This is a genomic window from Burkholderia sp. Ac-20344, from assembly GCF_017104975.1.
In the GTDB taxonomy this organism is placed as follows: domain Bacteria; phylum Pseudomonadota; class Gammaproteobacteria; order Burkholderiales; family Burkholderiaceae; genus Burkholderia.
In genome coordinates, this window is the sequence record NZ_JAAGPP010000066.1 from 1 (window position 1) to 46,165 (window position 46,165).

32 protein-coding genes and 1 pseudogene are annotated in these 46,165 nt (G+C 68.4%); 20 read left to right on the plus strand and 13 right to left on the minus strand.

Going from position 1 to position 46,165, the window contains the following annotated elements; genetic code table 11:
• Positions 1 to 77: 77 nt before the first annotated feature.
• A complete protein-coding gene (locus G3N64_RS20555) occupies positions 78 to 1,772 on the minus strand; it encodes a 5-guanidino-2-oxopentanoate decarboxylase (RefSeq protein ID WP_205785567.1) in 1,695 nt (564 codons plus the stop codon).
• Positions 1,773 to 2,242: 470 nt separating this feature from the next.
• Here G3N64_RS20555 and G3N64_RS20560 point away from each other — a divergent pair, with 470 nt between their 5' ends.
• From G3N64_RS20560 to G3N64_RS20610, 11 genes are all read left to right on the plus strand, one after another.
• Positions 2,243 to 3,103 carry a transporter substrate-binding domain-containing protein gene (locus G3N64_RS20560; RefSeq protein WP_085043400.1) on the plus strand — a complete coding sequence of 287 codons (861 nt, stop codon included), beginning with the start codon at positions 2,243 to 2,245 and terminating at the stop codon, positions 3,101 to 3,103.
• Between the two features lie 95 nt (positions 3,104 to 3,198).
• Positions 3,199 to 3,921: an ABC transporter permease subunit gene (locus G3N64_RS20565; RefSeq protein ID WP_205785568.1), complete on the plus strand. Its 723-nt coding sequence runs from the start codon at positions 3,199 to 3,201 to the stop codon at positions 3,919 to 3,921.
• 12 nt (positions 3,922 to 3,933) lie between these two features.
• On the plus strand, positions 3,934 to 4,680 hold the full coding sequence (locus tag G3N64_RS20570) for an ABC transporter permease subunit (RefSeq protein WP_205785569.1): 747 nt from the start codon (positions 3,934 to 3,936) through the stop codon (positions 4,678 to 4,680).
• Between the two features lie 28 nt (positions 4,681 to 4,708).
• A complete protein-coding gene (locus G3N64_RS20575) occupies positions 4,709 to 5,500 on the plus strand; it encodes an ATP-binding cassette domain-containing protein (RefSeq protein WP_011660730.1) in 792 nt (263 codons plus the stop codon).
• Between the two features lie 7 nt (positions 5,501 to 5,507).
• On the plus strand, positions 5,508 to 7,001 hold the full coding sequence (gene hutH / locus G3N64_RS20580; RefSeq protein WP_205785570.1) for a histidine ammonia-lyase: 1,494 nt from the start codon (positions 5,508 to 5,510) through the stop codon (positions 6,999 to 7,001).
• Positions 7,002 to 7,055: 54 nt separating this feature from the next.
• A complete protein-coding gene (gene hutC / locus G3N64_RS20585; protein WP_205785571.1) occupies positions 7,056 to 7,811 on the plus strand; it encodes a histidine utilization repressor in 756 nt (251 codons plus the stop codon).
• A gap of 127 nt (positions 7,812 to 7,938) precedes the next feature.
• Positions 7,939 to 11,391 (plus strand): adenylate/guanylate cyclase domain-containing protein, encoded by a 3,453-nt coding sequence (locus G3N64_RS20590; RefSeq protein ID WP_205785572.1) that lies wholly within the window; start codon positions 7,939 to 7,941, stop codon positions 11,389 to 11,391.
• 76 nt (positions 11,392 to 11,467) lie between these two features.
• Positions 11,468 to 12,529 carry a patatin-like phospholipase family protein gene (locus G3N64_RS20595; protein WP_205785573.1) on the plus strand — a complete coding sequence of 354 codons (1,062 nt, stop codon included), beginning with the start codon at positions 11,468 to 11,470 and terminating at the stop codon, positions 12,527 to 12,529.
• Positions 12,530 to 12,592: 63 nt separating this feature from the next.
• Positions 12,593 to 13,207 (plus strand): hypothetical protein, encoded by a 615-nt coding sequence (locus tag G3N64_RS20600; RefSeq protein WP_205785574.1) that lies wholly within the window; start codon positions 12,593 to 12,595, stop codon positions 13,205 to 13,207.
• A gap of 254 nt (positions 13,208 to 13,461) precedes the next feature.
• A complete protein-coding gene (locus G3N64_RS20605) occupies positions 13,462 to 14,391 on the plus strand; it encodes a glyoxalase (protein WP_205785575.1) in 930 nt (309 codons plus the stop codon).
• Positions 14,391 to 15,860: an alginate export family protein gene (locus G3N64_RS20610; protein ID WP_205785576.1), complete on the plus strand. Its 1,470-nt coding sequence runs from the start codon at positions 14,391 to 14,393 to the stop codon at positions 15,858 to 15,860. The genes G3N64_RS20605 and G3N64_RS20610 overlap by 1 nt, the downstream gene beginning before the upstream one ends.
• 18 nt (positions 15,861 to 15,878) lie before the next feature.
• Here the strand turns inward: G3N64_RS20610 and G3N64_RS20615 are convergent, their stop codons facing one another.
• Both G3N64_RS20615 and G3N64_RS20620 read right to left on the minus strand, forming a co-directional pair.
• A complete protein-coding gene (locus tag G3N64_RS20615) occupies positions 15,879 to 16,784 on the minus strand; it encodes a LysR family transcriptional regulator (RefSeq protein WP_205785577.1) in 906 nt (301 codons plus the stop codon).
• A 185-nt stretch (positions 16,785 to 16,969) separates the two neighbouring features.
• Positions 16,970 to 17,878, minus strand: coding sequence for an AraC family transcriptional regulator (locus G3N64_RS20620; RefSeq protein WP_205785594.1), 909 nt, complete (start codon positions 17,876 to 17,878; stop codon positions 16,970 to 16,972).
• A gap of 401 nt (positions 17,879 to 18,279) precedes the next feature.
• Between G3N64_RS20620 and G3N64_RS20625 the strand changes: the two genes are divergently transcribed.
• The 3 genes from G3N64_RS20625 to G3N64_RS20635 all read left to right on the plus strand — a co-directional run bounded on the left by G3N64_RS20625 (position 18,280) and on the right by G3N64_RS20635 (position 23,948).
• Entirely contained in the window at positions 18,280 to 21,147 is a 2,868-nt protein-coding gene (locus G3N64_RS20625; RefSeq protein WP_205785578.1) for a winged helix-turn-helix domain-containing protein, read from the plus strand.
• A gap of 150 nt (positions 21,148 to 21,297) precedes the next feature.
• Entirely contained in the window at positions 21,298 to 23,181 is a 1,884-nt protein-coding gene (locus G3N64_RS20630) for an amidohydrolase (RefSeq protein ID WP_241021123.1), read from the plus strand.
• A gap of 95 nt (positions 23,182 to 23,276) precedes the next feature.
• A complete protein-coding gene (locus tag G3N64_RS20635) occupies positions 23,277 to 23,948 on the plus strand; it encodes a phosphohydrolase (RefSeq protein ID WP_205785579.1) in 672 nt (223 codons plus the stop codon).
• A gap of 136 nt (positions 23,949 to 24,084) precedes the next feature.
• Here G3N64_RS20635 and G3N64_RS20640 read toward each other — a convergent pair whose 3' ends face one another.
• The 7 genes from G3N64_RS20640 to G3N64_RS20670 all read right to left on the minus strand — a co-directional run bounded on the left by G3N64_RS20640 (position 24,085) and on the right by G3N64_RS20670 (position 37,196).
• Positions 24,085 to 25,197, minus strand: a complete 1,113-nt coding sequence (locus G3N64_RS20640) for an alkene reductase (protein WP_205785580.1) — start codon at positions 25,195 to 25,197, stop codon at positions 24,085 to 24,087.
• A gap of 160 nt (positions 25,198 to 25,357) precedes the next feature.
• Entirely contained in the window at positions 25,358 to 26,575 is a 1,218-nt protein-coding gene (locus tag G3N64_RS20645; RefSeq protein WP_205785581.1) for an MFS transporter, read from the minus strand.
• A 330-nt stretch (positions 26,576 to 26,905) separates the two neighbouring features.
• Positions 26,906 to 27,823: a LysR family transcriptional regulator gene (locus G3N64_RS20650; RefSeq protein ID WP_205785582.1), complete on the minus strand. Its 918-nt coding sequence runs from the start codon at positions 27,821 to 27,823 to the stop codon at positions 26,906 to 26,908.
• A 70-nt stretch (positions 27,824 to 27,893) separates the two neighbouring features.
• Complete coding sequence (locus tag G3N64_RS20655; RefSeq protein ID WP_205785583.1) at positions 27,894 to 30,155, minus strand: molybdopterin cofactor-binding domain-containing protein; 2,262 nt, start codon at positions 30,153 to 30,155, stop codon at positions 27,894 to 27,896.
• Complete coding sequence (locus G3N64_RS20660; protein WP_205785584.1) at positions 30,155 to 30,655, minus strand: (2Fe-2S)-binding protein; 501 nt, start codon at positions 30,653 to 30,655, stop codon at positions 30,155 to 30,157. Before G3N64_RS20660 ends, G3N64_RS20655 begins: the two co-directional genes overlap by 1 nt.
• Positions 30,652 to 31,932: a cytochrome c gene (locus G3N64_RS20665; protein ID WP_205785585.1), complete on the minus strand. Its 1,281-nt coding sequence runs from the start codon at positions 31,930 to 31,932 to the stop codon at positions 30,652 to 30,654. Before G3N64_RS20665 ends, G3N64_RS20660 begins: the two co-directional genes overlap by 4 nt.
• Positions 31,933 to 32,114: 182 nt before the next feature.
• Positions 32,115 to 37,196 (minus strand): ATP-binding sensor histidine kinase, encoded by a 5,082-nt coding sequence (locus G3N64_RS20670; RefSeq protein WP_205785586.1) that lies wholly within the window; start codon positions 37,194 to 37,196, stop codon positions 32,115 to 32,117.
• Positions 37,197 to 37,565: 369 nt separating this feature from the next.
• Between G3N64_RS20670 and G3N64_RS20675 the strand changes: the two genes are divergently transcribed.
• From G3N64_RS20675 to G3N64_RS20685, 3 genes are all read left to right on the plus strand, one after another.
• Positions 37,566 to 39,032 (plus strand): winged helix-turn-helix domain-containing protein, encoded by a 1,467-nt coding sequence (locus G3N64_RS20675; RefSeq protein WP_205785587.1) that lies wholly within the window; start codon positions 37,566 to 37,568, stop codon positions 39,030 to 39,032.
• A 70-nt stretch (positions 39,033 to 39,102) separates the two neighbouring features.
• Positions 39,103 to 39,474: a response regulator gene (locus G3N64_RS20680; protein ID WP_205785588.1), complete on the plus strand. Its 372-nt coding sequence runs from the start codon at positions 39,103 to 39,105 to the stop codon at positions 39,472 to 39,474.
• A gap of 99 nt (positions 39,475 to 39,573) precedes the next feature.
• Positions 39,574 to 40,215: a response regulator gene (locus G3N64_RS20685; protein WP_205785589.1), complete on the plus strand. Its 642-nt coding sequence runs from the start codon at positions 39,574 to 39,576 to the stop codon at positions 40,213 to 40,215.
• A 93-nt stretch (positions 40,216 to 40,308) separates the two neighbouring features.
• Here the strand turns inward: G3N64_RS20685 and G3N64_RS20690 are convergent, their stop codons facing one another.
• Positions 40,309 to 41,130, minus strand: a complete 822-nt coding sequence (locus G3N64_RS20690; protein WP_205785590.1) for an alpha/beta hydrolase — start codon at positions 41,128 to 41,130, stop codon at positions 40,309 to 40,311.
• A gap of 552 nt (positions 41,131 to 41,682) precedes the next feature.
• Between G3N64_RS20690 and G3N64_RS20695 the strand changes: the two genes are divergently transcribed.
• Positions 41,683 to 42,108, plus strand: a complete 426-nt coding sequence (locus G3N64_RS20695) for a DUF3331 domain-containing protein (protein WP_205785591.1) — start codon at positions 41,683 to 41,685, stop codon at positions 42,106 to 42,108.
• A gap of 341 nt (positions 42,109 to 42,449) precedes the next feature.
• Positions 42,450 to 44,240, plus strand: a complete 1,791-nt coding sequence (locus G3N64_RS20700) for a winged helix-turn-helix domain-containing protein (protein ID WP_205785592.1) — start codon at positions 42,450 to 42,452, stop codon at positions 44,238 to 44,240.
• A gap of 112 nt (positions 44,241 to 44,352) precedes the next feature.
• Here the strand turns inward: G3N64_RS20700 and G3N64_RS20705 are convergent, their stop codons facing one another.
• Together G3N64_RS20705 and G3N64_RS20710 are read right to left on the minus strand one after the other, a co-directional pair.
• A complete protein-coding gene (locus G3N64_RS20705; protein ID WP_205785593.1) occupies positions 44,353 to 45,261 on the minus strand; it encodes a LysR family transcriptional regulator in 909 nt (302 codons plus the stop codon).
• Between the two features lie 74 nt (positions 45,262 to 45,335).
• On the minus strand, positions 45,336 to 45,617 hold the full coding sequence (locus G3N64_RS20710; RefSeq protein ID WP_205785596.1) for a XapX domain-containing protein: 282 nt from the start codon (positions 45,615 to 45,617) through the stop codon (positions 45,336 to 45,338).
• A 313-nt stretch (positions 45,618 to 45,930) separates the two neighbouring features.
• On the opposite strand from G3N64_RS20710, the pseudogene G3N64_RS20715 reads away from it, so the two are divergent.
• Positions 45,931 to 46,165 (plus strand): annotated as a pseudogene (locus tag G3N64_RS20715) (hydrolase); the annotation flags it as partial.

Consider the following 46,165-nt stretch of genomic DNA (forward strand, 5'->3'; position numbering starts at 1 on the left):
CACGCTCGCGCGCCACGTGCCGTCGATGAAGTGGCGCGTGTGCAGCGGCGGATCGAATGCGAGGTCGGGTGTCGTGCTCATGGCTGCACCTGACCGAACCAGGTTGCCTCGTCGATTTCGATCACGGTCGGAATCGCGCGCGCCGCGGCGTCGCGCAGCGCGGCAGCCAGCGCGCCGGGTGTCGCGGCTGCGTGCGCCGCGCAGCCGAAGCCGCGAGCGAGCGCCTGGAAATCGGGTGTGTAGGGATCGACGCCGATCGGCGTGATGTCGCGCGCAACCATGTATTTGCGAATCTCGCCGTAGCCGCGGTTGTTCCAGACGATCACGATCACCGGCAGGCGGGCCTCGACCGCGCTCGCGAGCTCCGGCAACGTGAACTGCAGGCCGCCGTCGCCGATCAGGCACACGACCGGGCGCGCGGGCGCGGCGAGCTTGGCGCCGATCGCGGCGGGCAGCCCGTAGCCGAGCGTGCCGTAGCCGGTCGACGAGTTGAACCAGCTGCGGGGCGCCGGTGCATCGTGGGTGAAATTGCCGACGTACACGGGGCTCGTCGAATCGCCGGCGATGATCGCGCCGGGCAGGGTGGCGACGATCGTGTCGATCAGCAGCGCCTGCGACTGCGCGGCGCTGTCATGCGTGGATGCGATCGCGGCGCGCACGGCGGCCACCCGCTGTGCACCCCAGCCGGCCTCGGGTGCCGGTGCCGGCGTTTCGTGCAGGCGGGTGGACAGCGCGCCGAGCGCCAGCCGCGCATCCCCGGCGATGGCGATCTCGGCGCGGGCGTTGCGCATCAGCTGTTGCGTGTCGATGTCGATGCGGATCAGCCGGCCGTCGATCGCGAAGCCGCCGTCGAACGTGACGTCGTAATCGGTCTCGCCCAGCTCGGTGCCGACGGCGAGCACCACGTCGGCATCGCGGATCGCCGCACGGGTGGCCGGCAGCGACTGGGTCGAGCCGATCAGCAACGGGTGGCCGGCCGGCAGCAGCCCCTTCGCGTTGATCGTCAGCGCGACGGGCGCGTGCAGGCGTTCGGCGAGTTCGCGCAATTCCGCGGCCGCGTGGATGGCGCCGCCGCCTGCCAGGATCAGCGGCCGGCGCGCATGCGCGAGCAGGTCGGCGGCCGCCGCGAGCGCGTTCGCATCCGGCGCGGGGCGCGCAGGCGGCGCGGGCGGGGTGTCGGGCAGCGGGGGCGCCGGCATCACGATCACGTCGAGCGGAATCTCGATATGCACGGGCCGCGGCCGCGCGCTGGCGAAGACCGCGAAGGCACGCGCGAGGACCTGCGGCAGGTCGGCCGCGTCGAGCAGCGTGTGCGAGAACGCGGTGAGTCCCGCGAACACGTCGCGCTGCGACGGCAGCTCGTGCAGGCGGCCGTCGCCGCTGCCGAGCTCGCGTCGCGCGTTGACGCTCGAGATCACCAGCATCGGGATCGAATCCGCGTAGGCCTGTGCCATCGCGGTCGCGATATTGGTCATCCCGGGCCCGGTGATGATGAAGCAGACGCCCGGCCGGCCCGTGACGCGCGCATAGCCGTCGGCCATGAAGCCGGCCCCCTGTTCGTGGCGCGGCGTGACATGACGGATCGACGATGCGGCGAGGCCGCGATAGAGCTCGACGGTATGCACGCCGGGAATGCCGAACACGCATTCGACACCGTGGCGTTCGAGGAGATCGACGAGCGCTTCGCCGCAGGTGCGGGGGCGGGCATGGCAGGCGGCCGCCGTGGCCTTGCGGGCCCCGGCGATGGAGGAGACGGTGGCGGGATGGTTCATGGATCGAGGTGTGCCGATTGGGAGGGTGAGTGGCCCGTACCGCAAACGAGGGGGCATGACGCGGATTGTCGGCGTCGATCCGGGGTGCCAACAATCGATTAGTTTTCATGCGCGGCATGAGCGCCGTGCATGGCGGAGTCGATGCGCGGCGCTCATGCCGCCGGCCTTCATGCAAGCCGGTTCGACATGCCCGTGTTCGCGCGCCGGGTAACCGGCCCCAGCGGTCGTATTCAAAATTTGTCTAGTCATCCTTGCGATTGAATCGTCCGGCTTGCACCAAATCCGTGCTGGAATTCCCCTCGGCGAGGCACGCCGGAGGCCTGAAATTAGGGGATTTCCCGCGTTTTCCCGGTTTTTTTTGATCGCTGCTTGTCTCACCGTTTTTCTTCTTGCATGCTTGTATAGACAAATTCCTGAGGCGGCTTGCTGGCACCGAAGGGATGACGCACTTCAACGCAAGGAGAAATCTCGTGAACGGCAAGCGCATCAACTGGGCAATCAGGACGATCGGCGTCATCGCGGCTGCGGCGGCAACGCTCGCCGCACCGGTGCAGGCAAAGGAATGGAAGACGGTGACGGTCGCGCTCGAAGGCGGCTACGCGCCGTGGAACCTCACGCTGCCGGGCGGCAAGCTCGGCGGTTTCGAGCCGGAGCTGCTCGCCAACGTGTGCGAACGCATCAAGGTGCAATGCAACATGGTCGCGCAGGACTGGGACGGGATGATTCCGGGCCTTCAGGCCGGCAAGTTCGATATCCTGATGGATGCGATCTCGATCACGCCGGAGCGCGAGAAGATCCTGCTGTTCTCGCGTCCGTACGCGGCCACGCCGGCGACCTTCGCCGTCACCGATACCAAGATCCTGCCGAAGGCGGCACCCGGCGCGCCGATCGTCAAGCTGACCGGCGACGCGAATGCCGACAAGCCCACCGTCGACACGCTGCGCAAGCAGCTGAAGGGCAAGACGATCGGGATCCAGTCGGGCACCGTCTATACGAAGTTCATCAACGACAGCTTCAAGGACATCGCGTCGATCCGCGTGTACAAGACCTCGCCGGAGCGCGATCTCGACCTCGTCGCGGGCCGCATCGATGCGTCGTTCGACGACGTCACGTACTACGCGGCGAACAACGCGAAGAAGGACAACGCGTCGATCGTGCTCGCCGGCCCGAAGCTCGGCGGCCCGATCTGGGGCCCGGGTGAAGGGCTCGCGTTCCGCAAGCAGGATGCCGACCTGAAGACGAAGTTCGACACGGCGATCGGCGCCGCGCTCGCGGACGGCACGGTGAAGAAGCTGGCCGACAAGTGGTTCAAGACCGACGTCACGCCGTAAGCGCGTATCCGGCCGCCGCCGCCGCGTAAGCGGCTCGCACGACGCGCGGCGGCCTGCATCCTGCGGATTCATTCAACGCTTGCCGGGAGGCACGCATGGCGATTCTTGAAATGCTCGGCTTCGGAACCGAGGGCTGGGGCGGTGTGCTGTTGCTCGCCGCACTGATGACGGTCGCGCTGACGCTCGCCGCGCTTGCGGTCGGCGCCGTGATCGGCGCGGCGATCGCGGCGGCGAAGCTGTCGCGCCACCGCAGCGCCCGCCTGCTCGGCGACCTGTACACGACGGTGTTTCGCGGCGTGCCCGAACTGCTCGTCATCTACCTGTTCTATTTCGGCGGCTCGACGCTCGTCACGGCCGTCGGCCAGTGGTTCGGCGCGGAAGGCTTCATCGGCGTGCCGCCGTTCGTGATCGGCGCGCTGGCGGTCGGGATGATCTCCGGCGCGTACCAGGCCGAGGTGTATCGCGCGGCGGTGCTCGCGGTATCGAAGGGCGAGCTCGAAGCGGCACGCTCGATCGGCATGCCGCGCAGCATGGTCCTGCGCCGCATCCTGATTCCGCAGGTGCTGCGTTTCGCGCTGCCCGGCATCGGCAACGTCTGGCAATTGAGCCTGAAGGATTCGGCGCTGATCTCGGTCACGGGGCTCGCCGAGCTGCTGCGCACGAGCCAGATCGCGGCGAACTCGACGCACCAGTACTTCGTGTTCTTCGTCGCGGGCGGCGCGCTCTATCTGGTCATGACGGGCCTGTCGAACCGTGTGTTCAACCGGGCCGAAGCGATCGTCGGTCGCTCGTTCCGCCGCAATTTCGCGCGCAACTGACGGAGCGCCCGCATGTCACTCGATTTCGATTTCCTCCTCGACACGCTGCGCCAGCTGCTCGCGGCCGTGCCGACCACGCTGGGCCTGTTCTTCGCGTCGCTCGTGCTCGGCGGCCTGCTGTCGCTCGTGATCGTCACGATGCGCGTGTCGCCGCACTGGCTGCCGAACCGCTTCGCGCGGGCCTACATCCTCGTGTTTCGCGGCTCGCCGCTGCTGATCCAGATGTTCCTCGTGTATTACGGGCTCGGCCAGTTCGGCGTGATCCGCGAAAGCTTCATGTGGCCGCTGCTGCGCGAGCCGTACGTCTGTGCGGTGCTGTCGCTCGCGCTGTGCACGGCCGGCTATACGGCCGAGATCATCCGTGGCGGGCTGATGGCCGTGCCGGTCGGGCAGATCGAGGCCGGTTATTCGATCGGCCTGTCGGGCTTCGCGCTGCTGCGCCGCGTGATCGGCCCGATCGCATTGCGCCAGTGCCTGCCCGCGTATTCGACCGAAGCCGTGCTGCTCGTGAAGTCGACCGCGCTCGCCAGCCTCGTGACCGTGTGGGAAGTGACGGGCGTCGCGCAGCAGATCATCCAGCAGACCTATCGCACGACCGAGGTGTTCGTGTGCGCGGCCCTCATCTACCTGGGCCTGAACTTCATCGTCGTGCGCCTGCTCGGTGCGCTCGAATGGCGACTCTCCGGCCACCTGCGTGCGCCGAAGCCATCCGCTGCACCCGCCGCGGCGACCCGCAATCCGCGGCGCGTTGCGTCCTGAGCGCCCCCGTCCTTTTTCGGAGAATCCGATGAACACCGCTGCTCCCGTTGCGCTGTCGGTCAAGAACATCCACAAGTCGTTCGGCGATCACCACGTGCTGAAGGGCATCTCGCTCGACGCGCACGAAGGCGACGTCATCTCGATCCTCGGCGCGAGCGGCTCGGGCAAGAGCACCTTCCTGCGCTGCCTGAACCTGCTCGAAACGCCCGACGACGGCTCCGTCGCGCTTGCCGGCGAGGAACTGAAGATGAAGCGCGCACGCGACGGCAAGCTGCAGCCGGGCGACCGGCGGCAGGTCGATCGCATCCGCTCGCAGCTCGGGATGGTGTTCCAGAACTTCAACCTGTGGTCGCACATGACCGTCCTCGACAATCTCGTCGAAGGGCCGCTGCGCGTGCTGAAGCGCAGCCGCGCGGAAGCGGTCGAGGAAGCCGAGGCGCTGCTCGCGCGCGTCGGCCTCGCGGACAAGCGCGGCTACTATCCTGCGCACCTGTCGGGCGGCCAGCAGCAGCGCGTCGCGATCGCCCGGGCGCTCGCGATGCATCCGAAGGTGATGCTGTTCGACGAACCGACGTCGGCGCTCGATCCGGAGCTGGTCGGCGAAGTGCTGCGCGTGATGCGCTCGCTCGCGGAGGAAGGGCGCACCATGCTGGTCGTCACGCACGAAATGGGTTTTGCGCGGCACGTGTCGAATCGCGTGATGTTCCTGCACCAGGGCGAGGTCGATTCGGACGGGCCGCCCGACGCGCTGTTCGGCGGCCAGTGCTCGGAGCGCTTCCGCCAGTTCGTGTCGAGCCATCACGACCGCGCCGCGAACTGAGGATGTCATGACCGTATTCCGTTCTGCACGGCCGCTCGACTGGCGGCAGATTGCGGCCGTCGCGGCCGGCGAACCGCTGGCGTTGAGCGACGAGGCGCGCGGGCGGATCGTCGCGGCGCGCGCGCTCGTCGACGAGATCGTCGCGCGCGGGATTCGCGCGTACGGCGTCAATACCGGCGTCGGCGCGCTATGCGACGTGATCGTGTCGCCGGCCCAGCAGAGCACGCTGTCGCGCAACATCCTGATGAGCCACGCGGTCGGCGTCGGCATGCCGCTCGGCGCAGCCGAAACGCGCGCGATCATCGCGGCCGCGATCAACAACTTTGCGCACGGGCATTCGGGCGTGCATGCCGATGTCGTCGACCAGCTCGTCGCGCTGCTCGAACACGATTGCCTGCCGGAAGTGCCGGCGCACGGTTCGGTCGGCTACCTGACCCACATGGCGCACGTCGCGCTCGTGTGCATCGGGCACGGTCATGCGCGCCATCGCGGCGAGCGCATGCGCGGCGGCGACGCACTGCGCCGCATCGGCCGCGAACCGCTCGCGCTGGGCGCGAAGGAGGGCCTGAGCCTGGTCAACGGCACGCCGTGCGTCACGGGGCTCGCCGCGCTCGCGCTGGCTCGCGCGGAGCGGCTGCTCGACTGGGCCGACTGGATCGCGGCGGCGAGCTTCGAGAATCTCGGCGGGCAGCTCGCCGCGTTCGATCCGGCGTCGCTCGCGCTGCGGATCTCGCCCGGCATCACGCACGTCGGCGCGCGCCTGCGGGCGATGCTCGCCGACAGCCCGATGCTCGCCGCGGCGAGCGGGCGGCATACGCAGGATCCGCTCAGCCTGCGCACGATCCCGCACGTGCACGGCGCGGCGCGCGACGTGTTCGCGGTGACGGCGGAAGTCGTCGACCGTGAGCTCGCGTCCGTCACCGACAATCCGATCGTCGCCGGTACGCGCGACGCACCGGTCGTGCATTCGCAGGCCCATGCGGTCGGCGCGGGCATCGCGCTTGCCATGGACAGCCTCGCGGCCGCGATGGCGCAGGTGGCGGCCATCGCCGAGCGGCGCCTGGACCGTCTCGTCAATCCGCTCGTGAGCGGGTTGCCCGCGTTTCTCGCGGCGCCCGGCGGCACGTGTTCGGGGTTCATGATCGCGCAGTACACGGCGGTCGCGCTCGTCGCGCAGAATCAGCGACTTGCGGCGCCTGCGAGCCTCGACGGCGGCATCACGTCGGGGCTGCAGGAGGATCACCTGTGCCATGCGACGCCTGCCGCGCTGAAGGCGCTCGACATCATCGAGAATGCGACGCGCGTGCTGGCGATCGAGCTGCTGGCGGCCGCGCAGGCGTACGACCTGCAGGCGGGCGAAACGGGGCGGGCCGCGTCGACCGACGCGCTGTGGCGACAGGTGCGCGAGCGTGTGCCGGCGTATCGCGACGACCGGCCGCTCGCCGACGACATCGCGATCGCGGCCGGGATCGTCGCGGGCGAGCCGCCGTCCGTGCTGTAGCGGCGCGAGGCGCGAGGGCAGCGGGGCATCCAACCTTCATTCGGTCGAGGGCGCATGAACGAAACGGAACGATACATACCGGCGCGTCGGGCGGGCACATCGGGCGACGACGTGCCGGCACGTGCGCTGCCGGCGTACCAGCAGATCAAGCGCTACGTCGTCGAGCGGATCGCGAACGGCGACTGGAAGCCCGGCGGCGCGATTCCGACAGAGGCCGAGCTGGTCAAGGAATTCGGCGTCGCACGGATGACGGTGTCGCGTGCGCTGCGCGAGCTGACCGCCGAGCGCGTGCTGACGCGCATCCAGGGCGCCGGCACGTTCGTCGAGCGCCGGCATTACGAATCGACGGTGCTGGAAATCCGCAACATCGCGGACGAGATTGCCGAGCGCGGGCATCGGCACAGCGCGCGCGTGTTGCTGATCGAGCGCAGCGTCGAGCCTGAAGCGATCGAGGCGCTGGGGCTGCGTTCGGGGCCCGTGTTTCATTCGCGCATCGTGCATTACGAGGAGGACGAGCCGATCCAGTTCGAGGATCGCTACGTCAACCCGGCATTGTTTCCCGACTACCTGGCGCAGGATTTCACGATCGAGACGCCGAACCATTACATGGTGCGGCTTGCGCCGATCCAGCGCGCGGAGTTCCGGATCTACGCGGAGAAGCCGAATGCGCAGGTGCGCCGGCATCTCGTGATGGAGATCGGCGAACCGTGTCTGTTGTTGAGGCGCCGCACGTGGGTCGGCGAGCAGGTCGCCACGTCGGTCAGGCTGTGGCATCCGGCGTCGCGGTTTCATCTGGCGGGGAAGGTGTAGGCCCGACGGGGCGCGGCGGTCTTTCTCCGTCGCTTGCCGGCACGCGCGATCGCGCTTGCCGGCCTGAATCCCCGCAAAGAGTGGCGCATAATGTTTCGATGTCGACCCTTGGCAGGATGAGGGTTTTATGCGCTGCACACTATGCGGATCCGAGAATCCTCCCGGTGCGAGGTTCTGCCAGGAATGCCAGGCCGTGCTGTCACGCACGTGTCCGCAATGCGGACATGACGCCGAGCCCGCAGCCCGCTTCTGCAGCAATTGCGGCGCGCCGCTGGCAGCGCCCGCGGCAGCGCCGCCCTCCCGACCCTCGGGCCGGGAGCCGCCGCCGCCCCCCGTTCATTACACGCCCGATCATCTTGCCGAGCGGATCCGCGCCGAACACGCGGCCATGGAAGCGCGCGGCGAACCCGCCGGCGAGCGCAAGACCGTTACCGCGCTGTTTGCCGACATGGCCGGGTCGACCGCGCTGATCCACGATCTCGATCCCGAAGTGGCGCATCGCCTGATCGCGCCGGTGGTCGAGCTGATGATGGAGGCGGTCCACTACTACGAAGGGTACGTCGCAAAATCGCTCGGCGATGGCATCCTCGCGCTGTTCGGCGCACCGATTGCCCACGAAGACCATGCACAGCGCGCGCTCTTCGCGGCATTGCGCATGCAGCAGGCGATGCGGCAGCACGGCGATCGCATTCGTCTGCAGGAAGGCATTCCCCTGCAGATTCGCGTCGGCGTTCACACGGGCGAGGTCGTCGTTCGTTCGATCCGCACCGACGACTTGCACATCGATTACGATCCGCTCGGGCATACGATCCACATCGCGTCGCGGATCGAGGGAATCGCGGCGCCGACGTCGATTCTCGTCAGCGAGTCCACCCACAAGCTGGCCGAAGGCTATTTCGAGTTCAAGGCGCTGGGGGCGACGCAGCTCAAGGGCATTCCCGCGCCGCTGAGCGTATACGAGGCGCTTGGCCTCGGTGCGTTGCGCACGCGCCTGCAACTGGCGGCGCACCGCGGTCTCGCGCGCTTCGTCGGCCGTGAAACGGAAATGGAACACCTGAACCGGGCCCTGGAGGCCGTGCGGGCCGGGCAGGGGCGCGTGGTCGGCGTGGTGGGGGAGGCCGGCGTCGGAAAGTCCCGCCTGTTCCACGAGTTCAAGGAACGTTCGCGGCGCGGCGCGCTGGTGCTGGAGACGTTTTCGGTCTCGCACGGCAAGGCGTTTCCCAATTTGCCGCTCATCGAACTCCTGAAGAATTATTTTCAGATCACGACGCAGGACGACGAGCGGCGCTGCCGGGAAAAGGTCGTCGGCAAGGTGCTCACGCTCGAGCGCAGTTTCGAGGACCTCGTGCCGTACGTCCTCTATCTGCTTGGCATCGGCGAAGGCGGGCCGGTGCTCGTCGAGATGGATCCGCAGATCCGGCGCGAGCGTACCTTCGATGCGATCAGGCAGCTTCTCGTGCGAGAGAGCCGGAATCAGCCGCTCCATTTGCTGTTCGAGGATCTGCAATGGCTGGACCGCGAAACGGAAGCCTTCCTCACCGACCTGATCGACCACGTGCCGGACGCACGCATCCTGCTTCTGGTGAACTACCGGCCCGAGTATCGGCCCGCGTGGACTCGCGAGGCGCATGGGAGCACGCTCCGGCTCGAACCGCTCGGCCCGTCGGACGCGCAGGGGCTGCTGGCGGCGCTGCTCGGCGAGGATCGCTCGCTGGTGCCGCTGAAGCAGCGCATTCTGGAGAAGACGGAGGGCAACCCGTTCTTCATGGAGGAAGTGGTCCAGACGCTCGTCGAGGAGCGCTCGCTGCTCGGCGAGGCCGGGCGCTATCGCGTCGTGGAGACGCCGGCGACGCTGCACATTCCCACCACCGTGCAGGGCGTGCTCGCCGCCCGGATCGACCGGCTGCCGATCGAAGAAAAGGAACTGCTGCAGGCGCTCGCGGTGATCGGCCACGAGTTTTCGTTCAGCCTGATCCGGCGAATTTGCGGTGAGGCGCCGGCGCGGGACGACGCACTGCGGCGCCTGCTCGCGCATCTGGAAGCGGCGGAGTTCATCTACGAGTGCGCCGCCTTTCCGGAAATCAATTACTCGTTCAAGCACGCGCTGACCCAGGAGGTGGCCGGACGCTCGTTGCTCACCGAGCGGCGGACCACGCTGCACGAGCGCACCGCGCAGGCGATCGAGGTGCTGTTCCCGACGCGCATCGCCGATTACTGCAGCGAACTCGCGCACCACTACAGTCAGAGCGGAAACATTCCCAAGGCGGTCGAATACCTGCATCGTGCAGCCCAGCAGGCGTTGCGCCATGCGGCCCATCACGATGCGATGAATCACCTCGGCGCGGCGCTGGCGTTGTTGAAGGGCTTGCCCGACACGCCGATGCGCGCGCATTGGGAGCTGACGCTGCTGCTTTCCCTCGGGCCGGTCCTGATGGATGTGCGCGGGTACGGCGCGAACGAGGTGGGCGCGACCTATACGCGCGCGCTCGAGCTGTGCGAGCGCACTGGCGACGCCTCGCAGCGCTTCGCGACGCAGTTGGGATTGCGGATGCACCACGTGGTGCGCGGCGAGTATGCGCTCGCGACGGAGCTGGGCATGCAGATGCTCGGCACGGCCCGGGACGTGAACGATCCCGGCTTCCTCATCGAGGCACATAGCGCACTGGGTTCGTGTTTTTTCCTGCAGGGCGATTTCGGCGCGGCTCGCACCCACATGGAACAGGCCCTGGCGCTCTACGATCCGGAGCAGCATCAGGCGCACGTGTTTGCACACGGGGTGGACCCCGGCATCCGGGCACTCAGTTTCCTGGTGCTGATCTTGTGGATCCAGGGGTATCCCGACCAGGCGCTCAGGCGCAGCGTCGAAGCGCTTGCGCTCGCGCGGCACTTGTCTTACGGGCCGTCCCTGGCGTTCAGCCTGACCTACACGGCGCACTTGCATCAGCTGCGGCGGGAGCCGAGGCTTGCCGCCGAGCGCGCGGAAGCGGTCATTGCCGTGTCGACCGAGCACGGCTTGCCGTACTGGCTCGCGTGGGGGACGCTGCTGCGAGGCTGGGCGACGAGCGTGCAGGGCAACATCCAGGACGGCATCGCGCAGATGCGCCTGGGTCTCGATGCGCAGCGGGCAGCCGGCGGCGAAGACCAGCGTCCGTATTCCCTCGCGTTGCTCGCCGACAGTTACTGGCGAGCGGGAGACAAGCGGGCGGCAATGGGCATGCTGGAAGAGGCCATGGCGATCGTCGAGCAATCCGGCGAGCATTGCTACGAGGCCGAGCTGTACCGGCTCACGGGCATCTATCTGGCCGGCGGGGCCGGCAAGGAACGCACGGCGCCCGAATGCGACGACGAAGCCGTCGCCTGCTTTCACAGAGCGATCGCGCGGGCACGCCAGCAGGGCGCCAGGGCGCTGGAACTGCGGGCCGCGTCGGACCTCGCCCGGCTGTTGCAGCGGCAAGGCAAGACCGCGGAAGCCGCGCACGCACTGTTCGACGCGTATGCGGGCTTCACGGAAGGCTTCGACACACGCGACCTGCAAGAAGCAAAAGCGCTGCTGGACGCATTGGGCGCGCACGAAGAATGAACGGACCTGCGGCGTACGACGATGCATCGTGTGACCACGTGCCGTCCGCGAACTGCCGCTGCTCGAGGAGACGCGCATGACAACCACACACACGACCACACACACGAGACGCCGCCACGACGGTCCGCGCAAACAGGTCGCGCTGGCGCTGCAGGGGGGCGGGATGCACGGCGCATTCACCTGGGGCGTGCTCGACCGGCTGCTCGAAGACGGCCGGCTCGACATCGAGGGTGTCAGTGCAACCAGCGCCGGCGCGATGAACGCCTCCGTATTCGCGTACGGGCTGCTGAAGGGGGGCGAGGACGGTGCGCGTCAGGCACTGCACGACTTCTGGCAGGCGGTCGCCCGATCGGCGGAGCGCTACAACCCGTTGCGCTGGGCGCCGTGGCTGAAGGGCACGCACAGCTTCGGGCTCGATCATTCGCCGATCTATGCCTTTGCCGACATGATGCTGCGCATTTTCTCGCCTTATCAGTTCAATCCGAACAACCTGAATCCGCTGCGCGAAGTGCTCGAAAGCCAGGTCGACTTCGACGCGCTGCGCAAGCACTGTCCGATCCGGTTGTATCTCAGCGCAACCAACGTCGAGACGGGGAAGATACGCATCTTCACGGGAGAGGATGTCTGTGCCGACGCGGTACTGGCGTCGGCATGCGTGCCGACACTGTTCCAGGCGGTCACGATCGACGGCGAGTTCTACTGGGATGGCGGCTACATGGGCAATCCGGCCATCTATCCTCTCATCTACAACTGCACGACGCGCGACGTCGTGATCGTCCACATCAATCCGCTCGTGCGCCGCGGCGTACCCGTCACGGCAGCGGAGATTCTCAACCGTATCAGCGAGATCAGTTTCAACTCGTCGCTGATGCGCGAGATGCGAGCCATCGCGTTCGTCACCGACCTGATCCAGCAAGGCACGATCAAGCGCGGCGAGATGAAGGAAATGCTGATCCATTCCATTCGCGCCGACGACGCGCTGAGCGCGTTGAGCGTATCGAGCAAGTACAACGCGGACTGGGGGTTTCTGAGCGAGCTGCATGACCACGGACGACGCGAAGCGGATGCCTGGCTCGCGCATCACTACGCAAACATCGGGCAGCGCTCGAGTATCGACATTCGCAGGGAATTTTTCTGAGCGCATCGCGGTAACGTCGGCGCGGGGCGATCGTGTGGTGCCGCCACGGGCCAAGGAGCGAACGTGAACCAGACGCAGGCGCGGTTCGTCGCGTTGTGGTCGGGCAGCGGCGGGAAGCATGCCGAGTATGTCTATGACACGCTGGCGCGAAGCTATGCGGAGCCGGCGCGGCATTACCATACGCTCGCGCACGTACGGCGATGCCTGCGTCATGTCGACCTCGCGCATGACTGGATTCCCGAACCGGATGGGGTCGAACTCGCGCTCTGGTTCCACGACGTGATTTACGTGCCGGGCGCGAAGGACAACGAGCAGCGCAGCGCCGACTGGTTCCGGCACCTGGCAGCGGGGCAGATCGGCGCGTGCGACCGGATCTGCGCGATGATTCTCGCGACGACCCACGCGGGAACCGTGGCGGAACTGGATACCCGTTTCGTGTGCGACATCGACCTGGCCGTGCTGGGCGCTTCCCGCAGGCGATTTCGCGAAGACGGCCGCCTGCTCCGGGCCGAGCGCCCCGATCTCGACGACCGCGGTTACGACCTTCATGAACGGACGATGCTCCGCTCGCTGCTCGTCCGCCCGCGCATTTATCTGACGGATTTCTTCTATACGCGCTGCGAGGCGCGTGCGCGCCGCAATCTGAGCTGGCGGCTGGGCTTGCCGATCCGGGCGTGACGACGCGCGTCATCGATGAAGCCGTGCGCGCGTGCCGGCTTCACCCTGGCCGGCACGCGCCACGATTCGGGGGGGGGGCCGGCGCGGGCACGTTCCGGCACGAACCGCACCGCGCCACGCCACGGTCTCGCGCCCGGGCCACCCATTCAGAAAAATTCAGGATGCCGCCATGACTTTAAGGCGCATCCTGACTAGTCTTGCTGACGAACCGCCGCACGGGCCGTGCGCCAGTCGGCAAGCTCAAGGAGAATTCGATGATTGCCCCCAAGTTGCGACAGGTATTGCTGACGACCGCCGTGTTCGGCGCATTGCTGGCGACTGCACCAGCCCATGCCGATACGACGCGTCTGGTCGATTCCACGTCCGGGCGTGTACCGGCCGTCGCGGTCGGCCCGCAATACGATACGACGCACGTCTGCGTCGCGCCGGAAGATTTCGACCGCTTTACCGACGCCTTCGTCGCGACGTTCGGCGGCAAGAAGTCGAAGCAGGGCGTGTTCCAGGTCACGCCGACGCCGAGCCAGACGATGTCGCAGCTCGTGCTCACGCCGGTCGGCACGGTTTCGGTGTTCGGCTTCAAGACGCCGATCCCGTACCCGTTCTGCGACGAACGCACCGGCTATCTCGTCACCGACATGGACGTCGCCGTGAAATCGGCGCGTGCGCACGGCGCGGACGTGATCGTCGACACGTTCCCGGACCCGATCGGCCGCGACGCGATCGTGCGTTGGCCCGGCGGCGTGAACATGCAACTGTACTGGCATACCGAAGCGCCGCATTACGACGCGCTGCAGACGGTGCCGGAAAACCGCGTGTACGTGTCGCCGGAAAGCGCGAACAAGCTGGTGCACGACTTCGTCGCGTTCTCGCGCGGCAAGGTCGTGTCGGACGTGCGCCGGGCGCCGGGCGTCGAGATCGGCCGGCCGAACGACACGTACCGCCGCATCCGCATCGAATCGGGCTTCGGCAAGATGACCGTGCTCGCGACCGATGGTCACCTGCCCTATCCGTTCGGCCGCGAGATGACCGGCTACGAAGTGGCCGATCTCGCCGCGACGCTGAAGCAGGCGCAGGCGGCCGGCGTGACCGTGCTCGTCCCGACGTTCACGTCGGACGGCCGCGACGCGGCCCTCGTGCAGTTCCCGGGCGGCTATGTCGCCGAGATCCACGCGCGGTCGAAGTGATGGAGCGCCGGCCGAGGCAACGCGCGTGGCGGGGCATGCTGCCGGCCGCCATGCTGGCGGCGGGCGCCGCGACGTATGCCGGTGCGGCGGCCGGTGCCGACGCATCGTCGGCGCAGCCGTCGGCGCCGTCCCCGGCCGACGGCACGTCGTGTACCGCGAAGCGGCCCACCGTGCTGTTCAACCGTTGGCAGGAAGACTGGTCGGTACTCGCGAATCCGTGCGTGCCGCGCAAGCCGTTCGATTCGCTGAAGTACCTTCCGCTGGGCGGCGACCCGTCGACGTACCTGTCGCTCGGCGCAAACCTGCGCGAGCGCTTCGAGCTGAACAACGCGCCGCTGTTCGGGCTCGGCGCCGCGCACGACGACAATTACGTGATCCAGCGCGCGAACGTGCACGCGGACCTGCGCGTTGCCGGGCATTTCCAGGCGTTTTTCCAGCTCGAGGATGCGCGGCCGTTCGGCAAGGATACGGTCGGGACGGTCGATCGCAACCGCCTCGACATCGAGCAGGCGTTCGTCGCGTACGTCGGCCAACTGGGCGGCGGCACGTTCAAGACCCGCATCGGCCGGCAGGAGATGGCATTCGACTTGCAGCGGTTCGTGTCGGTGCGCGACGGGCCCAACGTGCGCCAGGCATTCGACGCACTGTGGGCCGATTACGAAATCGGCAAATGGCGGCTGATCGGCTATGTGACGCGCCCGGTGCAATATCGCAACGACGCGGTATTCGACGACGTGTCGAACCGTCACCTGAGATTCGACGGCGTCCGCTTCGAACGATCCGGCGTGGGACCCGGCGACCTGTCGGCCTACTGGTCGCGCTATACGCGCGACAACGCACGCTATCTCGCCGGGGCCGGCACCGAACGGCGCGACGTATTCGACGTGCGCTACGCGGGCAAGTCGGGGCAGCTGGACTGGGACGCCGAGGCGATGCTGCAGACGGGGCACATCGGACCGGACACGATCGGCGCATGGGCGTTCGGCACGCTGGGCGGCTATACGTTCGCGCAGGCGCCGGGCACGCCGCGCATCGGGATTCAGGTCGACGGCGCGTCGGGCGACAGGCATCCCGGCGACGGGCGCATGGGCACCTTCAACCCGCTGTTCCCGAACGGCTACTACTTCACGCTGGCCGGCTACACGGGCTACAGCAACCTGATTCACGTGAAGCCGTCGCTGACGATCAAGCCGGCCAGCAACGTGACGGTGATGACCGCGGTCGGTTTCCAGTGGCGCGCGACGACGGCCGACGCGATCTACGGACAGGGGATGTCGGCGGTGCCCGGCACGGCCGGCAAGGGCGGCGCGTGGACGGGCATGTATGCGCAGGCGCGCGTGGACTGGCTCGTGAACGCGAACGTGGCGCTGGCCGTCGAGGCCGTGCACTTCCAGATTGCCGACTCGATTCGCGCGCTCGGCGCGCGCAATGCCGACTACGTCGGCATGGAGGCCAAGTTCGGCTGGTAACGCGGCGCGCCGTGCGACTCAGTGCGGCGCGCGAACCAGCGCTTCGACGAAATCCATGAACGCCGTGACGCGCTTCGAGCCTCGCTGATTCGGCAGGTAGAGCGCGGTGACGACCGAGCGGGCCGTATCGGGCGTGACGTCGTACTGTTCGAAGAGCCGGCGCAGGCGGCCCGACCGGATGTCGGCGCCCACGAGCCAGTCGGGCAGCAGCGCGATGCCGGCGCCGCCGAGTGCGGCCTCGCGCAATACTTCGCTGTGGTTCGATTTGAGTCGCCCGGCGACGCGCACCTTCGTCGCGCCGTGCGCATCGGCGAACGACCAGGCCTGCTGGTCGCCGCCGAAATGAAAGCGCAGGCACGTGTGATCGACCAGCCCGCCCGGCGTGGACGGCGTGCCGCGCGCATCGAGATAGTCGTGGCTCGCGACGACGTACCGCTGGAACGTGCCGAGCGGGCGCGCGACGACTTCCGCGGACGGCGCCGCTTCGCCGAGCCGGATCGCGATGTCGATCCGGCCGGCGACGAGATCGACGCGTTCGTCGGTGAGCTGCAGATCCACGTCGAGCTTCGGGTAGCGCGCGAGGAAGGCGGCGATCTGCGGTGCGATGCGGCGCATGCCGTACGCGACCGGCACGGACACGCGCAGCGGTCCGGACGGCTCGTCACCGCGATCGGCGACGAGTGCGTCGGCCTCCGCGAGTTCCTCCAGCAGCTGCTTCGCCCGTGCGTAGTAGACGGAGCCGGCATCGGACAACGTGACCTGCCGCGTCGTGCGGTTCAGCAGCACCGTGCCGAGCGACGCCTCGAGCGCGTCCACCGCACGCACCACCGACGAAGCCGCCAGATCGAGGCGCCGCCCCGCGCTGGAGAAGCCGCCGGCTTCCGCTACTTCCACGAATGCGCGCAGCGCGGAGAATTTGTCCATGTCGTCGTCTTTGTGCGTGTCGCAACGATGCGTTGCAGGCCGTCCGGATTCTAGCGCCCGGCCGACGAGCATGGATCGCATCGGGTGCCGCTTTCAGAACGATTCATGTGCCGCTCGGGCCGCCTGCGCATGGTCGGCGCGACGCTGCCGCAATCGTGTGTGAACAGGCTTGCGGCACCGGCGGCTCAGCGCGACACGCCGCGACGCCATGCGCCGGGCGGATGGCCGACGATGCGCGCGAAGATGCGGTTCAGGTGGCTTTGATCCGCGAAGCCGCAGACGTCCGCGATTTCCGCGAGCGTCATGTCGGTCGTCTCGATCAGCTGGCGGGCACGGATCACGCGCTGTTCGAGCAGCCATTGATGCGGTGTGCGCCCGGTCGTCCGCGAGAACGCGCGGATGAAATAGCCGCGCGACAGATCGCACTCGTTCGCGACTTCCTCGATCGACACGCCGAGGTTCGCCTTCTCCATCAGAAGCTCTTTGGCGAGCGCGACCTTGGCCGGCGACAGGATGCCTTTGCGCTGCAGGTCGGGTGCGCGCGCGTTGCCGTAACGGAGGGCCAGATGCGTGCCGATCGCGAGCCCCATCTGCTCGACGAACAATGCGTTCAGCGCGCCCGGCCCGTCGAGGCTGTCGGCGACCGCGCGCGCGAGGTGACCCAGCACCGCGTCCTGCACGTCGGGCGCGCAGCTCAAGCCGCCGATTTCCAGGCCGTCGTGTTCGCGGCCGAGATCGTCCAGGTAGCGATGCGACAGCTCGACGAGGACGAAGTCGAACTTGCCGTGCAGATCGGCGCGGAAATTCCGCGAAAAGTCGCGAACGTAGATGGAGTTGTGCTGAAACCACCGCTCGGATTGGCCGGACCCGCGGTAGATCGTGCGCCGGTGACCGCCATTCAGCGACACGCCGACCAGGAAGCCGCGATCGCTCGCCGTCATCTCGATGCGCTCGAATTGTTCGTCGCGCATGCATTTGCGGTGGAGCGTCAGGCCGCCCGCGGACCTTTCAATGTCCTTGGACAGCAGGCTCGAGATGCATCCGAGCGTGTCTTTTGGCGGTGCCGGCGGTGGCGCGACGAGGGGGTCTGGCATGTCGGAAAATCCTTCGGAGTCGGACGGCGGGCAAGCAGCCTTGCGTCCGGTACGTAAAGCGGGCCGATAGGCCGAAGATAACTTGAACAAATGTCCGCTGCTTGACGAAAAGCTTGCAGCGGACTGCGGCGCACGGTGCCGGGGCACGATCGGCACGCAAATACGCGATTCCGAATGATATCGCTCGATCCGCATTCGCGCCGCGCTGGGGGCGGGGCAGCGGTCGCCGGCGTGGGGCATCAGTGCATTTTCCTTCAAGATTTTTGAAAATGCCGCGTTTACACTCGGCCTACTTTTTCGAGACTTTGAACCCGCCCTGAAGGGCAGGCCGGGTGCGGACTCACGCCCCGATGATCTGCTGCGTGCACATGGCGGTCATCGTGGGGAACCTGGGGGCGGCCATGATCCAGATCGGAGCTTTGTCGGTCGATTTCGAGCAGCGGGACATTCGCCGTCACGGCGCGTCGCTGCGCATCGGCGCGCGCGCGCTCGACATCCTTGAAGTACTGCACCGCGCCAACGGTTCCGTCGTGTCGAAGGACGACATCATGGATGCCGTCTGGCCGGGCCTGATCGTCGAGGAAAACCGGCTGCAGGTGCATGTCGCGACGTTGCGCAAGGCGCTCGGCGCGAGCCGCGACCTGATCAAGACCGTCCCGGGCCGCGGGTACCTGCTGATCGCGAATCCGCCTGTCGCGCACGCGGTGACGCCGCGCGCGGCCGCCGCGGCCGCGGACGCCGAAGCGGGCGACCCGACCCCGTTTGTCGGACGCCGGGCCGAGCTCGAGCAGATCGTCGACATGATCGACCGTGTGCCGGTCGTCACGCTCGTCGGCGCGGGCGGCATCGGCAAGACGAGCCTGGCCGACCGGGTCGCGCACACGCTGCGCAGCCGGGCCGGCGAGCGCGTGCTGTTCGTGGAACTGGCGCGTGCGACGACGCGCGGCGACGTGCTGCTCGCGATTGCCGCGGAACTGGGGCTCGACACGGATGGCGTGCCGGCCGTCGACCGCATCGGCGATGCATTCGCCGTCTCGCGCAGCCTGCTCGTGCTCGACAACGCGGAGCACGTCGTCGACCTGGTGGCGGATCTCGTCGAATCGCTGACGGCGCGCGCTGCGTCGCTGCGGGTGCTCGTGACGAGTCGCGAACCCCTTCATATCTCGATCGAAGCCGTGTTTCGCGTGAATCCGCTGGCGGTGCCCGACGGTGCGGCAACGGTCGACGAGATCCTGCGTCATGCGGCCGTCGAGCTGTTTCTGGCGCGCGTTCGCACGGCCACGCCCGATTGCGGGCGCGACGCGGCCGGCATCCGGCTGGTCGGCGATATCTGCCGGCGGCTCGACGGGCTGCCGCTCGCCATCGAACTGGCTGCCGCGCGCGTGGCGACGCTCGGGCTCGAGGTCGTCGCGTCCCGTCTCGACGACCGGCTGAACCTGCTGACGGGCGGGCTGCGTTCCGCGTTGCCGCGCCATCAGACGCTGCGCGCGACGTTCGACTGGAGCTACGTGTTGCTGGATCCGGCCGCGCGTGCGCTGTTTCGCCGGATGGCGTGCTTCGTCGGCCCGTTCACGTTCGATGCCGCCCGCGAAGTCGCGATGGAGCCCGGCATGTCTCCCGCCGACATGACCGCGGTGCTCGGCGAACTGGTCGCCAAGTCGCTGGTGACCGTCGAGTTCAACGGCGCGCAGGCGCGCTACCGCCTGACCGAATCGACGCGCGCGTACGCCCTCGAGAAATTGCACGACGAGGGCGAGTTCGAACGCATCGCCGAGCGTCATGCGCGCTACGAACACGCGCAAGCGCAAGCCCGCGCGGCGGCACACGCGCAAGCCGCGCGCGTGACCGCCGCGCCCGGGCCCGTTGCCGCGGCGATCGAGCCGCCCGTCCCTGAAGCCGACGCATTGGTGCGCGCGTTGCGGGAGCCGTCGCGCATGCGCGACGCGTCGATACCGGCGAGGCGGGCGCTCGACGCGATCGACGCCGGCGCGCTCGGGGCCGTCGATGCGGCGCGCGAGATGCGATTGCGCGCTGCCTACGCGTCGGCGCTGCTGCATACGGACGGCGACACGCAGACGGCCGCCGCGATGTGGGAGCGCACGCTCGGTCTGGCCGGGCGGGTCGGCGACGACGCATTCGACGCGTGCGCGCTGGTCGGGCAGTGGAGCACGATGCTGGCGGGCGCCGACATTCACGAATCGCTGCGCTACGCGATGCGCTTCGAGCGGGCTGCCGAGCGGCGCGGCGACCGGTCGCAGCGGCTGCTGGCGAACGCAATGGTCGCGACGTCGCTGCATTACTTCGGCGAGCACGTGCAGGCGCGCGAGCGGCTGGAGGCGGCGACGGCCGAGCTGGCCGAAGCGGGCGAACCGCCTTGCGCGGTCGCAGCGCTCGGCGTCGACGTTGCGACGCTCGGCCGGACGATGCTGACGCGGCTCGTCTGGATGCAGGGCGAGCCGGAATACGCGATGCGGCTCGCTGCGCAGGCGGTCGAAGCCGCGCGGCGCAGCGGGTCGCCGCTGGCGCTGTGCGTCGTGCTCGGGGCCGCGGCCGTGCCGATCGCGTTGCGGTACGGCGATCACGACGTGATCGCCGACTATCTCGCGGCGCTGCGATCGGTCGCCGAGTCGAACGGGTTCGACATCTGGCTCAGCCACGCGGAATGTCTCGCGGGGCAGTTCGACATGCAGGCCGGCCATCCCGGCGCCGGGCTGGCGCGGCTCGAGCCCGCGCTGCGGCGCATCGAGGCGAGCGGATTCCGGCGCCTGCTCGCGCCGCTGGTGGTCGCGTATGCGGAAGGGCTGACGCGCACGGGCCGTGCGGCCGAGGCCCGCGCGAAGCTCGACGCGACGCTCGCGTGCTGCCGCGCGCGGGGCGAGCATCTGTTCGTGCCGGAACTGCTGCGCGTCAGGGGGCGGGTGATGCTCGAACAGGCGCGCACGGCCGACGCGGAGCGTGCGATCGCGTGCGAAGCGGACGGGCACCGGCATCTCCTGATGGCGATCCATGCCGCGAACGGGCAGGGCGCGTCCATGTGGGCGCTGCGCGGCACGCTCGATCTCGCCGATCATCTGATCGAGCGCGGGCGCATCGGGCAGGCGTCGTCGCTGGTGGCCGACCTGTCCGGCCACTTCGATCTGCAATCGCGCGCATTCGACGTGCGCCGCCTGGTGCGGTTGAAGAGCTTCATCCGCCCGGAGACGATGCAGCCGGCGGGCGATGCGCGCATGCGGCACGAGATTGCCGACACGATGCAATCGGCGGCATGACGGCGCGTGCGGACCGCACGGGACACGCCCGTGCACCGCGGCCGGCCGGTCTTTCAATATTCAAGGGAGGGTGGATGGTCCGTGTAACGTCAAGCCGCAGGCATGCCGCGCGCGTTCGCATGCCGGCCTGCGGCGCGCGCGGGGAGGCTGATGGTGCTTAGGGCGACGCAATCCGCGGAATCGGCGGACCTCATCGTCTACAACGGCAAGATCGCGACGCAGGACGACAGGCAGTCGTTCGTGACCGCGCTCGCGGTGAAGGACGGCCGGATTCTCGCGGCCGGCAGCGGACCCGAGGTCATGCGCCACGTGCGCGACGACACGTTGCACATCGACCTGAACGGCCGCACCGTGATTCCGGGGCTGAACGACTCGCACTTGCACGTGATCCGCGGTGGCCTGAATTTCAACCTGGAGCTGCGCTGGGACGGCGTGTCGACGCTGGACGAGGCGCTCGGCATGCTGCGTCGCCAGGTGCTGCGCACGCCTGCGCCGCAGTGGGTGCGCGTCGTCGGCGGCTGGACCGAATTCCAGTTCGCGGAAAAGCGCGGGCCGACGGTCGCCGAACTCAACGCGATCGCGCCCGACACGCCGGTCTTCGTGATGCATCTGGGCGACAGCGCGCTGCTGAACGCGGCCGCGCTGCGCGCGATCGGCTACGGCCGCGACACGTCCGATCCGCCCGGCGGCGAGATCCAGCGCGATCGCGCCGGCAGGCCGACCGGCATGCTGATCGCGCGCCCGGACATGGCCGTCCTGCATGCGGCGCTCGAGAAGGGCCCGAAGCTCGGTTTCGACGAGCAGATGAATTCGACGCGGCACTTCATGCGCGAACTGAACCGCCTCGGCGTGACCAGCGCGATCGACGCCGGCGGCGATTCCCAGGCCTATCCGGACGATTACGCCGCGATCATGACGCTTGCCGAGCGCGGCGAAATGACGGTGCGCATCGCGTACAGCCTGTTCGTGCAGCATGCCGGGCGCGAAGTCGACGACTACACGCGCTGGATGACGCTGGCGAAGCCCGGCGACGGCGATGCATTCCTGCGGATGAACGGTGCCGGCGAATTGCTGGTGGTGTCCGCAGCGGATTTCGGCAATTTCCTCGAACCGCGCCCGGAGCTGCCCGACGTGCTCGAGGCGGAGCTGACCGCGGTCGTCCGGCTGCTGGTCAGGCACCGCTGGCCGTTCAGGCTGCATGCGACGTACGACGAATCGATCGGCCGCTTCCTGAACGTGCTCGAAGCCGTGAACCGCGACGTCCCGTTCGACGGTTTGCGCTGGTTCTTCGATCATTGCGAGACGATTTCGGATGCGAACATCGCGCGCATCGCGGCGCTCGGCGGCGGCGTGACGGTCCAGCACCGGATGGCGTTTCAGGGCGAGTACTTCGTCGCGCGCTATGGCGTGCAGGCCGCCACGCGCACGCCGCCGATCCGCTCGATGCTGGCGGCCGGCCTGCCGGTCGGCGCCGGCTCCGATGCGACCCGCATCGCGAGCTACAACCCGTTCGTTTCGTTGTACTGGATGGTGTCCGGGCGGACGGTCGGCGGTACCGTGCTCTACCCGGAAGGCAACCGGCTGAGCAGGATGGAAGCGTTGCGCCGCTATACGGTCGGCAGCGCGTGGTTCTCGAACGAAGACGATCGCAAGGGCGCGCTGGTACCCGGCCGGTATGCGGATTTCGCGGTGCTGACGGACGACTACTTCACGATCGACGAGCCACGCATCAAGCACCTGTCGTCGGTCCTGACGATCGTCGACGGCAAGGTCGTGCATGCGGACGACGAATTCGCGCCGCTGGCGCCGCCACCGCTGCCGGTGCGTCCCGCGTGGTCGCCCGTGGCCGAGTTCGGCGGCACCGGCCCGCGGAGTCCGGCCGCGTCGGCGCAGTCGCACGTCGCGGCCGATGCCGGCCGCGAGACCGTATTCGCGCGCGAATACGCGCGCCGTTTCGCGCGCCGCCTGCATGCGGCCGCAACGGAACCCGTCGAGCCGCGCGACGCATTCGGTGGCCTCGGTGCGGCGCTTTAGGCGATGCATACCGGCACGTGTGGCGGCCGCCTCGACGCGTGCCGGGCGAAAAATAAACACCTTTCCGGCCCCGGCACGGGGCACAAGGAGACACGATGAATGCTGCGCACACGTGCGCACCGGCCGACGACGAAGTCGCCGGCGTCCGCATTCCGGGGACGCCGATCGCGATCGAGGCCGCCGAAGCCGCGCGCGCGTCGCTGCCGCGCGTGATCGCCGATCACGCTTGCCGGGTGTTCGTCCTCGCATCGCTCGCCGCGCGCCGTGCGGGCGAGACGTGCGATGCCGAGGCGCTGTACGTGGCCGCGATGTACGCGAACATGGGCCTGAGTACCGCGTATTGCCGCTCGGTCGCGCGCTATGAGCTCGACAGCGCCGATGCCGCGCACGCGTTCCTGCTGCGGCACCGGTTGCCGCCGCACGTGTGCGACGACGTGTGGCGCGCAATCGCGCTGCATACGACGCCCGGCGTGGCCGCACGCGTGTCGCCGCTGGCGCGTGCGCTGTCGTCCGCGGTCGCGACGGACCTGATGGCCGCGGACTTCGACGCATATTCCACCGACGAGCGTCGCGCGTTGCTCGCCGCGTATCCGCGCGGCGACGGATTCGGCGCCGCGTTCCTCGACGCGGTCGCGCGCGGCGTCGCGCACCGGCCGGCATCGACGTTCGGCACCTGGAGCGCCGACGTGCTCGAGCGGGCCGACCCGGACTTCCGCCGGCCGAATTTCTGCGGACGCGTGCTGGGTGCGCGCTGGAACGACGCCTGACGGCGCCGGTGCGACGAGACGGCCGGCTTCTGCCGCAGCCGGCATGTCCCGCCGGGTATTGCGTCGGGTATTGCGCCAGGTATTGCGCCAGGTATTGCGTCGGGCAGGGCGCCGGGCCGCCGCGCCGCTGCGGGGTTCAGACGGTCGGTTCCGCTGCGTCGTGCCGTGCATAGTCGACGTATCCCGCGCGGTCGCCGCCATACCAGCCGACCGGCTTCGGTGCGGCGAGCGGCGCGTGCATGGCGATGCGTTCGACGAGATCCGGGTTCGCGATATAGGCGCGCGCGAATGCGACGAGATCGGCGTCGCCTGCGTCGATCAGCGCGTTCGCGGCGTCCGGCGCGATGCCGCCGTTGACGATCAGCGTGCCGCCGAACGTCTTGCGCGTGTTCTGGACGATGCGCGGCAGGTCGGGCTCGCCGCTCCAGCCGTTGGTGTCCGCCGCATGCAGGTAGGCGACGCCCGCTTCGTCCAGCATGCGATTGACGTACGCGTACGTCGCATCCGGATCCGCGTCGCGCACGTTGTTGTAGTTCGCGTACGGCGAGATGCGCACGCCCACGCGGGCAAGCGGCATCACGCCGCCGACCGCATCGACGATCTCCTCGAGGAAGCGCGCGCGGTTCGCCACCGAGCCGCCGTAGCGGTCGTCGCGGCGATTCAGTGTCGAAGACAGGAACTGGTGCGGCAGGTAGCCGTTGGCCGCGTGGATTTCGACACCGTCGAAGCCGGCCGCCATCGCGCGGGCGGCCGCGCGGCGGAATTCGTCGACCGTCGCGGCGACTTCGTCCGTCGTCATCGCGCGCGCCGGCGTCGCGTGGATCTTCGTGTAGTAGCCGTTCTGCAACTGCGCCCACACCTGCAGATGCTCGAGGTCGTCGTTGATGCCGGACGGCGACAGCGGCGCAGCGCCGCCGAGCAGCGTCATCGAGCTGACGCGGCCGCCGTGCCACAGCTGCGCGAAGATGCGGCCGCCGTTCGCATGGACCGCATCCGTGACCTGCTTCCAGCCGGCCGCCTGCTCGTCGGTGACGAGCCCGGGCGTCAGTTCGAACGCCGCGGACGCGTGGCTGACGTTGGTCGCCTCGGTGACGATCAGGCCGGCGGACGCGCGCTGGGCGTAATACTCGGCCATCAGCGCAGTCGGCTGGCCGCGCGACGGCGCGCGCGAACGCGTCATCGGCCCCATCACGACTCGGTTGGGAAGCGGCAGGCCGCGCAGATCGTAGGTGCTGAGCAGGGAAGACATGAAGGACTCCTTGTGCGTGGAGCAGGGTGCCGCCGCCATCGTCCGAGGCGAACGGCGGATCCTGCGGAAAGTCGGGGTGACATGCCGGCAGCGTGCCGGCGCCCGGGCGACCCGAACGACCCGGGCGGCATCCGTGCGTGAACCGGCAGCCGGCATCGGTTCAGGCGCGTGCGTGGCGTTGCGCGTGCGGCCGTCCGATGGCGAGGTAGTGCGCGAGCGCGACGATCGGGAATGCACCGGCGACCGCGGCGACGAGCGGCCAGCCGCCGTGCTCGTACAACGGGCTCGCGAGCGCGGAGCCGATGGCGCCGCCGACGAAGATGCTGGTCATGTACAGCGCGTTCAGGCGGTTGCGGCTCGTCGCATCCAGCGCGTAGATCTCGCGCTGGCCCAGCACCATGTTCATCTGCACCGCGAAATCGAGCACGATGCCGGTGACGACGAGGCCGTACAGGCCGGCGCCGTGAACGAGCGCGACCGCGTACGACAGCGCGCCGGCGACCAGCGCGATCAGCGTCGCCCGCACGGTGTGGCCGGCATCCGCGAGGCGGCCGGCGACCGGCGCCGACGTCGCGCCGATCGCGCCGACGAGCGCGAACAGGCCGATGGCGGATTGCGACAGCCCGTAGCGACGCGTCAGCTCGACCGGCACGGCCGTCCAGAACAGGCTGAACGACGCGAACATCAGGCCCTGGTAGAGCGCGCGATGGCGCAGCACCGGCAGCGTGCGAACGAGATGCAGCAGCGAGCCGATCAGCGCGAAATAGGTCGCGCGATGATCGGGGCGGCGCGACGGAATCGTCAGCGCGAGCACGGCCGTCACCAGCGTCATCAGCACCGCGGCGGCGGCGAACACGAAGCGCCAGCCGAACGCGTCGGCCACCACGCTCGACAGCGGGCGCGCGAGCAGGATGCCGAGCAGCAGGCCGCTCATGATGGTGCCGACCACCCGGCCGCGCGAATGGTCCGGCGCGAGGTGCGCGGCGAGCGGCACCAGGATCTGGACGGCGACCGAACTGAAGCCGATCAGCAGCGAGATCGCGAGGAACAGGCCCGGCGTCCGGACGACCGCGGCCGCCGCGAGGCTCGCGATCGAGATCACGGCCGTGACGATCATCAGCTTGCGGTTCTCGAGCAGGTCGCCGAGCGGCACGATGAAGAACAGGCCGAGCGCGTAGCCGATCTGCGTCAGCGACACGATGAGGCTCGCGGTCGTGCCGGACATGTGCAGACTGGGCGCGATCAGCTCGGTGATCGGTTGCGCGTAGTACAGGTTCGCGACGATCGCGCCGCAACTGAACGCGAACAGCAGGATGAGGCCCTGCGTGAGCCTGGCCGCCTGGCCGTGGGCCGCGAGCGGGGTGGATTCCGATGACATGGTCGACTCCTTGAACGAGATGTCGGGCGCCCGTTTGCCGGGCGGCGCGTTGCGATTCCGAAAGTGGCGCACCGGGTACGCCGCATTGCCGTCAAGACTATTGAACGGGCGCTCATGGCGGAATACGTCCGTCGCGCAATCGAGCTTTGCGTGCCGCGCAAAAGGGTGGACGGCTCGCGCGCCAGGACGCCGCCGCATGGCAGCGAACCGCGCGCCGCCGCTCGCGAGGCCGGTGGGCGGCGCACGCGGCGCACGCGGCGTCGAAGGCGTGAAAACGGTCGGGGCGGCGTCGCGCGTCCGGCCAGGGCAGCCGGCAGCCGGTGGCCGCGTTCAGCCGCGCTGGCCCTGCAGCGTCGGAATCTGCGCGAACAGGCCCGCCAGCCAGTCGACGAAGATCTTGAGCTTGACGGGCGTATGCCGATTGGGCGGATACAGGATCGAGATCGGCCGGGGCGGTGCGTTGAAATCGGTCAGCACCTCGCGCAGCCGCCCCGATTTCAGGTACGGCTCGACCAGGTACAGCGACGTCTTGATCAGGCCGATGCCCGCGACGCCGCATTCGATGTAGGTATCGGCGTCGTTGACCGCGACCGTGCCGCACATCTGCACGATGCGCGGTTCGCCGTCGACGACGTAGTCCCACGGCCGCGGCCGGCCGGTATCGGCCGAGATGTGGCTGACCGCGACATGCTGCGCGAGATCGTCGACCGTGTCGGGTGCGCCGCACCGGTCGAGATACGCGGGGGCCGCGCACGTGCAGGTGGTCAGGCTGCCGATCCGTTTCGCGATCATGCCCGAGTCGTCGAGCGCGCCGACGCGCACCACGCAATCGACGCCCTCGCCGACGAGGTCGATCTGGCGGTCGGTCACGCCGAGTTCGATCGAGATGTTCGGATGGGCGGCGAGAAATTCGGGCAGCGCCGGCACCATGATCTGCTTGGCCATGGCCGGCGGCAGGTTCACTTTCAGGCGGCCGCGCGGCACGTTGCGCGCCTGCGAGACCGCCGCTTCCATGTCGTCGATTTCGCGCAGCACCCCGACGCAGCGTTCGTAGTAGGCCTGCCCGTCCTCGGTCAGCGCGATGCGGCGGGTCGTGCGGTTCAGCAGCCGGCAGCCGAGATGCTGTTCGAGCGTGCTCAGCAGCGCGGACACGCGCGGCGTGGTGAGCCCGGTCGTATCCGACGCACGCGTGAAGCTGCCCGTTTCGACGATGCGCGTAAACACGCGCATCGAAAGCAAGGTATCCATCGTTCAGAATTCTCCAGCCTGTCGAGTGTCGGCGCCGGTTCGCGCCGGCGCGATCGGTTGCGCGACGACGCTATGCGTCGATGCGTTTCCTGAGCCCTTCACCGGCAAACGGCATTTCGCGCGGGCGCTGGTCGGTCGCGTCGAAGATCGCATTGGCGAGCGCGCCGGCGGTCGGCCCCATCGACGCTTCGGCCGCGCCGAGAAACGGTGCGCCGGGGCGGTTGATCAGGTGCACCTTCACGCTTTGCGGCGCCGCCTGGAAGCGCAGGATCGGATAGCTGCTCCAGTCGAAGCTGCGGATGCGCTGCGTGTCGTAGTTCAGCGCCTCGTACAGCGTCCAGCTGGCGGCCTGCACGATGCCCCCCTCGATCTGGTTGCGGATGCCGTCCGGCGACACGACCTGGCCCGCGTCGACGGCGACTTCCGCGCGATCGAGCGTCACCTGGCCCGTTTCCGGCACCACCGAAATCTCGACTGCGATCGCCACGTAGGCCATCAGGTTCTTGTACTTGCCGAACGCGAAGCCCACGCCGCGATTGCGTTCGCGCGGCGGGCGGGGCCAGCCGAATTTCGTCGCGGCGAGCTTGATCACCTGGCGCGCGCGGTGGTCCTGCATGTGGCGCAGCCGGAATTCGACGGGATCGATGCCGGCTGCGTGCGCGAGCTCGTCCATGAAGCTTTCGATCGACCAGACGTTCGTATGCGCGCCGAGCGAGCGCATGGCCGACGTCTGCAGCGGCATCGTCGGCGAGAAGTGGTTGACGATGTGCATGTTCGGGAGCGCATACAGCGGGATCGCATTGCGATCCCCGCCGCCCTCGGGCTGTAGCATCGGCGTCGACGGCGCGGGAACGAACGGCGGCTCGAGCATCCGTGCAGGTAGCAGCCTGCCGGCATTGACGATGCGTTCGTTGTGCGAGCTGCTCCACAGCGCGTACTGCCAGTCGACGATACGGCCGCCGGCGTCGAGCGACGCGCGGATCTCGGTGACCATGGCCGGCGTGAAGTGGTCCCACGTGTGTTCCTGTTCGCGCATCCACTGGACGCGAATCGGCTTGCCGGGCATCGCGGCCGCGATCAGCGCCGCATGCGCGGCCGCATCGTCCGCGCCGTTGTGCCCGTAGCAGCCGGAGCCCTCGGTGTGAATGCAGCGGATCGCCGCCTTCGGCATCGACAGCATCTCGGCAAGCGCGTCGCGCAGCGGATAGACGCCCTGCGAGTGGGTCCACACGGTCAGCGTGCCGTTCTCGAGATGGGCGACCGAACAGGACGGCCCGATCGAGCCGTGCAGCAGGTAGTTCTTCCGGAACGTGGCGCTCAGCGTCTTCACCGCCGGCGCGGTGGCCGCATGCGTGTTGGCGATCTCGATGTCCTGCGTGGCGATGCGCTTCAGGTCGTCATGGACCGTCGCGCGATCCGGCAACGCGCGGCCCGCCGACCAGCGGCTGCCGGCGGCCAGCGCGCGCTGCGCGACGACCGCCTGCCATTCGCCCTGTGCGACGACGGCCAGCATGCTGCCGTTGCGCACGATCCGCACGACGCCCGGCATCTTCAGGATCGCGGCTTCGTCGAACGACTGCAGCTGCGCGTCGTACACCGGCGGCATCACGACGCGCGCATGCAGCATGCCGGGCAGTGCCATGTCCTGCACGTAGCTGACGCCGCCCGTGACCTTGTTCGGAATGTCGACGCGCGGCAGCGACGTGCCGATCACGGTGAAGGTCGCCGGCGGCTTGAGCGGCGACGTCGGCGTCGCGTTGCGGTGCAGGTCGACGAGGCGGACCGCATCGCCGTAGCGCATCGTGCGGCCGTCCGGCGCCTTGATGACCGCATCGGCGACCGTCAGCGTGTGCGGATCGACGCCGAACTGCTTCGCCGCGCCGTCGACCAGCAGCCCGCGCACCTGCGCGGCGGCGTTCAGCAGCGCGGAGCCGCTGTCCGCCATCGTATGGCTGCCGGCGGTCAGGCCTTCGTCCGGCGATGCGCCGGTGTCGGCGGTCAGGAACGTGATCAGCGAGGGCTTCATGTTCAGCTCCTCGGCCGCCACCTGCAGCAACGCGGTGCGCACGCCGGTGCCGAGCTCGACCTTGCCCGTGAATACGGTGACCTTGCCGTCGGGCGCGATCTTGATCCACGCGTCCAGCAGCGGGTTGGTCTTCAGGCTGCCGGCCAGCGTCTCGGTGGCGCGGGCTACGTGGACCGCCGCGCCTTCGTCCGCGATCACGACCTCGGCGGCGGCGCGAGCGGCCGGCGCGAGACTGAACGCGACGAACAGCGCGCCTGAGACCATGAAGTGCCGGCGGCCTTCGTCGATGTCGTCGGGTGCGTTCATCAGAGCCCTTTGCTGATCGTGACCGGAGCGTCGGCCGGCTGCGGATCCGGCAGGCCCGCGACCTGGCGCACGGCCGCCAGGATCCGGAGGTGGGTGCCGCAGCGGCACAGATTCGGTTCCATGTGGGTACGCAATTCGCGTTCGGTCGGTTTCGGGTTGCGTTCGAGCAGTGCCTGCGCGCGCATGATCATGCCCGCGATGCAATAGCCGCATTGGGCCGCCTGATGATCGATGAACGCCTGCTGAAGCTTGCCCGGCCGCTCGGCGGTGCCGAGGCTCTCGAGGGTTCTGACGCTGCGCGCGCCGACCGCGGCGACCGGGATCAGGCACGAGAACATCGGCTTGTCGTCGACGATCACGGTACAGGCGCCGCATTGTCCCAGGCCGCAGCCGAACTTCGCGCCGTGCAGGTGCAGGTCGTTGCGCAGCGCATAGAGGAGCGGCGTGGACGGATCGATGTCGAGCGTGTGCCGCGCGCCATTGACGGTGAGGGTGATCATCGCGTGCTGTTCTCCTTCCTGAGCTTCGCTGCCATGGCTTCGGTGCCGCTCCACGCGGGGCGATCCGAGTACGCTTCGCGGATATAGGCGGCGAGGTCCGCGATCTGGCGGTCGTCGTACTGGTCGATGAACGACGGCATGTAGTTCAGCGTGTCCTCGCCGTGCCAGCCGATGCCGTTGAACATCATCTGGATCGCGTTGCGCGGCGTGTCCGCGGCGATCGCCGTGCCGAACGCGAGCGCCGGCCGCTCGCCGATCGATTGCATCGGCGCCGCCGGCCCGTGGCACTGCGCGCACGATGCCTGGAACAGGACCGCGCCGCGTTGTCCGGCGGGCGTTGCGGGCGGGCGCGCGGCTGCGACTGCGCCGGTCCGCGGGCTGCCCGGTTTCTGGATCGACAGGATGTACGCGGCGATCGCCTCGACGTCTTCCGCCGGCACCGTCGCGAGATCGCGCGTGACGGGCAGCATCGGTCCGGCAGCCGCGCCGTGCTCGCTCGCGCGGCCGGTGCGCAGGTACGTCACCAGTTGCGCCTGCGTCCACGGATGGACCGCGCTGCCGAGCGCATTGAGCGGCGGCGCTTCCCAGCCGTCGACGATGCCGCCGTCGAACGCCTTGCCCGCCTGTTCGCCGCCGATCGCATTCAGCGGCGAATGGCAGGAGGCGCAGTGGCCGAGGCCGTCGACGAGCGCCTTGCCGCGATTCCACTGCGCGGATTGCGACGGGTCCGGCGTGTACGCGCCTTCGCGCAGGAACAGGACGTTCCAGAACGCGACCAGCGGCCGGAAGTTGAGCGGGAAGATCAGGTCGTTCTTCGGTGTCTTCGCCTGCACCGGCTCGCGCGTCATCAGGTATGCGTACGCGGCCGCGATATCGTCGTCGGACATCCGCGTGAAATGAATGTACGGAAAGGCCGGGTAGAGCGGATGGCCGTCGCGGGCGATCCCGGTGCGCAGCGCACGCGCGAAGGCGTCGCGCGACCAGCGGCCGATACCGGTATCGGCGTCCGGCGTGATGTTGGTCGCGTAGATCGTGCCGAACGGCGTCGCGAGCGGCAGCCCGCCGGCGAACGGCTTGCCGTCCTTCGCCGTATGGCAGACGACGCAATCGCCGAGCGCGACCACGCGCGCGCCGGCCCGCACGAGTTGCGGATCGAACGACGCACGGGCGGGCGGATCGATCGGCGCGATCGACGGCCGGATCATGACGGCTGCCGCGATCGCCAGGCCGGCGACCGCGACGCCAGCCAGGCCGGACCAGAGTCGTTTGTGCTTCATGCGCGCTCCACGCGAACCGGCTGCTCGTGCCTGATTCGACGTGCGGGACGATGTGCGGCTGAAATCATGCGTCACTCCAGGATGGGCGCCAGGCGCAGGCAAACGCCCGCGCGACGGCTCGTGAAAGCAGTCTACGCGTGCGCTGGCACCATTTCCTGAAGCTGCGCTGAAACGTTCTGAAGTCAGTGTGCCGTCGACACCGGCAGCCGGAACGTCAGCGTGGTACCGCCGCCGTCGCGCGGCGCGGCCTCGAGCGTGCCGCCGTGCGCCTCGATGATCGAGCGGCAGATCGCGAGACCCATCCCCATGCCGTGGGACTTCGTCGTGAAGAAGGGATCGAAGATCTGGCCGGCAATGCCGGCGTCGATGCCGGCACCGCGATCGGCGATGCGGATGACGACGTGGCCGTCGTCGGCGTGCGACGCGACGTCGAGTTCGCGCGACGCGGCCGGGCCGTCCATCGCGTCGAGCGCGTTGGTGACCAGGTTCAGGATCACCTGCTGGATCTGCGTGCGATCCGCCATCACGCGGATGTCGTCGCAGCGCAGGTCGACGCGCAGTGCAACCTGCTTGGCGTCGATTTCGGTCGCCGTCAGATGCAGCATGTCGCGAATCAGTTCGTCGATCGCGAGCGGGGCCAGCGCGAGCGGCGCCTGGCGTGCGAGCGATCGCAACGCGCGGACGATGTCGGCGGCCCGTATTCCGGATGCGCGAATGTCCTCGAGGCTCGCGAGCGCCTCGCCGAGGTCGGGCTGCGCGCCGCGCAGCCAGCGCATGCAGGCGCCCACGCTCGTCACGATGCTGGTGAGCGGCTGGTTGATTTCATGCGCGATCGACGCGGCCAGTTCGCCCATCACGGTCACATGCGCGGTGCGCGCGAGCTCGGTCCGCGCATGCCGCAGCGCGGCCTCCGTCTCGAGCCGGCGCGCGTTCTCGTCGATCAGTTCCGCATAGAGCCGGGCGGATTCGAGCGCGTTGGCCGCTTGCGGCGCCAGCACTTCCAGCATCGCGATGCGTCGCGGCGAAAACACGCCGTTGGTCAATGCGTTCTCGAGATAGAGCACGCCGATCAGCGCCCCCTGTTTCATCAGCGGCACGCAGACCAGCGAGCGCGTCGGATGCGCGCGCAGGCTGTCGACGTGGTCGGGCAGGCCATCGCGTTGTGCGTTCGCGAGCACGACCGGCTTGCGGGTTCGGACGGCGGTGTTCAGGATCGACAGCGGAATGTCGTCGTCGGTGGGTTCGCCGCGCGCAATGTCGACGACGACGTCGCTGCCGACGATGCGCGCGGTGGCCTCGATCGTCAGCCGATCATGCCGTGCGAGCAGCAGCAGGCCGTAGCGCGCGCCCGCATAGACGATCATGTTGCGCATCAGCGTCTGGATCAGGCGCTCCAGCACGATTTCCTCGGACAGCGAATGCGCCGCGCGCATCGCGAGTGCGAAATCGAGGTCCTCGCGCGCGGGCGCGGCCGGCTCGCCCGGCAACGGATCCATCACGAGGAACGGATGCTGCGATTCCATCGCCTGCGTCTTGCCGGTCGCGCCCCAGCGCCGGTAGCACGCGTGCGCGAGCCGCAACTGATGGCGGGCCGGACCGCTCAGCCCGAGCGATGCGGCGTGGCGCGCGGCCAGTTCGTGCGCAAGCGCCTGTTCGTGCACGAAACCGCGCTCCGCCGCGAGGCTGGCAGAGGCCTCGTACTGCTGCATCGCGACGACGTGCTCGCCGCGTACGCGCGCGAACTCGGCGTCGATCAGCGCGAGCTTGTTGCGGAACGTCTCCGGATTCCGTGCGCTCCATGCGGCGAAGCGCGCGCGCTGCGGCGCGAAGCGTTCGAGCAGCCGGTCGGGCGGCGTGGCGCCGCCGTCGCTCGCGATGCCCGCCAGCACGCCGAACAGCTGGAAGTCGGACTGCATGATGTGGGCGGGCGTCGACCACGCGAACGGCGCGGCGGCATCGAGCGATGCGCGTGCCGCTTCTGCGTCGCCGAAGATGAACGCGGCCTGGCCGGCGAGCACGTCGGTCCAGAACTGCAGCACCGACATCGGCGTCCGGTGCGACGCACGGGTGCGCCAGGTGCCGATCGGCCGATCGAAGCCGAGCTGCAGCGCGTCGACGAATTCCGATTGCGTGGAAACGAGGTCGACGATGTTGTCGTAACGTGCGCCGCGCGCGATCTTCAGCAGCGGATCGATCTCGTCGCGGATTGCCGGCAGCGCTTCGCCCATCGACAGCAGATCGCTGACGATGTGGTTGCAGCTGTAGCACATCCAGCGCAGCTCGGCGCTCGCGTTGCCCGCCGCTTTCGCATCGCGCGCACACTCGAGGGCATACGACAGCGGCCGGGTCCAGACGCTCACCTGGTCGAGCGCGATCAGCGTCGCGGAACGGTAGCGCTCGAACCCGTGGCGATCGACGAGCGCGAGCGCGACCTGGGCGAATTCGAAGCCCGCTTCGTACGCGTCGCGATACTGCGCAATGCTGACGCCGTACCACGCAAGGCCCTGCACCGACGCGGCGGTGACGCCGTGGCGCAGGGTCAGCCGAACCATGGTCGCGAAATGCAGCAGCATCAGCCCGCCGCTCGGGTAGAACATCGCGGCTTCGAGCGCCGTCAACAGCGCCATCGCGGCTTCCACGCGCGTGTCGGTCATGACGGGCAAGTCGACGAGGGTGTGGATGGCGCGGCCGTCGAGCGCTTCCTGCACGGCGTCGCAGGCCGCCGCGAGATCGGCCTCGACCGGCTCGGCGGGCAGTTCCACGCCGAGCAGGGCCAGCCCGGCCAGCGCGACGCCGACGGCCTCCCGGTAGCGCGACTCCACCGTGAGTTGCGCGGCTTTCAGCCGGTGGGCTTCGGCACGATCGGCCGGCGTGCGCGTACGCGCGACGAGTTCGTCGATCGCGGTGGCCGCCTGCGCGGTTTCGCCGGTGGCGAGGAGCAGGCCGCCGCGCAGGATGCCGATCCGGCTCGCGAGACCGTAATGCTGCGGCCACGCGTGGGGGCCGAGCAGCGATTGCGCGGACCCGAGAAACGACAGCGCGCGATCGCGCGCGGCGGCCGGGGCCGCCGCCTGTGCCGCCGCGACCAGCACATCCGCGAAGGCGAGCGCGAGCGTGCGGTCGAGCGGCGCGGCTTTCGCCTGCTCGATCTGGGTGGCCAGGGCGAGCAGGCATTCGGTCGACGAACGGTCCAGGCGGGCGAGCATCGCAGCGGCGATCCGGCTGTGGCGCAGCGTGCGCTCCGTGCGGTCGGTGAGCGCGTAGACGGCCTCGAGGATGCGGTCGTGAACGAAACGCCAGCGGTTGCCGGCATGCGACACGAGGCCGGCCTGACGGGCAGGGTCCATCCAGAAACTGAGCTCCGCACGCGTCTTGCCGGCGGCCGCGCACAGCAGCGCATCGTCGGCGTCGCTGCCGATGCAGGCGAGCAGCGACAGCAGCATGCTCGATTCGTGCGGCAGCCGCCGCATCCGGGTCTCCAGCAGGCTGACGACGTTCTCGCTCAGGGAGCGCGCGTCGATATCGGCTGAAGACCATCGCCATGCCTGCCCTGTCGCGTCGTAGTCGAGCAGCCGCTCGTCGATCAGCGTACGCAGCAGTTGCTGGATGTGGAACGGATTGCCGCCGGTGTTGCGGTGAACGATGGCGGCCAGCCCCGACAGCCGATCCGGCGTGTCGCGGAGCATGCCGGCCAGCATGCGCGGGACGTCGGCGGCGCCGAGCGGCGCGAGCGTCAGGGTCGACACGCGCGTGCGGTCGAGCTGCCGCAGGAAGCGGCGGAAGGCCGGCGTGAAATCGTGCTGCGGCCCGCTCCGATAACCGGCGACGATACAGAAATTCGCCGGCGGATCGGCGGCGATCGACGCGAGAAACGCGAGCGTCGCGTCGTCGGCCCACTGGATGTCGTCCAGCGTCACGACGAGCGGTTCGGCCGGCGCCGCGAACGCGCGGAGCGCGTTCACGACGATCTGGCAGAGCCGGAATGCCGGAATCGCGTCGGCATGGTCGAGCGCGACGGGCTCGACATCGAGCAGCCACGTGATCTCCGGGAAGATGCGCGCGAGCAGGCTGGCCTGACGGCCCACGCAGTCGTGCAGCCGCGCGGCGACCGCCGCCATTTCGTCGTGCCGGGCCAGCGTACTGCCGAACAGCGCGCGCAATGCCTGCAGCACGGGCGCGTAGGGCCGGGCGGGCTGGAACTGGTCGACCTTCGCGGACGCACACCATGCGGTGCGCGACGCGGCACGCACGTCGCGCGTGAAGGCCTCGATCAGCGTGGTCTTGCCGATGCCGGCCGCGCCGTCGATCAGGACGATGGCGGCCTCGCCGGTCCGCGAGACGGCCGCGCGTATCGCATCGAGCCGGCGGGACTCGGGCTCGCGGCCGATCAGCAGGTTGGCCGTGTGCAAGCCGGCGAGCGGATCGCTGCCGCCGAGCGTGAACGGCTCGACGAGGCCCGACGCCAGCCAGTCGTGCCGGATGCGTTCGAGATCGCGCTGCACCGTTTCGCAGGACGGATAGCGGTCGGCAGGTTCCTTCGCGATCAGCTTCAGGATCAGGTCGCCCAGGATGGCCGGCACGTCCTTGCGAAAGGCCGCGGGTGGCGTCGGCTGCATGGCGACGTGCGCATGAACCCATTCGGAAGTCGATGTGGCCTGGTACGGCAGCGCGCCGGTCAGCAGGCGAAACAGCGTGATGCCGAACGCGTAGAGATCGGAGCGCTCGTCGACGCGCGCGCCTGCCGATACTTCGGGCGCGGCGAACGCCGCGAAATCCGTGCGTATCGTGCGTTCGGCGACGTATTCCGCGCGACGGTCGCGGGCATGGGCAAACGAGCGGAGCATGACCGTGCCGTTCGGCGCGGCGACGAAACTGGCCGGTTGCAGATCGCCGTGCAGCCAGCCGCGCCGATGCAGTTCGCCGAGCGTGCACGCGGCATGGATCGCGGTGTCGAGAAAAACCTCGAGCGGCAGCGCTTCGCCGGCCAGCGCGTCGAAGGCCCGCGCGTCGACACGCGGATACACGAGCACCGGGCCGTCGGCCGCGCGGATCAGCGCGGCGGGAATCAGCGCCCACGCCGGCTCCAGCACGTCGTTCAACGCGAACTCGCGCTCGAATTGCCGGCAGCGCAGATCGAATTCCCAGCGGGTCTGGCATGCCGACCACACGCGTCCCGTGTCGGCGTCCGTCAGGTCGAATCTCAGGATGTCGCCGCAGCGGACCGCATTGGACAGGCGGGCACGCGCGAACCAGTCGGCATCCATGCGATCGGCGTTGTCCGGGGCGCGCAAAGCTGGGTTCACGATGGCGTAACAGGCAGGTTGAAGCGGGGTGTAATGGATTCGTAATGATGCATCGGCGGTGCTGAAGGTACGTGTGGCGGCGGCCCGTGCATTGTCCGTCAGCTCGCGAGAATTTGCAGTACCTGCGGCAGGTTCGACGACCGGGCCGCGCGGGCGCCGGACTAAACCTTTGGATAATGGTCGGCGCGCCTGTCGCGCCATACGATCCGTTCACGCGCTTCGACGTGCCGCGACGCGGCCGGAAGGGCAGGACAGAGGGGGCCGCCTTGCAAGGCGGCGCACGGTTTGACGCAGCATGGGCGGGTGCGGATCATGTACAGGTTCGGTCGGGTGGCGGTATCCCTTGAGCGCCGCGAAGTCTACGTCGACGGGCAGCCGCGATATGTCGGCGCTCGCGCCTTCGAGATTCTCGAGCTGCTGGTGAAGTCGGCCGGCAGGCTCGTATCGAAGGAAGAAATCATGCAGGCCGTGTGGCCGCAAACGATCGTGGTCGAGAACAATATCCAGGTGCACGTGTCGACGCTGCGCAAGCTGTTCGGCGGCAAGCACGGCTGGATCCGGACGGAACCGGGCCGCGGATATCGCCTTGCCGCGCCGGTCGATCTTTCCCGCGCCGAGCACGAGCCGGAGCGATGCGACGCGGCAGCCGGCGCACGCACCGGCGGCGTATCGCGCAAATGCCCGCTGATCGGCCGGGAGCGCGAAGCGGCCGAGCTGCACACGCTGCTCGAACGCGAAGCGCTCGTCACGCTGGTCGGGCCCGGCGGCGTCGGCAAGACGCACCTCGCGCAGGAAGTCGTCGCGGCCTGGTCGGCGGGGTGCGGCGTCGAGTCGATCCGGCTCGATCTCGCCGGCCGGCCGGGCGGCGCGACGCTCGAATCCGCGGTGCTGGACGCACTCGGCGCGCCGGGCAACCCGGCCGCCGAGCCGGCGGACGTCGTGCGCGCGATCGGCGGGCGGCGCGTCATGCTGGTGTTCGACAATGCCGAGCAGCATGTCGATGAACTCGCGGATCTCTGCGAAGCGATCGCGGCGGGCAATACCGGCGCGCTGCTCGTGGTGACGAGTCGCGAACCGCTGCGGGTCGCCAGCGAGCACGTGTACCGGGTCGGGCCGCTGCCGGTGCCGCCGCCCGGTGCGAACGGCGACGAGATCCTCGCGTGCGGCGCAGTCCGCATGTTCCTGGCGCGCGCGCGCGCGATGGGCACCGACATTTCCGCGGATACGCAGACGCTCGACGCGATCGCGACCATCTGCCGCCGCCTGAGCGGCTTGCCGCTCGCCCTCGAACTCGGTGCGGCCCGGGTGGCATCGCTCGGGATCCAGGGATTGGCCGCCGATCTGGACAAGTCCGTCCTGTCGCTGTCCGGTGGCCTGCGTACGGCCCATCCTCGCCAGCAGACCCTCAGGGCCACGATCGAGTGGAGTTACCGGTTGCTCGACGATGCGGAGCGCATCGTGTTTTGCCGTCTCGCGGTGTTTCCGGATGCGTTCCGGCTCGATGCGGCGTGCGCGCTTGCCGTCTGCGACGAATCGGCCGCCGATCAGGTGCTCGACTGCGTGGTCAGCCTGGCGTCGAAATCGCTGCTGGTCGTCCATTCCGTCGGGCTGTCGAAGCGCTACTCGCTGCTCGAGGTCGTGCGCGCCTTTGCGCTCGAGAAGCTGGCGGAGTCGGGCGAGGCCGGTCGCGTGTACGCCCGGTATGCGTCTTTCGCGGCGGAGGAACGCGCGGATGGGCTGCAGCCCGCGACGGTCGCGGCCGCGCAACCTGCGCCCGAGCTCTGGCGGTGGGCGTAATACGTCTGTCGATACCGCTCGAGCGGCGTCGCAATGTTCCGGATTGACAAGGATTTCGGGTTTTCATTACATGGGCATTGTTTGCGTCATCGATGACGATGCGTCGGTTCGCAAGAGTCTCGCCAGCCTGTTGAAATCGGCTGGCTATACGGCGTTGCCGTTTGCATCGGGCGAGGCATTCCTCGCGAGCGGCCCGCCGGGCGATGCGGTTTGCGTGCTGATCGACTTGAAGATGAAGGGGATGAGCGGCCTCGACGTTCAGCGCCAGCTGGTTCAGCGCGACGCGACGATTCCGGTCATCTTCATGTCGTCGCACGGCGATGACGAATCGGTCCGGCGCGCATTCGCACAAGGCGCGGTCGCGTTTCTGCGCAAGCCGTTTTCATCGGACGATATGATCGATCTGATCGACCGGCTCGCGGCGGGCGGGCGCCCGGCGTGACGCCGTCGGCCGGCCACGCCGCGGTTGCGTGGCGTTTTCGCGGGGCGCCGGGCTCGTTTATCATTCGGGCATCAACGGAACGCCTACACAGGGAAAGCAATGGCAAGCACGCCGGACATGACGTCGATCGTCTATGTGGTCGACGACGACGAAACGCTGCGGCGCGCATTGAGCGGGCTGTTGCGTTCGGCCGGTTTTCGCGTCGAGACCTTCGCGTCGTCGCAGGCGTTTCTCGCGTTCGAGCGGCCCGATGTGGCGAGCTGCCTGATCCTCGACGTGCGTCTTGCCGATGAAAGCGGGCTGGCGGTACAGGAGGAAGCCGCGCGCACGGGGCTGAACGTGCCCATCCTGTTCATGACGGGCTACGGTGACGTCGCCACCACGGTCAAGGCGATGAAGGGCGGCGCACTCGACTTCCTGACGAAGCCGTTCGCCGACGATGCGATGCTCGATGCCGTCGGCCGCGCACTGGCCGGGGATCGCGAGCGCCTCGTGCGCGATCGCGCGCTGCGTGTGTTGCGCCACGCCTATGCGTCGTTGACGCCGCGCGAACGCGAAGTGATGAGCCATGTGGTCGCGGGTCTGATGAACAAGCAGATCGCGTCGCATCTCGGCCTGCAGGAAATCACGGTGAAGGTGCACCGGGCGCAGGTCATGAAGAAGATGCAGGTGCGCACGCTGCCCGACCTCGTGCGGCAGGCCGAAGCGCTGGGCGTGCGCCCCGGCGGCGCGCCCGATTGAGCCGACGCGCCGGCCGCGAGCGAGCGGCGCCGGCCTGAAAAATCCTGAAACAAGCTGAAGGGCGCGCCGGCCCGGCGCGCCGTGCGGTGACGCTTACGCCTTCAGGAACGCGAGCAGTTCGGTATTGATCCGGTCCGCGTCGACGACGCACATGCCGTGCGCGCCGCCGGGGATGACCTTGAGTTGCGCGTGCTTCACGATCTTCGCGGACAGGCGCGCGGAATCGTCGATCGGCACGATCTGGTCGTCGTCGCCGTGCAGGATCAGCGTCGGGACGTCGATCTTCTTCAGGTCCTCGGTGTAGTCGACCTCGGAGAATTCCTTCACGCACAGATACTGGCCATACACGCCGCCCATCATCCCTTGCGACCAGAATGCGTCGATCGTGCCCTGCGATACCTTGGCTCCGGGACGATTGAAGCCGAAGAACGGCACCGCGAGATCCTTGTAGAACTGCGAACGGTTCTCGGCGACGTTCTTGCGGATGCCGTCGAATACGTCCATCGGCAGGCCGCCGGGATTGGACGGGGATTTCACCATCTGCGGCGGCACGGCGCCGATCAGCACGGCCTTCGACACGCGCTTCGTGCCGTGACGGCCGATGTAGTGCGCGACTTCGCCGCCGCCGGTGGAGTGGCCGACGAGCGTCGCTTCGCGCAGGTCGAGCGCGTTCATCAGCGCGGCGAGGTCGTCCGCGTAGGTATCCATGTCATTGCCCTGCGACGGCTGGCTCGACCGGCCGTGACCGCGGCGGTCGTGCGCGATCACGCGGTAGCCGTGCTGCACGAGAAAGAGCATCTGGGGATCCCAGGCATCGGCGCACAGCGGCCAGCCGTGGGAAAACACGACCGGGCGGCCGGTGCCCCAGTCCTTGTAGTAGATCTGCGTGCCGTCTTTCGTGGTGATCGTGTTCATCGCATGGGCTCCTTGATGGGCGGAAGAGGCGTGTGTGGGGGCGGCAGCGGCGGCGGCGGCCGGCAGCGCGGCGGCTGCGACGGCGGTCGCGCCGGCGAGCAGCATGTCTCGGCGGCGCGCCGAGGGGACGGCGTCGATATCTGCGGGACGCATTGAAGCTCCTTGAACGTGCGGTGGAACGATGCCGCGTGGAATGAATATCCGGCTGCCCGCATGCGGCAATCTCGCCGGCAGTCGGCGTGCAATCGCGCTCGTGCACCGGCAGGCGCCCGAGGGGAGCGAACGAACGTCGACGGGAGCCTATCGCGTGGTCATGCGGCCTGTACTGAAATCCGGCTGAATTTTCATGAACGGGTCATGCCGCGCGCCGCGCGTGCGGGGTTTCCAGAAGAATTAAGCCGGCGAATCAAGACTCTTCAGCGGCCGCCCGCTATCGTCAGCATCGAGCCGTCCCGTCGCGGGTCGCTGCCGGTTCGTGTCGGCGGGTCACGACCGCGATGGGCACGGGTGCGAACCGTCCGAATCTCTCGCCATTTGCCTGGATATGCCGCCATGGACGCTTTCGATCGCTGGGAGCACGTAATGACGCTGCTCGATCCGTCGCCCGGTGCAAGCCGCTGCGCGCCGTCGAATCTTCGCGACCGCGACGTCGCGCGCCGCCGTCATCGCGACGATGCACGCGGTGCGTCCAGCGGTGGCGCACGCCGCCGGTGCGCGATCGTCGCGATCGAGCGGCAGACCGATTCGTCGGTACTCGTGTCGTGGAGCGATCCGACGCACTGCCGGTACGACGAGCAGCGCTGGATCAGCGCAAAGTCCCGCTCGCTGGGGCGTTGCGCATTGACCGGCCAGCCGATTCGCACCGGCGATGCGATCTACAAGCCGCAATGGCGCGGATCGAAGCGTCCCGCGAATTGCTGGGAGGCGATTCTCGCGTCCGAACTGGAGCGGTTCATCGTCAGGATGACCTGTTCGTAACCAGACCCGTCCCGAATCGCGCACGAGGGCTGTGCAAACGTCGCGCGCCCGGATTCCCGTATCAGTCGAAACGGGAGAAAAATGAAATGCCGAATCGGCGGTCGTTTTTTCATGAATGAACGATTCACCGGTGAATCGCTGCGTCCCGTGGCCCGCATGGATGACGCGGCGTCGTGTCGCGTAGAGCGGGCGCGCGGCGCACGGATTGCGACCATTCAAAAAATTTGCTCCTTCGGTTCTAATCATTCGAATCAATATACGAGGCAAATACCGTAGCATGGGGGTCAAATCGGTGTCGCTTTTGAGCGGGCATCGATACATGCCATTGATTAGACATTCCCATGATCCGCATTGGAACACTTCACGTCTTTCTCGACAGACGTGAAATTCGCGCGAACGGAAAACTGTTGCGCATCGGCAGCCGGGCCTTCGAAATTCTCGAACTCCTGATTCAGGCAAATGGCGCGCTGGTCTCGAAAGACGAGATCATGCGGCGCGTATGGCCGCACACGATCGTGGAGGAAAACAACCTGCAGGTGCATATCGCCTCGTTGCGCAAGGCGCTGGCCCGCGACCGGGATCTGATCGTCACGGTGCCGGGGCGCGGCTATCGGCTCGTTGGCGGGCACGCCGAAGGCGGCGCTCCCGTGCGTCCCGCGACGTCGCGGCTCGCGTCCGCGCCGACGGCGCTCGTGGGGCGGGAGCGGATGGTGGCCGACGTCCTCGCGGCGCTCGACGCGTCGCGCGTCGTGACGCTGGTCGGTGCCGGCGGCATCGGCAAGACACGCGTCGCGATCGAAGCCGCGATCCGGGCCGAGACGCGCTTTCCGGATGGGGCGGCGTTCGTGTCGCTGGCGACGGTTGCGTGCCCGCAATTCGTTCCCGCCGCGCTGGCGGCCGCCCTGGACATCCCGCTGCCGGCCCGGTCGCCAACGCTCGAAGCGGTGCTGGCAGGCGTCGCGCATCGCAGGATGTTGCTCGTGCTCGACAATTGCGAGCATCTGCTCGACGCCGCCGCGCGGATCGCCGCCGTGTTGACCGAGTCCGATACCGGGCTGCGCGTGCTGGCGACCAGCCGCGAGGCGCTTCGCATCCACGGGGAGCGGCAGTGTCCGGTTCCACCGCTCGATGTCCCGGGCGAGCGCGCCGGTGCAGCCGAGGCGCTGGGCACGAGCGCGGTGCAATTGTTCGCGGCGCGCGTGCGCGCTGCCGACCCGCGCTTTCCGCTCGACGAACGCAGCGTGCCCCTGATGGTGTCGGTTTGCCGACGTCTCGACGGCCTGCCGCTGGCCATCGAACTGGCCGCTGCCCGCGCGGCCGTGCTCGGTATCGACGTGCTGGCCGCGCATCTCGACGACCATTTCAGGTTGCTGACCAGCGGTTTTCGCACCGCATTGCCGCGTCACCGGACGCTACAGGCCATGTACGACTGGAGCTACCGCCTGCTCGGGGACGCGGAGCGCGTGCTGCTGCGATGGCTTGGCGTGTTCCGCGACGGCTTTTCGATCGATGCGGTGCGCGACGTCGCCGGAACGACGGGCGCAATCGACGCGGATCTGCTCGATACGATCGCCGGCCTCGTGTCGAAGTCGCTCGTGAGCGTCGACGATGCACATGGCGTGCCGCGCTACCGGCTGCTGACGACGACGCGCGCCTACGCGCTGCAGCAGCTCGCGAACAACGGCGAATGCGCGGCGGCCGCGCTTGCGCACGCGAACTACTTCCATCGGTTGTTCGCGCTGGCGCCGGACGGCGACGGTTCGCCGGCCGGATCGCGGCTCGATCTGGTTCGCAGCGAACTCGGCAATCTGCGCGCGGCGCTCGACTGGGCATTTTCGCCCGGCGGCGACGCGGAGACGGGCATCGCGCTGGCGGCCGTGGCGGTGCCGTGCCTGTTCGACCTGTCGTTCGTCGACGAGTGTCGGGAACGTGCGCGCGCGGCGCTCGATGCGATGCGGGACCCGGATGCGACCCCGGCGCGTGCCGATGCACGTGTCCGGCTGCTGGCCGCGTATGACGCGGCGCTCGCGCGATCCTCCGGGGCGAGCGGAGCGGTTCACGACGCGTGGCCGCAAGCGGGTGCGCTCGCATGCGAGACTGGGGAGACCGAACTGCTGCCGCGCGACCGATGACGGCGCGCGCGGCCGGCGCATTCACGCCCTTGCGCCCGATGCAGGGCGCTGTAGGCGCGCCCCGGGAAGCCGATGCCGTGCGCTCACGGTTCGTCGGGCCGATACCGCGGGATCACGCAAGCGCGAGGAACCGGTCGACGAGATCGGGCCGATCGAACTGCTCGACCCACCAGTGCAACGCATGGCCGGCTTCGTCGTCGCGCCACGCGAGATAGCACTGCGTGGTGTCGCGCATGCCGCTCACCTGGCGGGCGACGAGCTTGCCCTGCACGATTGCGCGAGCCGCGATGCATTCCGGAAGCATGCCCACGGCGAGTCCTTCGCACTGCGCGGCCAGTTTGGCGGCCAGGGTGGGTACCGCGAGTGTCGGCTGCCCGGCATTGACGGCGATCGAGCGCGGCTGCAATTCGCGCGACGTATCGCTGATGACGGCGCCGCGATGCTCGACGACCGACGCTACCGCCAGCGGTTCGGGCAGCGCGGCGAGCGGATGGGTGGGGGCGACTGCGAACACGTGCCTGAGCGTGCCGATCGGTCGCGCAACGATGCCCGGCAGTTCCGGCGGCTCGCCCGCCGCGCCGACGATGAGATCCGCGCGGCGCGAAACCAGTGCGTCCCAGGTACCGCCGAGCACTTCGGTGGAGAGCCGCAGCCGCGTGTTCATTTCCAGCGCGTAGAACGCATGCACGTAGGGCCATAGTGCGTCGAACGGCAGGATCTCGTCGATACAGATGCGTACCTCGGTTTCCCAGCCTTGCTGCGCGCGCTGCGCCTTGAGTTCGAGCTGTTCCGCCGCATGCAGGAGCCGCCGGCCTTCTTCGACGACGACGCGACCCGCATGCGTGAGCTTCGCACGGCGTCCGCTGCGGTCGAACAGTACGACGCCGAGGTCGCTCTCGAGCTTTTGCACGAGGTAAGTCAGGGCCGACGGTACGCGATGCAGCCGTTCCGCGGCTTCGGCGAACGTGCCGGTGCGGTCGATCGCGTCCAGCGCTTCGAGCGCTTCGAATGACAGCTTCATGTTGGATTTCACAGGCGGGCGTCGGGCTGCCATGTTACCGCCGGAAATCGCTTTGTCCAGTCAATGACGATCCGTCATGTCGGCGTCGAGCCGCGGTGTTTCGCCGCGGCGTTGGACGGCTGGGCGCCGGGCAGCGAGCCGAACATGTGCTGGTTGCACTTCGCCTCGCTCCATGCGGCCTTCAGGTGGATGCCTCCGAGCATCCGGCGAGCGACCGGCAGGATCTGTTCGCCGGCGAGGATGCCCAACAGGCCGGCCAGCGCAATGGTGGGCGGAGCGGGCGATGGCACGCCGATCAACGCGTACACGGCGCCGGCGAGAATGCCGGCCAATAGCGATGAAATATACGGTTTCATAATATAAATTGAAGTGAATGACAACCGTTTGGAAATGTTCGGATAAATCCGGGTCGATGAGCGGACGTAGTCGGGGAATAGCCTATCAGGTCAATGCCGGTGGGGCGTGTCAATTCAATTGATTTAAGAAGTTTTCAGGAATTGTTTTAAGGATGTTTTTAAACAGAACGATTAATTGGCATTGCTGGAGGTTTCCGTATTGAATGGAGCAGGTTGGCAGGAAAACCTCCCAGCGCAGCGCATCGGGCGCCCCAACCCCGGCTTGCCGGCGAGGCCGGCTTTATTCTTCTCCACGTCAAAGGACATGACCGCCATGAGCAATCCGAAGCTTGAAGTACTGACTCCGCAGAACAGCCAGCTGATCTTCATCGACCAGCAGCCGCAGATGGCATTCGGCGTGCAGTCGATCGACCGCCAGGTACTGAAGAACAACGTCGTCGGGCTGGCAAAGGCCGCGAAGGTATTCAACATCCCGACCACGATCACGACGGTCGAAAGCGACAGCTTCTCGGGTCATACCTATCCCGAGCTGCTCGACGTATTCCCGA

Bases quoted from the DNA above. Each gene is read 5' to 3' on its own strand.
- G3N64_RS20555 (WP_205785567.1), bottom strand. From the start codon at position 1,772: ATGAACCATCCCGCCACCGTCTCCTCCATCGCCGGGGCCCGCAAGGCC.
- G3N64_RS20565 (WP_205785568.1), top strand. From the start codon at position 3,199: ATGGCGATTCTTGAAATGCTCGGCTTCGGAACCGAGGGCTGGGGCGGT.
- G3N64_RS20570 (WP_205785569.1), top strand. From the start codon at position 3,934: ATGTCACTCGATTTCGATTTCCTCCTCGACACGCTGCGCCAGCTGCTC.
- G3N64_RS20575 (WP_011660730.1), top strand. From the start codon at position 4,709: ATGAACACCGCTGCTCCCGTTGCGCTGTCGGTCAAGAACATCCACAAG.
- hutH (WP_205785570.1), top strand. From the start codon at position 5,508: ATGACCGTATTCCGTTCTGCACGGCCGCTCGACTGGCGGCAGATTGCG.
- hutC (WP_205785571.1), top strand. From the start codon at position 7,056: ATGAACGAAACGGAACGATACATACCGGCGCGTCGGGCGGGCACATCG.
- G3N64_RS20590 (WP_205785572.1), top strand. From the start codon at position 7,939: ATGCGCTGCACACTATGCGGATCCGAGAATCCTCCCGGTGCGAGGTTC.
- G3N64_RS20595 (WP_205785573.1), top strand. From the start codon at position 11,468: ATGACAACCACACACACGACCACACACACGAGACGCCGCCACGACGGT.
- G3N64_RS20605 (WP_205785575.1), top strand. From the start codon at position 13,462: ATGATTGCCCCCAAGTTGCGACAGGTATTGCTGACGACCGCCGTGTTC.
- G3N64_RS20610 (WP_205785576.1), top strand. From the start codon at position 14,391: ATGGAGCGCCGGCCGAGGCAACGCGCGTGGCGGGGCATGCTGCCGGCC.
- G3N64_RS20615 (WP_205785577.1), bottom strand. From the start codon at position 16,784: ATGGACAAATTCTCCGCGCTGCGCGCATTCGTGGAAGTAGCGGAAGCC.
- G3N64_RS20620 (WP_205785594.1), bottom strand. From the start codon at position 17,878: ATGCCAGACCCCCTCGTCGCGCCACCGCCGGCACCGCCAAAAGACACG.
- G3N64_RS20625 (WP_205785578.1), top strand. From the start codon at position 18,280: ATGATCCAGATCGGAGCTTTGTCGGTCGATTTCGAGCAGCGGGACATT.
- G3N64_RS20630 (WP_241021123.1), top strand. From the start codon at position 21,298: ATGGTGCTTAGGGCGACGCAATCCGCGGAATCGGCGGACCTCATCGTC.
- G3N64_RS20635 (WP_205785579.1), top strand. From the start codon at position 23,277: ATGAATGCTGCGCACACGTGCGCACCGGCCGACGACGAAGTCGCCGGC.
- G3N64_RS20640 (WP_205785580.1), bottom strand. From the start codon at position 25,197: ATGTCTTCCCTGCTCAGCACCTACGATCTGCGCGGCCTGCCGCTTCCC.
- G3N64_RS20645 (WP_205785581.1), bottom strand. From the start codon at position 26,575: ATGTCATCGGAATCCACCCCGCTCGCGGCCCACGGCCAGGCGGCCAGG.
- G3N64_RS20650 (WP_205785582.1), bottom strand. From the start codon at position 27,823: ATGGATACCTTGCTTTCGATGCGCGTGTTTACGCGCATCGTCGAAACG.
- G3N64_RS20655 (WP_205785583.1), bottom strand. From the start codon at position 30,155: ATGAACGCACCCGACGACATCGACGAAGGCCGCCGGCACTTCATGGTC.
- G3N64_RS20660 (WP_205785584.1), bottom strand. From the start codon at position 30,655: ATGATCACCCTCACCGTCAATGGCGCGCGGCACACGCTCGACATCGAT.
- G3N64_RS20665 (WP_205785585.1), bottom strand. From the start codon at position 31,932: ATGAAGCACAAACGACTCTGGTCCGGCCTGGCTGGCGTCGCGGTCGCC.
- G3N64_RS20670 (WP_205785586.1), bottom strand. From the start codon at position 37,196: ATGGATGCCGACTGGTTCGCGCGTGCCCGCCTGTCCAATGCGGTCCGC.
- G3N64_RS20680 (WP_205785588.1), top strand. From the start codon at position 39,103: ATGGGCATTGTTTGCGTCATCGATGACGATGCGTCGGTTCGCAAGAGT.
- G3N64_RS20685 (WP_205785589.1), top strand. From the start codon at position 39,574: ATGGCAAGCACGCCGGACATGACGTCGATCGTCTATGTGGTCGACGAC.
- G3N64_RS20690 (WP_205785590.1), bottom strand. From the start codon at position 41,130: ATGAACACGATCACCACGAAAGACGGCACGCAGATCTACTACAAGGAC.
- G3N64_RS20695 (WP_205785591.1), top strand. From the start codon at position 41,683: ATGGACGCTTTCGATCGCTGGGAGCACGTAATGACGCTGCTCGATCCG.
- G3N64_RS20700 (WP_205785592.1), top strand. From the start codon at position 42,450: ATGATCCGCATTGGAACACTTCACGTCTTTCTCGACAGACGTGAAATT.
- G3N64_RS20705 (WP_205785593.1), bottom strand. From the start codon at position 45,261: ATGAAGCTGTCATTCGAAGCGCTCGAAGCGCTGGACGCGATCGACCGC.
- G3N64_RS20710 (WP_205785596.1), bottom strand. From the start codon at position 45,617: ATGAAACCGTATATTTCATCGCTATTGGCCGGCATTCTCGCCGGCGCC.